The 55,421-nt window shown below is 55.8% G+C and carries 64 protein-coding genes and 1 riboswitch (2 of these 65 cut by a window edge); of the genes, 27 read left to right on the top strand and 37 right to left on the bottom strand.

The features are described 5' to 3' along the window. From HF675_RS10335 to HF675_RS10325, 3 genes are all read left to right on the top strand, one after another. On the top strand, positions 1-281 hold the 3' portion of the coding sequence (locus HF675_RS10335) for a Rieske 2Fe-2S domain-containing protein (protein WP_105231468.1). The gene continues 811 nt to the left of window position 1, outside the view; only the last 281 of its 1,092 coding nucleotides appear in the window; its start codon lies beyond the left edge, outside the window; it ends in the stop codon at positions 279-281. Positions 282-507: 226 nt separating this feature from the next. Further along, the gene (locus tag HF675_RS23795) at positions 508-1,644 is read left to right on the top strand and encodes an HNH endonuclease (protein ID WP_255427349.1); all 1,137 of its coding nucleotides are present in this window, start codon (positions 508-510) and stop codon (positions 1,642-1,644) included. An 8-nt stretch (positions 1,645-1,652) separates the two neighbouring features. Further along, positions 1,653-2,135, top strand: a complete 483-nt coding sequence (locus tag HF675_RS10325) for a YrhA family protein (RefSeq protein WP_145961119.1) — start codon at positions 1,653-1,655, stop codon at positions 2,133-2,135. Positions 2,136-2,665: 530 nt separating this feature from the next. On the opposite strand, the gene HF675_RS10320 is transcribed toward HF675_RS10325, so the two are convergent. From HF675_RS10320 to ftnA, 4 genes are all read right to left on the bottom strand, one after another. Beyond that, positions 2,666-3,007 carry a YebY family protein gene (locus HF675_RS10320; protein WP_111736936.1) on the bottom strand — a complete coding sequence of 114 codons (342 nt, stop codon included), beginning with the start codon at positions 3,005-3,007 and terminating at the stop codon, positions 2,666-2,668. A 68-nt stretch (positions 3,008-3,075) separates the two neighbouring features. Further along, entirely contained in the window at positions 3,076-3,957 is an 882-nt protein-coding gene (copD, locus tag HF675_RS10315) for a copper homeostasis membrane protein CopD (RefSeq protein WP_187044552.1), read from the bottom strand. Between the two features lie 3 nt (positions 3,958-3,960). Continuing rightward, positions 3,961-4,344 (bottom strand): CopC domain-containing protein YobA, encoded by a 384-nt coding sequence (gene yobA, locus HF675_RS10310; protein WP_187044551.1) that lies wholly within the window; start codon positions 4,342-4,344, stop codon positions 3,961-3,963. 423 nt (positions 4,345-4,767) lie between these two features. Next, the gene (gene ftnA, locus HF675_RS10305; RefSeq protein WP_105231474.1) at positions 4,768-5,289 is read right to left on the bottom strand and encodes a non-heme ferritin; all 522 of its coding nucleotides are present in this window, start codon (positions 5,287-5,289) and stop codon (positions 4,768-4,770) included. Between the two features lie 387 nt (positions 5,290-5,676). Between ftnA and HF675_RS10300 the strand changes: the two genes are divergently transcribed. Further along, entirely contained in the window at positions 5,677-5,907 is a 231-nt protein-coding gene (locus HF675_RS10300) for a DNA polymerase III subunit theta (RefSeq protein WP_105231475.1), read from the top strand. Between the two features lie 39 nt (positions 5,908-5,946). On the opposite strand, the gene pip is transcribed toward HF675_RS10300, so the two are convergent. After that, positions 5,947-6,906: a prolyl aminopeptidase gene (gene pip, locus HF675_RS10295; protein WP_105231476.1), complete on the bottom strand. Its 960-nt coding sequence runs from the start codon at positions 6,904-6,906 to the stop codon at positions 5,947-5,949. Between the two features lie 263 nt (positions 6,907-7,169). Between pip and exoX the strand changes: the two genes are divergently transcribed. Beyond that, positions 7,170-7,838, top strand: coding sequence for an exodeoxyribonuclease X (exoX, locus tag HF675_RS10290; RefSeq protein ID WP_105231477.1), 669 nt, complete (start codon positions 7,170-7,172; stop codon positions 7,836-7,838). 34 nt (positions 7,839-7,872) lie between these two features. On the opposite strand, the gene HF675_RS10285 is transcribed toward exoX, so the two are convergent. From HF675_RS10285 to cspC, 7 genes are all read right to left on the bottom strand, one after another. After that, positions 7,873-9,906: a S9 family peptidase gene (locus HF675_RS10285; protein ID WP_187044550.1), complete on the bottom strand. Its 2,034-nt coding sequence runs from the start codon at positions 9,904-9,906 to the stop codon at positions 7,873-7,875. 105 nt (positions 9,907-10,011) lie between these two features. After that, positions 10,012-10,665 (bottom strand): tellurite resistance TerB family protein, encoded by a 654-nt coding sequence (locus HF675_RS10280; RefSeq protein WP_105231479.1) that lies wholly within the window; start codon positions 10,663-10,665, stop codon positions 10,012-10,014. Between the two features lie 181 nt (positions 10,666-10,846). After that, complete coding sequence (gene yebF, locus HF675_RS10275) at positions 10,847-11,212, bottom strand: protein YebF (protein WP_187044549.1); 366 nt, start codon at positions 11,210-11,212, stop codon at positions 10,847-10,849. Positions 11,213-11,275: 63 nt separating this feature from the next. After that, positions 11,276-11,584 carry a N(4)-acetylcytidine aminohydrolase gene (gene yqfB / locus HF675_RS10270; RefSeq protein WP_187044548.1) on the bottom strand — a complete coding sequence of 103 codons (309 nt, stop codon included), beginning with the start codon at positions 11,582-11,584 and terminating at the stop codon, positions 11,276-11,278. A gap of 38 nt (positions 11,585-11,622) precedes the next feature. After that, the gene (locus tag HF675_RS10265) at positions 11,623-11,943 is read right to left on the bottom strand and encodes a YebG family protein (protein ID WP_111736929.1); all 321 of its coding nucleotides are present in this window, start codon (positions 11,941-11,943) and stop codon (positions 11,623-11,625) included. Positions 11,944-12,028: 85 nt separating this feature from the next. Next, positions 12,029-13,411 (bottom strand): ATP-dependent RNA helicase DbpA, encoded by a 1,383-nt coding sequence (gene dbpA, locus HF675_RS10260; RefSeq protein ID WP_105231483.1) that lies wholly within the window; start codon positions 13,409-13,411, stop codon positions 12,029-12,031. A gap of 174 nt (positions 13,412-13,585) precedes the next feature. Beyond that, complete coding sequence (gene cspC / locus HF675_RS10255) at positions 13,586-13,795, bottom strand: cold shock-like protein CspC (protein WP_015672709.1); 210 nt, start codon at positions 13,793-13,795, stop codon at positions 13,586-13,588. 243 nt (positions 13,796-14,038) lie between these two features. Between cspC and purT the strand changes: the two genes are divergently transcribed. Next, complete coding sequence (gene purT, locus HF675_RS10250; protein WP_105231484.1) at positions 14,039-15,217, top strand: formate-dependent phosphoribosylglycinamide formyltransferase; 1,179 nt, start codon at positions 14,039-14,041, stop codon at positions 15,215-15,217. Positions 15,218-15,258: 41 nt separating this feature from the next. Here the strand turns inward: purT and HF675_RS10245 are convergent, their stop codons facing one another. Then, positions 15,259-15,504 carry a YoaH family protein gene (locus HF675_RS10245; protein ID WP_105231485.1) on the bottom strand — a complete coding sequence of 82 codons (246 nt, stop codon included), beginning with the start codon at positions 15,502-15,504 and terminating at the stop codon, positions 15,259-15,261. 68 nt (positions 15,505-15,572) lie between these two features. Then, positions 15,573-16,583, bottom strand: coding sequence for a glycosyltransferase (locus tag HF675_RS10240; protein WP_105231486.1), 1,011 nt, complete (start codon positions 16,581-16,583; stop codon positions 15,573-15,575). Between the two features lie 286 nt (positions 16,584-16,869). Here HF675_RS10240 and pabB point away from each other — a divergent pair, with 286 nt between their 5' ends. The 4 genes from pabB (at position 16,870) to HF675_RS10220 (ending at position 22,515) form a co-directional block, all read left to right on the top strand. Next, positions 16,870-18,243, top strand: a complete 1,374-nt coding sequence (pabB, locus tag HF675_RS10235) for an aminodeoxychorismate synthase component 1 (RefSeq protein WP_187044547.1) — start codon at positions 16,870-16,872, stop codon at positions 18,241-18,243. Then, complete coding sequence (locus HF675_RS10230) at positions 18,240-18,818, top strand: CoA pyrophosphatase (protein ID WP_105231488.1); 579 nt, start codon at positions 18,240-18,242, stop codon at positions 18,816-18,818. Before pabB ends, HF675_RS10230 begins: the two co-directional genes overlap by 4 nt. A gap of 446 nt (positions 18,819-19,264) precedes the next feature. Beyond that, the gene (gene sdaA / locus HF675_RS10225; RefSeq protein ID WP_015672717.1) at positions 19,265-20,629 is read left to right on the top strand and encodes an L-serine ammonia-lyase; all 1,365 of its coding nucleotides are present in this window, start codon (positions 19,265-19,267) and stop codon (positions 20,627-20,629) included. Between the two features lie 275 nt (positions 20,630-20,904). Beyond that, on the top strand, positions 20,905-22,515 hold the full coding sequence (locus HF675_RS10220) for an EAL domain-containing protein (protein ID WP_187044546.1): 1,611 nt from the start codon (positions 20,905-20,907) through the stop codon (positions 22,513-22,515). A 23-nt stretch (positions 22,516-22,538) separates the two neighbouring features. Here HF675_RS10220 and HF675_RS10215 read toward each other — a convergent pair whose 3' ends face one another. Next, a complete protein-coding gene (locus HF675_RS10215; RefSeq protein WP_105231490.1) occupies positions 22,539-24,086 on the bottom strand; it encodes a TerC family protein in 1,548 nt (515 codons plus the stop codon). 547 nt (positions 24,087-24,633) lie between these two features. Here HF675_RS10215 and manX point away from each other — a divergent pair. The 5 genes from manX to mntP all read left to right on the top strand — a co-directional run bounded on the left by manX (position 24,634) and on the right by mntP (position 28,809). Next, complete coding sequence (gene manX / locus HF675_RS10210) at positions 24,634-25,599, top strand: PTS mannose transporter subunit IIAB (protein ID WP_187044545.1); 966 nt, start codon at positions 24,634-24,636, stop codon at positions 25,597-25,599. A gap of 54 nt (positions 25,600-25,653) precedes the next feature. Continuing rightward, positions 25,654-26,454, top strand: a complete 801-nt coding sequence (locus HF675_RS10205) for a PTS mannose/fructose/sorbose transporter subunit IIC (RefSeq protein WP_105231492.1) — start codon at positions 25,654-25,656, stop codon at positions 26,452-26,454. A 15-nt stretch (positions 26,455-26,469) separates the two neighbouring features. Further along, a complete protein-coding gene (locus HF675_RS10200; RefSeq protein WP_105231493.1) occupies positions 26,470-27,312 on the top strand; it encodes a PTS mannose transporter subunit IID in 843 nt (280 codons plus the stop codon). A gap of 56 nt (positions 27,313-27,368) precedes the next feature. Next, complete coding sequence (locus tag HF675_RS10195) at positions 27,369-27,839, top strand: DUF986 family protein (protein WP_105231494.1); 471 nt, start codon at positions 27,369-27,371, stop codon at positions 27,837-27,839. Between the two features lie 205 nt (positions 27,840-28,044). Continuing rightward, positions 28,045-28,227, top strand: a riboswitch (yybP-ykoY riboswitch). Between the two features lie 12 nt (positions 28,228-28,239). Beyond that, positions 28,240-28,809, top strand: a complete 570-nt coding sequence (mntP, locus tag HF675_RS10190; protein WP_105231495.1) for a manganese efflux pump MntP — start codon at positions 28,240-28,242, stop codon at positions 28,807-28,809. A 63-nt stretch (positions 28,810-28,872) separates the two neighbouring features. On the opposite strand, the gene rlmA is transcribed toward mntP, so the two are convergent. Beyond that, complete coding sequence (gene rlmA / locus HF675_RS10185; RefSeq protein WP_111736927.1) at positions 28,873-29,691, bottom strand: 23S rRNA (guanine(745)-N(1))-methyltransferase; 819 nt, start codon at positions 29,689-29,691, stop codon at positions 28,873-28,875. Between the two features lie 159 nt (positions 29,692-29,850). On the opposite strand from rlmA, the gene pgeF reads away from it, so the two are divergent. Then, the gene (gene pgeF, locus HF675_RS10180; RefSeq protein ID WP_187044544.1) at positions 29,851-30,564 is read left to right on the top strand and encodes a peptidoglycan editing factor PgeF; all 714 of its coding nucleotides are present in this window, start codon (positions 29,851-29,853) and stop codon (positions 30,562-30,564) included. Positions 30,565-30,620: 56 nt separating this feature from the next. On the opposite strand, the gene cspE is transcribed toward pgeF, so the two are convergent. The 3 genes from cspE to HF675_RS10165 form a co-directional block, all read right to left on the bottom strand. Then, positions 30,621-30,830, bottom strand: coding sequence for a transcription antiterminator/RNA stability regulator CspE (cspE, locus tag HF675_RS10175; RefSeq protein ID WP_002221949.1), 210 nt, complete (start codon positions 30,828-30,830; stop codon positions 30,621-30,623). A 41-nt stretch (positions 30,831-30,871) separates the two neighbouring features. Beyond that, complete coding sequence (locus HF675_RS10170; protein ID WP_071823832.1) at positions 30,872-30,991, bottom strand: DUF2627 domain-containing protein; 120 nt, start codon at positions 30,989-30,991, stop codon at positions 30,872-30,874. 293 nt (positions 30,992-31,284) lie between these two features. Next, entirely contained in the window at positions 31,285-31,491 is a 207-nt protein-coding gene (locus tag HF675_RS10165; RefSeq protein ID WP_111736925.1) for a hypothetical protein, read from the bottom strand. 284 nt (positions 31,492-31,775) lie between these two features. On the opposite strand from HF675_RS10165, the gene HF675_RS10160 reads away from it, so the two are divergent. Together HF675_RS10160 and HF675_RS10155 are read left to right on the top strand one after the other, a co-directional pair. Continuing rightward, entirely contained in the window at positions 31,776-32,363 is a 588-nt protein-coding gene (locus HF675_RS10160) for a hypothetical protein (protein ID WP_187044543.1), read from the top strand. Next, positions 32,364-32,852: a lysozyme inhibitor LprI family protein gene (locus HF675_RS10155; RefSeq protein WP_105231499.1), complete on the top strand. Its 489-nt coding sequence runs from the start codon at positions 32,364-32,366 to the stop codon at positions 32,850-32,852. Positions 32,853-32,907: 55 nt separating this feature from the next. Here HF675_RS10155 and HF675_RS10150 read toward each other — a convergent pair whose 3' ends face one another. Together HF675_RS10150 and HF675_RS10145 are read right to left on the bottom strand one after the other, a co-directional pair. Then, positions 32,908-33,390 (bottom strand): type VI secretion system tube protein Hcp, encoded by a 483-nt coding sequence (locus tag HF675_RS10150; RefSeq protein ID WP_187044542.1) that lies wholly within the window; start codon positions 33,388-33,390, stop codon positions 32,908-32,910. 259 nt (positions 33,391-33,649) lie between these two features. After that, on the bottom strand, positions 33,650-34,660 hold the full coding sequence (locus HF675_RS10145; protein ID WP_187044541.1) for an MBL fold metallo-hydrolase: 1,011 nt from the start codon (positions 34,658-34,660) through the stop codon (positions 33,650-33,652). Between the two features lie 188 nt (positions 34,661-34,848). Here HF675_RS10145 and HF675_RS10140 point away from each other — a divergent pair, with 188 nt between their 5' ends. Then, positions 34,849-35,145, top strand: coding sequence for a hypothetical protein (locus HF675_RS10140; RefSeq protein ID WP_105231502.1), 297 nt, complete (start codon positions 34,849-34,851; stop codon positions 35,143-35,145). Between the two features lie 37 nt (positions 35,146-35,182). Here HF675_RS10140 and HF675_RS10135 read toward each other — a convergent pair whose 3' ends face one another. The 3 genes from HF675_RS10135 to HF675_RS10125 all read right to left on the bottom strand — a co-directional run bounded on the left by HF675_RS10135 (position 35,183) and on the right by HF675_RS10125 (position 37,357). Continuing rightward, a complete protein-coding gene (locus HF675_RS10135; RefSeq protein ID WP_187044540.1) occupies positions 35,183-36,571 on the bottom strand; it encodes an amino acid permease in 1,389 nt (462 codons plus the stop codon). A gap of 174 nt (positions 36,572-36,745) precedes the next feature. Further along, positions 36,746-36,982, bottom strand: coding sequence for a DUF4060 family protein (locus HF675_RS10130; protein WP_105231504.1), 237 nt, complete (start codon positions 36,980-36,982; stop codon positions 36,746-36,748). Positions 36,983-37,042: 60 nt separating this feature from the next. Beyond that, the gene (locus tag HF675_RS10125) at positions 37,043-37,357 is read right to left on the bottom strand and encodes a phage protein NinX family protein (RefSeq protein ID WP_187044539.1); all 315 of its coding nucleotides are present in this window, start codon (positions 37,355-37,357) and stop codon (positions 37,043-37,045) included. 164 nt (positions 37,358-37,521) lie between these two features. Here HF675_RS10125 and fos point away from each other — a divergent pair, with 164 nt between their 5' ends. Further along, positions 37,522-37,947 carry a fosfomycin resistance glutathione transferase gene (gene fos, locus HF675_RS10120; protein WP_105231506.1) on the top strand — a complete coding sequence of 142 codons (426 nt, stop codon included), beginning with the start codon at positions 37,522-37,524 and terminating at the stop codon, positions 37,945-37,947. Between the two features lie 58 nt (positions 37,948-38,005). Here the strand turns inward: fos and HF675_RS10115 are convergent, their stop codons facing one another. Together HF675_RS10115 and HF675_RS10110 are read right to left on the bottom strand one after the other, a co-directional pair. Continuing rightward, positions 38,006-38,278: a YebO family protein gene (locus HF675_RS10115; protein WP_105231507.1), complete on the bottom strand. Its 273-nt coding sequence runs from the start codon at positions 38,276-38,278 to the stop codon at positions 38,006-38,008. A gap of 91 nt (positions 38,279-38,369) precedes the next feature. Beyond that, complete coding sequence (locus tag HF675_RS10110; protein ID WP_071889299.1) at positions 38,370-38,528, bottom strand: PhoP/PhoQ regulator MgrB; 159 nt, start codon at positions 38,526-38,528, stop codon at positions 38,370-38,372. A gap of 161 nt (positions 38,529-38,689) precedes the next feature. Here HF675_RS10110 and HF675_RS10105 point away from each other — a divergent pair, with 161 nt between their 5' ends. Continuing rightward, positions 38,690-38,923, top strand: coding sequence for a YobH family protein (locus tag HF675_RS10105; protein WP_105231508.1), 234 nt, complete (start codon positions 38,690-38,692; stop codon positions 38,921-38,923). A 39-nt stretch (positions 38,924-38,962) separates the two neighbouring features. On the opposite strand, the gene HF675_RS10100 is transcribed toward HF675_RS10105, so the two are convergent. Then, positions 38,963-39,202, bottom strand: a complete 240-nt coding sequence (locus HF675_RS10100; protein WP_015672738.1) for a DUF2766 family protein — start codon at positions 39,200-39,202, stop codon at positions 38,963-38,965. 177 nt (positions 39,203-39,379) lie between these two features. Between HF675_RS10100 and HF675_RS10095 the strand changes: the two genes are divergently transcribed. Beyond that, complete coding sequence (locus HF675_RS10095) at positions 39,380-39,592, top strand: YccJ family protein (RefSeq protein ID WP_061323113.1); 213 nt, start codon at positions 39,380-39,382, stop codon at positions 39,590-39,592. A gap of 441 nt (positions 39,593-40,033) precedes the next feature. Beyond that, positions 40,034-40,420 (top strand): helix-turn-helix domain-containing protein, encoded by a 387-nt coding sequence (locus HF675_RS10090; RefSeq protein WP_105231509.1) that lies wholly within the window; start codon positions 40,034-40,036, stop codon positions 40,418-40,420. Between the two features lie 821 nt (positions 40,421-41,241). Here HF675_RS10090 and HF675_RS10085 read toward each other — a convergent pair. The 3 genes from HF675_RS10085 to lysM all read right to left on the bottom strand — a co-directional run bounded on the left by HF675_RS10085 (position 41,242) and on the right by lysM (position 42,282). Continuing rightward, positions 41,242-41,406 (bottom strand): hypothetical protein, encoded by a 165-nt coding sequence (locus HF675_RS10085; protein ID WP_187044538.1) that lies wholly within the window; start codon positions 41,404-41,406, stop codon positions 41,242-41,244. 24 nt (positions 41,407-41,430) lie between these two features. Then, entirely contained in the window at positions 41,431-41,646 is a 216-nt protein-coding gene (locus HF675_RS10080; protein ID WP_187044797.1) for a hypothetical protein, read from the bottom strand. 189 nt (positions 41,647-41,835) lie between these two features. Next, a complete protein-coding gene (gene lysM / locus HF675_RS10075) occupies positions 41,836-42,282 on the bottom strand; it encodes a peptidoglycan-binding protein LysM (RefSeq protein ID WP_111736922.1) in 447 nt (148 codons plus the stop codon). A 258-nt stretch (positions 42,283-42,540) separates the two neighbouring features. Here lysM and HF675_RS10070 point away from each other — a divergent pair, with 258 nt between their 5' ends. Beyond that, positions 42,541-42,732, top strand: a complete 192-nt coding sequence (locus HF675_RS10070) for a YebW family protein (protein ID WP_105231511.1) — start codon at positions 42,541-42,543, stop codon at positions 42,730-42,732. Positions 42,733-42,802: 70 nt separating this feature from the next. Here HF675_RS10070 and HF675_RS10065 read toward each other — a convergent pair whose 3' ends face one another. From HF675_RS10065 to HF675_RS10035, 7 genes are all read right to left on the bottom strand, one after another. After that, complete coding sequence (locus HF675_RS10065) at positions 42,803-43,882, bottom strand: porin (RefSeq protein ID WP_105231512.1); 1,080 nt, start codon at positions 43,880-43,882, stop codon at positions 42,803-42,805. Between the two features lie 618 nt (positions 43,883-44,500). Continuing rightward, positions 44,501-45,484 (bottom strand): succinylglutamate desuccinylase, encoded by a 984-nt coding sequence (gene astE, locus HF675_RS10060; protein ID WP_187044537.1) that lies wholly within the window; start codon positions 45,482-45,484, stop codon positions 44,501-44,503. A 34-nt stretch (positions 45,485-45,518) separates the two neighbouring features. After that, entirely contained in the window at positions 45,519-46,859 is a 1,341-nt protein-coding gene (gene astB / locus HF675_RS10055) for an N-succinylarginine dihydrolase (RefSeq protein ID WP_187044536.1), read from the bottom strand. A gap of 42 nt (positions 46,860-46,901) precedes the next feature. Further along, on the bottom strand, positions 46,902-48,374 hold the full coding sequence (astD, locus tag HF675_RS10050; protein ID WP_105231515.1) for a succinylglutamate-semialdehyde dehydrogenase: 1,473 nt from the start codon (positions 48,372-48,374) through the stop codon (positions 46,902-46,904). Then, positions 48,374-49,408: an arginine N-succinyltransferase gene (gene astA, locus HF675_RS10045; protein ID WP_187044535.1), complete on the bottom strand. Its 1,035-nt coding sequence runs from the start codon at positions 49,406-49,408 to the stop codon at positions 48,374-48,376. Before astA ends, astD begins: the two co-directional genes overlap by 1 nt. A gap of 52 nt (positions 49,409-49,460) precedes the next feature. Continuing rightward, positions 49,461-50,675: an aspartate aminotransferase family protein gene (locus HF675_RS10040; protein WP_105231516.1), complete on the bottom strand. Its 1,215-nt coding sequence runs from the start codon at positions 50,673-50,675 to the stop codon at positions 49,461-49,463. Between the two features lie 549 nt (positions 50,676-51,224). Next, entirely contained in the window at positions 51,225-52,643 is a 1,419-nt protein-coding gene (locus HF675_RS10035; RefSeq protein WP_187044534.1) for a PLP-dependent aminotransferase family protein, read from the bottom strand. A 231-nt stretch (positions 52,644-52,874) separates the two neighbouring features. On the opposite strand from HF675_RS10035, the gene HF675_RS10030 reads away from it, so the two are divergent. The 3 genes in view from HF675_RS10030 to HF675_RS10020 are tightly spaced (at most 2 nt apart) and all read left to right on the top strand, a layout consistent with a single transcriptional unit that may run on beyond the window. Then, entirely contained in the window at positions 52,875-54,278 is a 1,404-nt protein-coding gene (locus HF675_RS10030; protein ID WP_105231518.1) for a cytochrome ubiquinol oxidase subunit I, read from the top strand. A gap of 2 nt (positions 54,279-54,280) precedes the next feature. Next, entirely contained in the window at positions 54,281-55,288 is a 1,008-nt protein-coding gene (cydB, locus tag HF675_RS10025) for a cytochrome d ubiquinol oxidase subunit II (RefSeq protein WP_105231519.1), read from the top strand. Next, positions 55,288-55,421 carry the 5' portion of a DUF2474 domain-containing protein gene (locus HF675_RS10020; protein WP_370446954.1) on the top strand. The gene runs 22 nt beyond the window's last position, so only the first 134 of its 156 coding nucleotides appear in the window; it begins with the start codon at positions 55,288-55,290; its stop codon lies beyond the right edge, outside the window. Before cydB ends, HF675_RS10020 begins: the two co-directional genes overlap by 1 nt.

Genomic DNA, 55,421 nt, shown 5'->3' with positions numbered 1-55,421 from the left:
ACTTCAAATACAAGCTGCTCCAGTGTGTGACGCCGGTGAGCGACGACAAGAACATCATGCACATGCTTATTTCGATCAAAAAGGTGGGCGGCGCCCTGCGCCGCGCGACCGACTACATGCTGTTCGGACTGCAGACCAGACAGGCGGCGCAGTATGACGTCAAAATCTGGAACGGGATGAAGCCGGACGGCGGCGGCGCGTACAGCAAGTACGACAAGCTGGTGCTCAAGTACCGGGCGTTCTACCGGGGATGGGCCGACCGCGCGGTCAGCGAGCGGTGATGCGTGAGTTGGGGGTCTTGCCCGGATGGGGGTCGGAGACGTCGTTTCGCCGGCTGCTGACAAGCCTGACGAGCGGCGTCACAGATAGCACGGTGTGAGGATTCCGGCCATTTTAAAGCCTGTGATTATATACGCCTTTACCTTAGTCACTCCCCTCGCGCATTGAAACCTTGGGCGTAGTTGGCTATGTTACGGCCATGTCAATTAACAAGGAATGTTGCTCATCGTGAAGAGGTTGCCTGATAACCTGTACCACCTGTTCTATGGGGAACTTGTACCTGAACTGTATGACCGGATCGTCACACCATCCCGTGCATGGGATAAAATTTGTCGCCGCTATACATTCGATCATAAAAGCGCCATAGGTTTTAGTAACTTTGGTTCAGATATCAAGGAACGCGTTGCCTGGGACTCTTCCCCGGTTGATGAGCAAGGCTATTATGCCAAGTCGATAAAACACAACATCGAGCATGGTGACGTTGTTTATATCGACACCAAGTCACTATGGAACCCGTTAGACTTCGCGTTTTACATCAATCATCAGGGGTTTCTGGTATCAAATTCTGGCTACAGCGCCTTTAAGCTTGATGGCGCCAACCGAATTATTCACTATTACGAGCAAGCTGTCGCATCGCGTCGCGGACAAAGCCGCCCGCGAGCTACCGTTCGGCCTGTTCCACAGCAGCCTCAAACCGCTAAAAAAGCGCTCAATACGTTAAATAGCAAAGCAGTTGGACGGTTGCTAGCCGCAGGCGGGATATATAACCAGAATGTGGAGGGGTTTGCTGAAACAGCAAAACAGCTCGGTGGAGAGGCTGCGGATGGATTTAATCAGGTTGCAAACCCTCAGTCTATTGGCTCGCTGATCGCACTATCATCCATCGTGGCCGTGGCAAAGCTTCCAAGTGGTGGCGTAGCCAATGTCAAATCACTGGAAGAACTACAACAATTCTTGGGTACATATAAAGGCGAGCGTAAATTACTGGATAATATCGATGTTATTAAGATGAACTATGTTCGACGTTCCAGAGAGGAAGCAAAACTATTACGCAGAGAATTTGATGGAAAAGTAAGGAAAAACTTTCTTAAGTCTATTTCTGATAACCCTGAGGCTACCAGAAGGTTTAACTCTGATGATTTAGAGCTCATAGCCAAAGGAAGGGTTCCTGAGGACTGGTCAGTTCATCATAAACTTCCATTAGACGATAGCGGAACTAATGACTTCAATAATTTAGCTCTTATTAATGAGCGGTATGAACACGCTGTATTTACAACTACACAATCTCGTATTACCAGAGGAATGTCCTCAGGGGAGTCGCGTGAAGTACTTTGGCCTGTACCTAAAGGCGTTATCTATCCGTGAGATTTAAAATGAAAAATATGAATGATATTGTCGAAGAAATTCAAAAACTTGCTGAGTTGTTAGAGTACCCCGTGTACCCTGGTGTTACAGCTAACCTACCGTATTATGATTTCGGTAGGAAAATTGGCTCTCAGCAACATGATTTTTGGGCACAATATGGTCAGTTTATCCGTCTAATGGATGGTTTTCAGATAGATGGCATTCGTATATACGGCCTGGAAAATCATGGGAAGTCCAAGTATAACCGACTCATCGAATACAATGATGAACTAACCTTGATATCCCAAAAAGCCCCTAATGCTTATGTTGAATCATATGATCATCTAATCGTTATTGGAAATAATGGAACAGATACTTTCGTATACGACGTCCGTACACAAAAATGGGATATGCGGGATCGTATTGCCATTGATGAATCCTACGAATCTCATGACACATTTGAAAGTTTTCTATCCTCAGTAGTGAAAACTATACAGGTGAATAATGCCTAAAAAAAATTATAGATAGACCCTCCTCCCCTATCTGTAACTCTAGATAATGGAATATTTATCAGGTATATGATTTCCTGATAGACCCAGTGATTTGGTCGGGATTTTTTCCAAAAAACTTACCCCTATTCGTAATTTTCTTGGACAAGTTGAGCGCTTTCACCGAACGATGTAATTGCCGCCGTAGTGCTTAACCCAGTTGGCAACGACGATTGCATGCTTGCTTGATGCCGCCAGAAACGACAGTTCCCAGCGATGCGCGAATAACAATATAACACAATAAAATCAACAAATTAAAAAAAGACCGAATACGATTCCTATATTCGGTCTAGGGAAATGGCTCTTGGGAGAGAGCCGTGCGCTAAAAGTTGGCATTTATTGCAGGGCTTGTTCAGCCATGCACTTTAAGCGTAGCCTACACGGCGGCTTTTGCCAGCCAGACGCACGGCGGGTGATAGTTTGCAAGCGGCATCAAATGCGTACAGAATTCACCCAGTCGTTAACTTATTGATAAGCCTACGCGGCGCTTTGCCTCACTTGGCGCACAGCGTTTGTGCACGCTCGCGGAACGGCTCGACGCTCATTTTTTCTCCGGGGTTATTGGCGTCATCCAGCAGGATGGTTGCCAGCGGCTGTGCGCGCTGCTGGCCGGATGTCACCTGTGCCTGCGCAATATCGTTCAGCGGATACTGCATCAGCGTGCTGTTGTTCAGCACAAACAGCGCGCCGTCTTTACGGCACTGCAGGGTGACTTCCTCTTTGGTAAACGCCCACTGCTTGCCGAATTCCAGCTTGGTGACATTTTCCAGACCTTCCGCGGCCAGTGCGCCGCCTGCGCCCGCCAGCAGTGCGAGGGCTAATAATGCACGTTTCATGTGATGACCTTAAGTAGCTATTTGATTCAATTTTCCCGTAATTCAGGGGAGTACCGCAAGTCGCAATATCAATTTGGCGCATAGGTGGCAAACAGACTGACCAGCAGCAACACCGCCCCGCCCAGCGCCAGCTCGCTCCAGCAGGCCCAAACCACGCCGCGCTGGGCAAGGTTGGGCACGCTGCGCATCGCCGGGACGATCGCATACCGGTTGGTCAGCGCCACGCCCACCATCAGCAGCACCAGCGCGCTTTTTATCAGCAGCAAACGCTGATACGGCGATGACACGTCCAGCGGCCACCCGCCGACGATCATCAGGCTGTTGAGGACGCCGGTTATCAGCACCACCGCCACCGCCAGATGTCCCCAGCGGGAAAAACGGATCAGTGTGCTCACCGCTTCTGCACGCCACGCTGCCGGGTGCAGATAACGCAGGCAGACCAGCAGCGGCAGCAGGCTGCCAAACCAGTAGCCGGCGGCAAGCAGATGCAGCGCATGGCTAACACGATGCAGCGTGCCGAACAGACCGGTGTGCATCGCCGCATGGCCGATAAAAGCCATACTGATCAGCAGCAGCCCGCCCAACATGGCGCTCGCCCCGGCGCGCAGGCGCAGCGGCAACCACAGCGCCGCCAGCGATAATGCCGACAACGCCAGATGCCAGCGCCACACTTCACCAAAGGTGGTGCCCAGCACCGCCAGCCAGACATCCCACTGATAGGTATCCTGCCAGCCGTCGCCCATCTGACCGGCCTGCACGGCCAGCAGCGCCACGGCAGAAACGGCAGCCGCCAGCGCCGACATCGTCAGCCAGGGACGCAAATCGCGGGAAAGTAACGCAGAGAGCCGCTGCGGCGACAGTAAGGCGGTGAACAAACCAATGCCGAACATCAGCATCACCGCCGTAAAGTGCACGAAGCGACACAGGACAAACAGAGTCGCCAGGGTCATCGGTTATTTTACGGTAAAGCTGTATTGGCCTTTGGTTTTATGTCCGTCAACGGAAACCACGTGCCAGTCGACCTGATATTTCCCCGCCGGCAGCGCTTCCGGAATCGGAATGGTGGCTTTGGCATTATCCTTGGCGTCCAGTTGCAGTTTGCCGATTTTGACCGCTTTATTATCCGGGCCGATCAGTTTGACTTTGCTGAAGCCCGGTTCAATACCTTCCGAGAAGCTGAGCGTCAACGCCTGCGGCGCCGGGCTGACGGTGGCATCCGCCGCAGGCGTTTGCAATTTAAGGTGAGCATGCGCTAAAACCTGCTGCGAAGACAAACCGACAAACAGCGCGAACAGCGTGGCGAGCAGACGAGATGAGGAGCGAATTTTACCGATCACAGTGGTATCCCTTAATACAAAGATGAGGACGGAATACCCGTCAGCCTTCGGGGTGCAGGCAGCCTGGCGCTCCTGCCAGCCGAATAATACGGGTACTCGCGTGTCACGACCACGCCAGAGCCATATATCCCCTACGACCCGCGTTGCGTGCGGCAACCCAATTCATTGAGGGGGAGTCAGCAGCCCCGACCCGGCATGATGGCAACGCCGTGGGAACAGGAACAAACCGTGCGTGACGCACGCAGAAAACCTCTTCCGAACAGCGTATTCTGTTAGATCATAACGATGAGTTATCATCAAGTCGAGCACATCGCTGCCATTTTTCAAAATGGCAGCACGTTTCGCTGTATAACCGCAATAACGGCAGGCATAAAAAAACCGCGCCGGCATTATCTGCAGGCGCGGCTGTTTCCGGGCTGAAAATTACAGCTGGCCGTTGCTGTCTTCGCCGCCGGCCGCGCCCATTTTCTTCAGATCCTTGTCGATAAAGAACAGCGCTTTGCCGCTGGTACCGACCAGCGCCAGCTTATCCAGTACGGATTTGAACAGTTTCTCTTCTTCATGCTGCTCGGCAACGTACCACTGCAGGAAGTTGAAGGTCGAGTAATCATGGGTGGTCATCGCCACATGCGCCAGTTCGTTGATCTGACGGGTAATCAGTTGCTCATGTTCGTAGGTCTGCTGGAACACATCGGCCAGCGACTCAAACTCTACCGGCGGCGCGGCAATACTGCCCAGCACTGGCAGCGCACCGGTATCGCTCAGGTAATCAAACAGACGCTGCATATGCTGCATTTCTTCCTGTGAGTGCTCTTTCAGGAAGGCTGCAGCGCCTTCAAAGCCTTTATCCGCACACCATGCGCTCATCTGCAAATACAGGTTCGCTGAATAAAACTCAAGGTTGAGTTGTTCATTCAACTGCTTTGTCATTTCTTGCGTCAGCATAGTTATTCCTTTCAATTTTGCAGGCCAATATTTTATATGTGCCGTATTATGCACTGCCAAAAACAAAATAAAAACAGTTGATTTACATCAAATGATGATTAATTTAAATATTCTTATTTATCATTTGGTTAAAATTAAAACCCGCCAGTGTTAATATTTATGATAATTATTTTCATCTTGCCTGAGATCTAAAGGCGAATCATTCTTATTTGAAATAACAACAATAGATATCACAAATAAAAACAATGACGACATTAGCTGCCCAGCTATATAAAAATAATTATCATTACCCCATAAGGCGCTCGCAGCGTCACGCCGGGCTTGCCAAGCGCTGCGCGGTGCATTACCTTCTGCGCAGATAAATGCGGTATCAGTAAGGAGCATAGCGTGGGATACAATCTGGCAGAACTCTCGAAAGAAGAGATGGACAAGGTTAACGTGGATTTAGCCGCTTCCGGCGTGGCGTTCAAAGAACGCTATAATATGCCGGTGATTCCTGAAGTGGTGGAGCGTGAACAGCCGGAATACCTGCGCGACTACTTCCGCGAACGCGTCATCCACTACCGGATGGCGTCGCACAAGTTCTCTCGCCTGCCTTACGAACCGAAAAGCAAATAACAACAGCGGCGGATGCGGCTCTCCGCATCCGCCGCGCGCTTACACCGTTTTACCGGCAAAACGATCGGTAGCCAGCATCAGCTGGTGCAGAATCCCCGGTTCATCAAACGAATGCCCTGCCCCTTCTACAATATGCAGTTCAGCTTCCGGCCATGCCTGCGCCAAATCCCAGGCGTTTTGCACCTGGCAGGCCATATCATAGCGGCCATGTACAATCACCGCAGGGATATGGCGAATCAGCGGCACGTTGCGCAGTAGCTGATCGTCGCTCTGCAAGAAGCCCTGATGGGTGAAATAGTGATTTTCAATGCGGGCAAACGCCAACGCAAAGTCATCTTCACCAAACGCCGCCGACTCGGTACTTGGCAACAGCGTGACGGTTTCCCCTTCCCAGATGCTCCACAGTTTCGCCGCTTCCAGCTGTACTTCCAGATCTTCGCTGGTCAGTCGCCGGCGATAGGCGGCGATCACATCCTGACGCTCCTCGGCGGAAAGAATCGACAGCACGCGCTGCCATTTTTCCGGAAAGAAGCGTGAGGCGCCATCCTGGTAATACCAGGACAGTTCCTGTTTACGCAGCGTAAAGATGCCGCGCAGCACCAGCTCGCTGACGCACTGCGGGTGCGTTTGCGCATAGGCCAGTGCCAGCGTCGAGCCCCAGGAACCGCCGAAAACCAGCCACTGCTCCACGCCGGCCATTTCACGCAGCCGTTCGATGTCGTCGACCAAATGCCAGGTGGTATTGTTGTCCAAACTGGCGTGCGGCCGGGAGCGCCCGCAGCCGCGCTGGTCGAACAGCAAGACTTTATAACGCTCCGGGTCAAACAGCTGCCGATGATAAGGGGCAATACCGCCCCCCGGCCCGCCGTGGATAAACACCGCCGGTTTCCCCTCCGGGTTACCGCTTAATTCCCAGTAGATCCGATGACCGTCCCCGGTATCCAACCAGCCACTGTCATACGCTGCTAACGGCGGATATAACCCGCGTAATTGTTCCATTGCGCTTTCCGTCTCTCTGTGAATGATGCTTTCATCAAAGCCCATGCATGCCATCAGGTCAACGGCAAAACCTGAAAACTCCGACAGATAACGGGCAGTTCACGTTCGTTTGCTTAAAATGAATACGACCGGCTATTGCATTGCTTATCATTACGTCACCTTTCGGCGTTTTTCTCACCAGCGGCCAGCGCCTCTACGGCAACGAACGTTTGGCGACAAACTCAACAACCGTTATGCTGGGAGGAAAAAGAGGAAAGCATGACATGACGTTACGCATTATTGACACTGAAACCTGCGGCCTGGACGGCGGCATTGTTGAAGTCGCCTCCATCGATCTGATCGACGGTCAACTGGCCAATCCGATGAGTGATTTGGTATGCCCGGACCGCCCCATCAGCATTGATGCGATGGCCATCCATCATATTACGGAGGCGATGGTCGAGGATAAACCCCGTATCGCCGTCGCCATTAGCCGCTATCTCGGCAGTGATTACTACGTGGCGCATAATGCCGCCTTCGATCGCGGCGTGCTGCCGGAGATGCGGGGCCGCTGGATCTGCACCCTCAAACTGGCGCGCATGCTGTATCCGGATATCAAGTACGGCAACCAGTATCTGCGCTATGCGCTGAATCTCGACGTGCAGCTGCCGCAGGACAATACGCTGTATCCGCACCGGGCACTGTATGACTGCTACGTCACCGCCGCCCTGCTGCAGCGTATTATCAAGGACTCATCCTGGAGCGCCGAAGAGATGGCCGATATCACCGAGCGGCCGTCGCTGATAAAAACGTTTAAGTTCGGCAAATATCGCGGCCGGCTGATTGAGCAGATCGCCCAGGAAGATCCGGGCTATTTACAGTGGATGCTGAAAAATCTCACCGATCTCAACCCGGATATGAAACACACGCTGAAGTACTATCTGATTGGCTGACAGAACGGGCGGCAGCGCGGCCGCCCGTTCTGCTTTACTCGGCCAGCGACAGAATAAAGGCGTATTCCAGCGCGATATCCTCATAGGCTTTGAAACGGCCGGATTTACCGCCGTGGCCGGAATCCATATCGGTATACAGCAGCAGCTGACGGTCATCGGTTTTCAACTCACGCAGCTTCGCCACCCACTTGGCCGGTTCCCAATACTGCACCTGCGAATCATGCAGGCCGGTAGTCACCAGCAGGTGCGGATACGCCTGCGCCTGTACCCGATCGTAAGGGCTGTACTGTTTGATGTAATCGTAATACGGCTTCTCATTCGGGTTGCCCCACTCATCGTATTCGCCGGTGGTCAGCGGAATGGACTCGTCCAGCATGGTGGTCACCACGTCAACGAACGGCACCTGTGCCACCACGCCGTGGAACAGCGCCGGCTGCTGGTTGATCACCGCCCCCATCAGTAAACCGCCGGCGCTGCCGCCCATGGCGTACACCTGCCCGGCGGCGCCGTAGCCCTGCTCAACCAGCGCTTCGGTGACATCAATAAAGTCGTTAAAGGTATTTTGCTTGTTGAACAGTTTGCCATCTTCATACCACAGCTGCCCCAGTTCGCCGCCGCCGCGAATATGCGCCAGCGCGAATACAAAGCCGCGGTCCAGCAGGCTCAGGCGGCTGCCGCTAAAGGCCGGATCCATACTGCTGCCGTATGAGCCATAACCGTACACCAACAGCGGATTGCAGCCCTGGTTAAAACGGTCCGCCCGGTACACCAGCGAAACCGGCACTTCAACGCCGTCGCGCGCCTTCACCCACACCCGCTCGCTGCGGTAATTTTCCGGCGTAAAGTTATTCACCTCTTGCTGTTTGAGCAGTTTGCGCTCACCGCTGTCGAGGTTCAGTTCATACAGGCTGGCCGGGGTGGTCATGGAGGAGTAGCCATAGCGCAGCAGCGCGGTTTCCGGCTCCGGGTTGTAGTCCAGCCAGGTGACATAGGTCGGATCGTCGAAGGCGATACGCTGCTCTTCACCGCTGCACCAGTGGATTTGCCGCAGTTGCGTCAGGCCGGCGCTGCGCTCTTCCACCACCAGCCAGTCGCGGAACAACTCAAAACCTTCCAGCATCACGTCATCGCGCGCGGCAATCAGCGTCTGCCACTGCGCTTCGTCCGCAACGTCGCTCTGGTACAGGCCGAAATTTTTACCGTCTTTGTTCGAGCGGATATAGAACGTCTGCCGATAGTGATCGATGGCATATTCATGATCTTTGCGGCGCGGCACGAAAATCTGCGGCGTCGCATCGGGCCGATCGGCGTCCAGCAGCAGGATTTCCGAGGTGGTGGTGCTGCTGAGGTGGATCAGGATATAGCGCTCTGAGGTGGTTTTTTCCAGCCCGACGTAAAAGGTATCGTCGGTTTCTTCATATACCAACCGATCGTTTGCTGGATCCGTCCCCACGATGTGATGGTAGACCTGATACGGCAGCAGCGTCTGCGGATGTTTGCGCACGTAATACACGCTGGCGGAATCATTGGTCCATTCGAAGTTGCCGGAGGTGTTTTCCAGCACTTCTTCCGCCCAGGCGTCATTCTGAAGATGCTTAAAGCGGATGTCATATTGGCGGCGCGACAGGAAGTCTTCCGCCACTGCCATCATGCGGTTGTCCGGGCTGATGTCCAGACAGCCCAGGGTATAAAACTCGCGCCCCTGCGCCCGCTGGTTACCGTCCAGCAACGTCTGCCAGGCATCGCTTTCCGCCGCCGGCTGGCGCACATAGAGCGCATATTCATTGCCGGGTTCATAGCGCGTCTGGTAGCGGTAGCCGTTGCGTACATAAGGTGCCGAGTGCTCCTGCTGCGGAATTCGCGCCACCATCTCTTGATACAACGCTTCACGCAGCGGCTGCTGCGGCTGCAGCATCGCGTCGGTGTAGGCATTTTCCGCCTGCAGATATGCCAGCACCTGCGGATCGCTGCGCTCGTCATCGCGCAGCCAGTAGTAGTCATCAACGCGGGTATCGCCGTGCAGCGTCATCGGATACGGGCGTTTTTCCGCCTTCGGAGGGGTCATCATTACCAAATCATCCACTTACGTCTATTGATGGGCGTAAGGGTGGCATGATTGCCCCTGCCTTAACAAGTAGGCGCCGCTGCTTTTATCCTGCGGCGCCGCATTGCATTACGCCAACTCACGCTTTTTCTGATTCACATCGCCCTCGATGCCCTGTTTCACATCGTCGGGAATTTTCAGCGAGCGCGCCAGCGCGTCAAGATAGCCGCGCTCCATAAAGTGATCGACATCGATCACCATACAGCTGAGGTAATACACTTCCAACGCTTCCTCTTCGTTCTTTACGCCGAGCGCCAGCGCATCGGGATTGAGCGGCTGTTCTATCGCCTGCTGCACCCAGGCCTGCGCTTCGTCGCCAATCTGCAGCTGCGTCAGGCTGTCGTCAATGGCACGACGCTCGTCATCATCAATATGACCGTCACTTTTCGCCGCAAACACCAGCGCCTGCACCAGCCGCTTGGCGCGTAGATCGACCGGCGTCGACTGCATGCCGAACTGCGGCTCATCCTGATGGGTATCTTTCACCCGTGATTTGTATTTGTTCCACAGCACCGCGCCTGCCGCGGCGCTGCCGCCGATAATCAGTGCGTTTTTACCGAATTTACCGACCAGCTTGCGCGAGGATTTATTCGCCAGTAATACGCCAACCAATCCGCCCAGCGCGCCGGGCGCCAACAATTTGCCGATGCCTTCTGTACTGCTGTTCGCGCCTTTTTTTTGCCCCAACAGCGATTGAATCTGCTGCATCCAACTGTTTTTCATTGCATCCCCTCGCATGGATAGTAAAGCGAACGGGCACCTGTGCCGGAACGCTGCTAAAACTCCAGATTAGGGGATTTTTTGTCAATTAACGTATGGCGGGGAAAATTTGTGTGAGGCATTAGGCAAGTTGACAGGAAAGATTCGCCAATCAGGGCGCCTGCGTCGCGCCCTGGCGCAGGAGTTACTGCGGTTCGCTGTAAGCGATATCGCCGGTCTTGCAGTTAAGCGTGACGCGATAGGTTTTATCCGCCTTGCTGCCGCGCACCGTTAGCGGCACCTGCCAGAGGTCGTCCTCACCGCTGACCGCATCCGGGCTGACCCAGGCGACCGGCGTTGCGGTACCGAGCAGTTTTTTATCCGATGCCCAACGCGTGATGCGGTTTTGCAGGAAATCGCGCTTTACCTGTGCGGCGACGTCCGCCGCCTGCAGCCCGGCGCACAGACCAACCTTCGCCGTCCGCTGCTCATGCTGCTGCGCCTGAGCACTGCCGGTAAAACCCAAAATAACCGCCAGCACGGTGGCCAGCCCCAATCCTGTTGCTCTCATATACCCTCCAGTTGTCATTACACTACCCGGAGAGCGCTGACTGGCATCAGGCCTGGCAGGCGATCAACGTTTACGAAACACGATCGCAAACAGTTCATCCACCCCCGGATAGATCTCCTTGATAACCTGCCTCAGCGCATCGAGCGACATGTTTTCCTGCCTGGCGTGCTGTTCGGTCAACGCGTCCAGACGAACCGGCGTCACTGACAACACCTCGATAAAACAGAAAAACGCTCCGTCTTCGTGGCGACTGACGCGTAATACGTCGCCGGGCTGGAAATGCGATTCGCTGGTATCACGCAGGGTGATGGTTTTACGTTCGGCTAAAATATCCTGCTCGAAACGGCTGAAGAACGTGATTTCACCGCCCATCTTAGATCCTTTTTCATCACAATGCTGCAACATAGTGATTAAGCAGCCTGTTTTTCCGACGCGCTTCCCGCTTTTGTCGCCGCCTTCTTGTCACTCTTCGGTTTTGCCGCCTTAGCGTCCGCCTGCTGTGGTGCACCGCCACGCAGAATGTGCGTCAGCATCTCTTTATGTTCCGCCAGGAAGAAGCTCAGCGTGTCACGCTGCTCTTCATCCAGCACCAGCGGCGCCTGCTGCAGCCATTCACCGAGATTATCGGCCAGATCGAGCATTTTGTCGTAAGCGTCGGCTTCCTTTTTGCTGGCGAACGTCATTTTTTCCTCACCGTTTCTGACCACTACGTATTTAACTTCAACCGCCATGCGTATTCCCCAAAAGATTTAAATACTGTATATAAACACAGTATAAGTAATACCACGCGGAGGCACAAGCGGCCTCCGCGGTTAATTATTTCAGCAGGCGCGCCTTGCAGTTTTTCCCTTTGATTTTACCTTCACGCAGGCGCTGCAGCGCTTTACGGGCGCTGTTCTTGCGGATGGCCACATAAGCATGCATCGGGAACATATCAATTTTTCCGACCTCCGCCGCAGTCAGCCCCGCTTCGCCGGTCAGCGCTCCCAGAATATCGCCGGGACGAATTTTCGCCTTGCGGCCGCCGTCGATGCACAGCGTGGCCATCTCTGCTTCCAGCGGCGCGTTGCTCGCCCCGCTCAGTTCGCTTACCCGCGCCCACTTCAGATCTAGTTGCAGATACTCTTCCAACGCATGCGCCCGCGCCATTTCCTGCGGCGTACACAGCGTGATCGCCAGGCCGCTCATGCCGGCGCGGCCGGTACGGCCAACGCGGTGCACGTGCACTTCCGGGTCGAAAGCCATTTCGTAGTTCACCACCAGCTCAAGATCTTTGATATCCAGCCCACGCGCGGCGACATCGGTCGCCACCAAGACGCGGCAGCTGCGGTTGGCAAAACGCACCAGAACCTGATCGCGGTCGCGCTGTTCCAGGTCGCCGTGCAGCGCCAAGGCGCTGATATCACGTGCTTCCAGCGCATCGCACACGCTCTGACAGTCGCGCTTGGTGTTGCAGAACACCACGCAGGAAGCCGGCTGATAATGCCGGATGGCGGCCAGCAGCAGCGCCGGACGCTGGTCGCGCGTCGTCTCATAGAAGCGCTGTTCGATGGTAAGCGGCGCATCATCGTCGTCCACTTCCACGCTGAGCGGCGTACGCTGTACGCGGGCGCTGATACGCTCAATACCGTCAGGATAGGTGGCGGAAAACAGCAGCGTCTGGCGCTGCGGCGGCGTATAGGCAATCACATCGTCGATATCGTCGGCGAACCCCATATCCAGCATGCGGTCGGCCTCGTCCAGCACCAGCACGTTCAGCGCGTCCAACTGCAGCGTTTTTTTACGCAGGTGCTCCTGCACCCGCCCTGGCGTTCCCACCACGATATGCGGCGCATGCACCAGCGAATCCAGCTGCGGCCCCATCGGCTGGCCACCGCACAGCGTCAGGATTTTAATATTCTGGGTAAAGCGCGCCAGACGGCGCAGCTCTTTGCTGACCTGATCGGCCAGTTCGCGCGTCGGGCACAGCACCAGCGCCTGCGTCGCCACCTGCCCGACATTGATTTTATCCAGCAGGCCAATGCCGAACGCCGCCGTTTTACCGCTGCCGGTTTTTGCTCTGGCGCGTACGTCCTGCCCTTGCAAAATTGCGGGCAGCGCCGCGGCCTGCACTGGCGTCATGGCGGCATACCCCAGTTCGTTGAGGTTGGCCAACTGTGCGGCTGGCAGCGACAGGGAAGAAAAGGAAACTGTGCTCACGGCGATAAACTCTTTATAGGCGGATGAAAAGGCGGCGCTGCCGGTCGGCAGCTTATCAGGGGCAGATGATAACAGAGAAGGCCCGGCGCCGTCATAATACCTGGCGGCCGTTCCCGGCGACTGCGCATAAAAAAACCCGCCTTAAGCGGGTTTTTTTGGCAGCGATGTCGCTAATTAGATAGCAACAACATCGGCTGCAGCCGGGCCACGTTGGCTGTCCTGGATGGAGAACTCAACCTGCTGGCCTTCAGCCAGAGTCTTGAAGCCATCGCTAACGATTGCGGAAAAATGAACGAAAACGTCCTTAGAACCGTCGGCTGGAGTGATAAAGCCGAAGCCTTTGCTTTCGTTAAACCATTTTACGTGACCAGTGATCTTAGCCATTTGACTTTCCTTTACTTGATAAACCTGCCTTTACGGCACTTACGGCGCGAAGGCCCTGCGTTATGTAGGTCTTCTTTCACCGCTGATTATTAACGCATAATCATGCCTACAGGGCAAATTTTTTCGTTTCTGCCGCCTATACGGTCTGTCGGCCGGCGGGCGCACCGGCTGGCAACGCAATCGTTTTCGTATATACTGCGCGCTGATTTACATTGGCTTCATTTTCACATCAGGTACGAAATTATGCTAACTATTGGAACCGCCCTGCGCCCTTCCGCCACCCGTGTGATGCTGCTCGGATCCGGCGAATTGGGGAAAGAAGTGGCTATCGAATGCCAGCGTCTGGGGCTGGAGACGATCGCCGTTGACCGCTACGCCGACGCACCGGCAATGCACGTGGCGCACCGCAGCCATGTGATCAATATGCTGGATGGCGAAGCGCTGAAGAGCGTTATCGAACAGGAGCGCCCTGACTATATCGTGCCGGAGGTTGAAGCCATCGCCACCGCAATGCTGGTGCAGCTGGAACAACAAGGCCACCGGGTCGTCCCCTGCGCCGAAGCCACCCGCCTTACCATGAACCGCGAAGGCATTCGCCGTCTGGCTGCGGAAACGCTCGGGCTGCCCACCTCCACCTACCGCTTTGCCGATGATGAAGAGAGCTGCCGACAGGCAATCGCACATATCGGCTACCCTTGCATTATCAAACCGGTGATGAGTTCCTCCGGCAAGGGCCAGAGCCTGCTGCGCGATCCTTCCCAACTGAGCGCCGCCTGGGACTATGCCCAGCGGGGCGGCCGCGCCGGCGGCGGCCGGGTGATAATCGAAGGGCTGGTCAAATTCGATTTTGAAATTACCCTGCTGACTATCCGCGCCGTCGACGGCGTGCATTTCTGCGCGCCTATCGGCCATCGTCAGGAAGATGGCGACTACCGTGAATCCTGGCAGCCACAGCAGATGTCTGCCCTGGCGCTGGAGCGTGCGCAACAGATTGCCGCCCAGGTCGTTACAGCGCTCGGCGGTTACGGCCTGTTCGGCGTAGAGCTGTTCGTCTGCGGTGACAACGTCATTTTCAGCGAGGTTTCGCCACGTCCGCACGACACCGGCATGGTCACGCTGATTTCGCAGGACGTCTCACAGTTTGCGCTGCACGTGCGCGCCTTTCTCGGTCTGCCAATCGGCGCCATCCGCCAGTTCGGCCCGGCGGCATCCGCCGTGATTTTACCGACGCTCGACAGCGGCGATCTGCGCTTTAGCGGACTGGATAAGGCGTTGGACGGCACCAATCAGCTGCGGCTGTTCGGTAAACCGGAGATTGCCGGACGGCGTCGTTTAGGCGTCGCGCTGGCCTGCGGCGACAGCACCGAGCAGGCAGTGGAGCGCGCCAAACAGGCGGCTGCAGCGGTTGTGGTGCAAGGTTAAACTGATGCGGGCGTAGCAGGACGCTGCGCCCGGAAATGATATCAATAATCGTCGTCGTCTTCGTGTTGCGGGTCGGCATCCTGACGGGGCGTATCCTGCCCATCGGGCGCGCTATCATCGGCCTCGTCTTCCTCATCAAACAGCACGGCAACCCGTTCTCCCTGATGCTTTTCACGAATTTCCTGTGCAACGCGGGCGATAGCTTCGCCGCTGCTCATGCCCTGCTCCATCAGCTGATGGATGCGCTCTGCGGCTTCCTGCTGTTCCTGGTGGTTCAGCGACGGCATTCCAAGCATGTTCTTATCTCCGGCAAATTTGGAGAGGGATTATACCGCGCGCCGCCGCCGCCGCAAGCTTAGGGTCGCGCGGCCTGTGAATAGCCGACATCCTCGCTTCGCCACCGCTTCAGACGATGGCGCCACAGCAGCACATGCCAGCCCTGTTTAATTCCGCGCGCATTGGCCGCCATCACTACGTCCATACCACGCTGATAGAACTCACGTACGATTTGCTGCTGCGCTGCCGGTTCCGGCTCGCGGCGAACGCTGTGGCAAATTCCCAGCGCCTCGCGGGTAATCTGCCAGTGAAACGCCGGGCGGATGGCAATACGATCGGCGTAGCGTTGATTCAACGCCACCAGCATATCGATGATCTTCATATAATGACGCTGGTAGTCGACGTTCGCCGCGCCGGTGCGGCGGCGGTTACTGATCGACTGGCCATGTACGCGCTGGCGATACAGCGGCGTGCTGAGATATTTCACCCGCCTGGCGTTAAACATCACCTCGGTAGTCCACGGAATATCCTGATGGTGTAAACCCGGTTCAAAATAGAGCCGGTGTTGTTTAATAAAATCAAGCCGATAAATCGCCAGCCATACCACGTGAATAAACTTACGCGAATTTAATGCGCGTTCAAACCACCGAACCCCGCTAATAACATCGGTGGATGCCAAACGCTGCGGTGGAATAATCGGCAACAGCTCACCATTGTGCTCGAAATAACGCTCACCGTTGCACTGCATCACATCCAGCTGATGTTTTTCCGCTTGCTCGATTAATGTTGCGTACATCTCCGGCGACAATACATCATCGGCATCAGGGAACGCGACATATTTACCACGCGCCACCGCCAGGCCGCGATTGCGCGCCACTGAAACGCCGGCATTATTCTGATCGATGACCTGAATATGTTCATAACGTGCGGCATAGTCGTGTGCTATTTCCGCGGAACCATCGGTAGCGCCGTCATTGACGATAATAATTTCCAGACGTTGTTCCTGCTGCGCCAATAAAGACTCAAGGAATGGCACCAGTAATTCGCCCACATTATGCATCGGGACGATAACGCTCAGCATTAACGACATAAATTTGCTCTATTACTTATTATCAGGCGGAAAGTTAACCTGTTTAATGTCACATCGCCCAACACCGCATGATTACCGCTGGCTGGAAAAGTCTGGTATCGCCCAGAGCAATGTAAACACCGTGTAAATATTCGTGAATCTTTGCATATTTAAATTTCGTTTAAGGAGCAAAAAATGCTTCGCCGGCTATCCTTTGCCCTGCGCGTCAAACATGCGCACAATGCGCTAATGTGGCAAACTAACGCCCCAACACCGACGTTCCCGTTAGCCAGGTTTATAACAATTCATGACTGCTACCGCTCCGCACCTTAAATCCTTGCCTTATACCCGCGACATGCTGCTGCAGCTGTTTTCCCCGTTGTCCGCACAGCCGTGGGCCATGCTGCTGCATTCCGGCTTTGCCGAGCACTCCCATAACCGGTTTGATATTTTGGTGGCCGATCCCTGCGTTACGCTGACCACCCGCGGCGCGGCAACGGACATCCGCCATGGCGACGACTGTCTGAGTTCGACGGACGACCCTTTTACTCTGCTGCAACAGCAGCTGTCAGCGCTGCCTTTCACCCCGTCAGCCGATGACAATCTGCCGTTTCAGGGGGGGGCGCTGGGGCTGTTCGGTTACGATCTGGGACGGCGGGTAGAAACGCTGCCGACGCTGGCCCGGGCGGAACTGACGCTGCCGGATATGGCCGTCGGCATTTATGACTGGGCGCTGATCGCCGACCACCAGCAACAGCGGCTCACCCTGCTGAGCTACGGCGATATTGAACAACGCTGGCAGTGGCTAAACAGCCAACGGCCGGTGCCGGCGGCGACGTTCCAGCTCACCGGCAGTTGGCAGGCGAATATGACGCGGGCGCAGTACGGCGAGAAATTTCAGCGCATTCAACATTACCTGCGCAGCGGCGACTGCTATCAAATCAATCTGGCCCAGCGCTTCTCCGCGCCTTATCAGGGCGACGAATGGCAGGCTTTTCTGCGGCTGAACGACAGCAACCGCGCGCCGTTTTCCGCCTTTTTACGTCTGCCGCACAATGCGGTGATCAGCATTTCGCCGGAGCGCTTTTTATGGCTGGAGCGCCAGCAGGTACAAACCCGGCCGATTAAAGGCACGCTGCCGCGACTGGCCGACCCGCAACAGGACGCGGCTCAGGCGCAGCGGCTGGCCGAGTCGCCGAAGGACCGCGCCGAAAACCTGATGATCGTCGATCTGCTGCGCAATGATATCGGCCGCGTCGCGCAGCCCGGCAGCGTGCGCGTTCCCGAACTGTTCGTCGTCGAACCCTTCCCAGCCGTGCACCACCTGGTCAGCACCATTACCGCCCGCCTGCCGGCCGCTACGCCGGCGAGCGAACTGCTGCGCGCCTGCTTTCCCGGCGGCTCCATTACCGGCGCGCCCAAGGTGCGGGCAATGGAAATTATTGAAGAGCTGGAACCACAGCGGCGCAACGCCTACTGCGGCAGCATCGGCTATATCAGCGCCTGCGGCACCATGGACACCAATATCGCCATCCGCACGCTGATGACTGAAAACGGTCACATTCACTGCGCCGCCGGCGGCGGCATCGTGGCCGACAGCCAGGAACAGGCGGAATATCAGGAAACTTTTGATAAAGTAGGCAGAATCTTACCGCTTCTGGGGGAGTTTAACCCTTCGTGAACCCACCGACCTATCCCGATTCGCTGGCCGCCTTTATCAGCCGTTTTCAGCTACAGCTGCCGCAGGCGGTACAAACGCCGCACGGCGTACGCGCCGCCGCCGTGCTGGTGCCGATAGTATGCCGTGAGGAGCCTACGCTGCTGCTGACCCGACGCGCCGATACGCTGCGCAAACATGCCGGACAGGTGGCGTTCCCCGGCGGCAAGGCCGATCTGCAAGACGCCTCACTGATTGCCACCGCGCTGCGTGAAGCCGAGGAAGAAGTCGCTATTCCGCCCGCCGCGGTGCAAGTACTTGGTCAGATGGCGCCGCTCGACAGCAGCAGCGGTTTTCGCGTGACGCCGATCGTCGGTCTGGTGCCGGCCGATATCCGCTTTCACGCCAATGAGGGCGAAGTGGCGGACGTGTTCGAAATGCCGCTGCACGAAGCCCTGACGCTGTCACGCTATTACCCGCTGGATATTCACCGCAACGGCTACCGCCACCGGGTGTATCTGTCCTGGTATCAGCGCCGCTTCGTCTGGGGGCTGACCGCCGCCATCATCCGTCGTCTGGCGCAGCAGGTCAGCCTGTAATCCCGCCTTTAAGTGATCTCCGTCACATCCCGCTCACGGACTATTCCGGGTTTCAGCACGAAAGCGATCGCCATCACTTCATCGGCCTGCCAATTCAACTATCTTGCAGGCCATTGAGGTTTTAAAAAAACTGTAAACCCTCTCTTAAACATTACGATATGCCTGTAAAATACGCTCAATCGGTATAAACCTCTAAGCAAATAGGGTTATGCCGACCGCGTGCGGTTAAGGAACGCCGGCGCGATGGCCCGAGAGACGCTCGGTACGACGCTGCTTACGGCAGGCGCCATGCCCGTAGCCATCACCCATTTTGTGACGCCACGGATTATTTAATTTCATGCGAAAAAGAGCGCCAAACCCGTAAGGCCTCTTTACAATATCGCTGTTCCCTGCGCGGTTTTTAACCGCTGCAGCCATAACAATATGCCTCTTTAAGGAGTTCTAGCGTGATTAGCGTTTTCGACATGTTTAAGATCGGCATCGGCCCGTCCAGCTCTCACACGGTTGGACCGATGAAAGCCGGCAAACAGTTTGTCGACGATCTGGTAAATAAAGGCCTGATGCCTTCTATCACGCGTGTTGCCGTTGATGTTTACGGCTCACTCTCATTGACCGGTAAAGGTCACCACACCGATATCGCCATTATTCTCGGCCTGGCCGGCAACCTGCCGGACAGCGTGGATATTGACGGTATTCCGGGTTTTATTCGCGATGTCGAACAGCGTCAGCGCCTGATGCTGGCAGGCGGCCTGCACGAAGTTGACTTCCCGCGCGACGGCGGCATGGTGTTCCGCAGCGACAACCTGCCGCTGCATGAAAACGGCATGTGCATCCACGCCTTCGCCGGCGATAAAGAAGTCTACAGCAACACCTATTATTCCATCGGCGGCGGTTTTATCGTCGACGAAGCGCATTTTGGCAAAGCCGACGTCAGCGAAGTCACAGTGCCCTATCCTTTCCATTCGGCGCGTGAAATGCTCGAGCACTGCCATAATACCGGCCTGTCGCTGTCCGGCATGGTGATGCAAAACGAGCTGGCGCTGCATAGCAAGCAGGATATCGAAGCCTACTTCGGCAACGTCTGGCAAACCATGCGCGCCTGTATCGACCGTGGTCTGAATACCGAAGGCGTGCTGCCCGGCCCGCTGCGCGTACCGCGCCGCGCCTCGGCGCTGCGCCGCATGCTGGTCGCCTCCGACAAACTGTCCAACGATCCGATGAACGTCATCGACTGGGTCAACATGTTCGCCCTGGCGGTCAATGAGGAAAACGCCGCCGGTGGCCGCGTGGTTACCGCACCGACCAACGGCGCCTGCGGCATCGTGCCGGCGGTGCTGGCCTATTACGACCACTTTATTGAGTCGGTCAGCCCGGATATCTATATCCGCTACTTTATGGCCGCCGGCGCTATCGGCGCGCTGTATAAGATGAACGCCTCCATTTCCGGTGCGGAAGTCGGCTGTCAGGGCGAAGTCGGCGTCGCCTGCTCCATGGCCGCCGCCGGCCTGGCCGAACTGCTGGGCGGCAGCCCGGAACAGGTGTGCGTCGCGGCGGAAATCGGCATGGAACACAACCTGGGGCTGACCTGCGATCCGGTGGCCGGGCAGGTACAGGTGCCATGCATTGAACGCAACGCCATCGCCTCGGTTAAAGCGATCAACTCGGCGCGAATGGCGCTGCGCCGCACCAGCGAGCCGCGCGTATCGCTGGATAAGGTGATCGAGACGATGTACGAAACCGGTAAAGATATGAACGCCAAATATCGCGAGACCTCGCGCGGCGGCCTGGCAATCAAAGTCCAGTGTGACTAAACCATAATAAGACCCCGCCAATCGGCGGGGTTTTTGTTTTTTTTCAGCCAATTAAAAACAATAAGTGACAACGTCACCCCGTCATTCCTGACATGCTGTGCCTCTATCTCCGGTTTAACCCGCGTTTTATCCCTTTGTTCACGCCAACTGAAATAAATTATTACGCTATCATTTCCTCCTCTACCATCACGGCTAAAATTAGCCGAGAATCAGAAGGTAGGAGCAAGTCCGATGCTGTACATTGGATGACTTAGCGCAACAAGGATTCAACGTCGATGTTAATGACCCAATTTGCTGTCAACAAGTACCGCCATTATCGCTGGTTGCTCGCCGGCGCGGTTGGGTTGGCTATCCTGTTAATCTCATTATACATTCGCTACTATCAGGAAGTTAAAACCATCGAACGCAGCCAACAGCGGCTGGCGGCGCACACCATTACCAAAATCGAACGCCTTTTGCAGCCGGCCAGCGAGCAGGCCCGGCACACGATGGCGCTGGTCGGCCGCCCCTGCAGCACACTGACCGCGACGCTGCGTTATCGCGCGGCGCAGAACCAGGCGCTGCGCTCCGTGCTGTTGGTCAAAGATAACGACATTTATTGTTCCAGCCTGTTCGGACAACGTCAGTATCAGCTCGACGCCCTCTTGCCACAACTGAGCCCTACCGCCGAGACGCAGTTGGTGCTGCGTCCGTCGCTGTCGGTGACCAAAGGCCTGCCGACGCTTGTCATGTGGACGCCGCAGGCTCAGGACGTCCACAGCGGCATTCTGCACGTGTTCAATATCGACCTGCTGTCGGATTTTTTGCTGGAGCCGCAACAGCCCTACGGCCAGCGTATCGTGCTTAACGTCGGCGCACAGAGCCTGGAGTATGCCAAACGAGAAATCATCGACAGCAACACCCTACGCGGTAACCTGCGCTATACCTCAGCCTCCGGACTGTATCCCTTCACCATCTCGCTGTTCGGTCCCTCAACCCAGCGAATGGCGCTCGACGCGCTGCCCGCCCATATACCGCTGGCATTGCTGATCAGCCTGCTGGCTGCCTATGTGGTCTATCTGATTACCGCCAATCGCATGAGCCTGTCTTACCATATCAGTCATGCCATCAACCGCCGCGAGTTCCAGGTTTACTGCCAGCCAATCATTAACGGCGCCAGTGGTCGCTGTCTCGGCATAGAAATTCTGTTGCGTTGGAACAGCAAACGACAAGGCTGGATCTCGCCGGACGTGTTTATCCCGCTGGCCGAGCAGCACGGGTTAATCACCCCCCTGACCCGCTTTCTGATGACCACGGTGGTGGAAAATCTGGCGCTGTTCCCGCCACGCCCTTCGTTTTATATCAGCATCAACGTCGCCGCCGAGCACTTCAACGCGCAGACGATCCTCGCCGATATCCGCCGCATCTGGCTGCCGGCCAACCCCATGCCGTCGCTGATGCTGGAGCTGACCGAACGCACCGCGCTGTCGGAGATTCAATACGAACATATTCGCGCGCTGAAAGAGCTGGGCGTCATGCTGGCGATTGATGATTTTGGCACCGGCCACAGTTCGCTCAGCTATCTGAAAAAGCTGAGTCCGGACGTATTGAAAATCGACCGCGCCTTTACCGCCGCGATCGGCACCGATGCCATCAACGCCACCGTCACCGATACCATCATCACGCTTGCCCACCGGCTGAAGTTAAAACTGGTGGCCGAAGGGGTGGAAACGGCCGAACAGGCCGACTACCTGTGCCTGCGTCAGGTCTATGCGCTGCAGGGCTATTACTTCGCCAAGCCGATGCCGATTCAGGAGTTCCCGCAGTGGCTGCAGCACTATGAAACGCACCAGCGTGCAGCGTCGGAAGTCCCCCACGCGGGGGGAGAAATGAAACCGGAGGCCTGAGCCTCCGGTGGGTGATTACTCGATTACTCGGGGTCTGCCTGTTCCGGCATTCCCTGACTGATCCTCACCAGTTCAATGCGGTATTCGGACGCCGCCAGGATTTCAAAGCGTAAACCGTTCTGTTCCAGCACTTCGCCCACCGCCGGCATCTGGCCGTAATGCGACAGCAGGAAACCGGCCAGCGACGCATAATCCTCCGTCGGACTCACCAGATCCTGACAGTTCAGCGCCTGCTCCAGAGAATGCAGATCTGCACCGCCCTGCACCAGCCAGCTGTCGCCGTCGGCAACGATATCCGGCGTTTCATCCTCATCCGGGAATTCGCCGGCGATCGCCTCCAGCACATCCAGCGGCGTTACCAGCCCCTGCACCACGCCAAACTCGTTGGTGACCACCACCAGACGGCCCTTGGCACGACGCAGTACCGCCAGCAGGTTAATCACGTCCATGGTTTCCGGTACCACGATCGGCGGCGTACGTGCGGCAAACTCGGCGATATCCTCGCCCTGTTCCAACGCCACCAGCAGATCTTTGGCGCGCACCACGCCGATAACTTCATCCAGCTCATCACGGCACACCGGGAACAGGCTGTGCGGCGTATCCAGCAATTGCGCCCGCACTTCGTCGCGTGAGCGATCGCAATCGACCCACGAGATCTCAGTACGCGGCGTCATCACGCTGCGCAGCGAGCGCGAGGCCAGCGTCAGTACGCCGCTGATCATGTAGCGCTCTTCTTCCGCGAAGGCTTCATCCGCCGGCAGCAGTACGTCTTCCGTCGCCTGCTGCTGAGCACGCTGCTGCCCCATCAAACGCATAATGGCCTCTGCCGTACGCTCACGCATCGGCCGACGTTCCTGATGCTTGATAAAGTTGCGACGCGCAATCTGATTAAACAGCTCGATCAGAATCGAGAAGCCGATCGCCGCATACAGGTAGCCTTTCGGAATATGCAGGCCGAAACCTTCTGCGATCAGGCTCAGGCCGATCATCAGCAGGAAGCTCAGGCACAGCACCACAATGGTCGGGTGCGCATTGACGAAATTGGTCAGCGGCTTGGACGCCAGCAGCATCACCGCCATGGCGATCACCACCGCGGTCATCATCACCGGCAAATCGTTCACCATGCCGACGGCGGTAATCACCGCATCAAGCGAAAACACCGCATCAAGGATCACAATCTGCACCACCACCGCCCAGAACTTGGCATAACCGCGGTTGCCCTCATCCTGGTGCGAGTGCCCTTCCAGCCGCTCATGCAATTCCATGGTGGCCTTAAACAGCAAGAACACACCGCCGAACAGCAGAATCAAATCGCGGCCAGAGAAGCTGAACTCCGCCACGCTGAACAGCGGCGTGGTCAGCGTGACCATCCACGAAATCACCGACAACAGCCCCAGGCGCATAATCAGCGCCAGCGACAGGCCCAGAATTCGCGCCTTATCCCGCAGCTTCGGCGGCAGTTTGTCTGCCAAAATGGCGATAAACACCAGGTTGTCGATACCCAGTACGATCTCCAATACCACTAAGGTCAGTAACCCTGCCCAAATTGAGGGGTCCATTAAAAATTCCATGTCAGACTCCGGAAAAAGACAGATTAGCTAAGCGACGCGCAGGGGCGATGAATCGCATGTCGGACGCAGTGCGGCGGAAATAGCAAAAGTTCGGGGTGGTAGTACCGGGATATGGCCGGGCGGCCGTGATTGCTTGTGTGATGCCAGCAGGTGGCGGGTATAACCTTGGAAAACAGCGACTTCGGTGACAGTCCATAGGGTGGGCTGAGGCCCTTCACTCCTAATAATGAAAGAAGCGGATACTCTATCAGGAAAAATTTTACTGTCCAAGCCAATTTTAAATCGCCGCATTGATCTGCCAACAAGCTGAAAAAACATGCGATTTCTCTTAGTTAATAGCGGAGCAGCGTCACACTATTTATTTTTTCGCCCACTAAAATAAATGACGAAAGCAGCGGTCTATCCGGCCGGCCGGCTAACGCTGTACGACCAGGGCCGACTCTGCCTTGCCGAATTTCACCCATAATGGATCTGAACCGTGAAACTGACCGTCAGGAAGACGGCAAAAACAACGATCTGTACCTGAGGTTTAACGAGGAGGTAGCGAGTGGCAATAGCTATTATCATCGGCACACACGGGAGCGCCGCAGAGCAGTTGCTGAAAACGGCGGAAATGCTATTGGGCGAACAAGACAACGTCGCCTTTATCGATTTCGTTCCCGGAGAGAATGCCGAAACTTTAATTGAAAAATACCAGGAAAAAATCAGCGGCCTTGATACCAGCGGCGGCGTGCTGTTTCTGGTGGATACCTGGGGCGGCAGTCCGTTCAACGCTGCCAGCCGGGTCGCCGTCGACCAGCAGAATTATGAAGTGGTCACCGGCGTTAACATTCCCATGCTGGTAGAAACCTTTATGGCACGCGATGACGATCCGGGCTTTGATGAGTTGGTGGCCATCGCGGTGGAAACCGGCCGCGAAGGCGTGAAAGCGCTAAAAAAACCGCCGGAGGAAAACCCCGCGCCTGCCGCCCCTTCGCCCGCACCGGCCAAGGCCGCGCCTGCCGTCGCCCTCGGCCCCAACGACCATATGAAAATCGGCCTGGCGCGCATTGACGATCGCCTGATCCACGGCCAGGTCGCCACCCGCTGGACCAAGGAAACCAATGTGTCGCGCATTATCGTGGTCAGCGATGAAGTCGCCGCCGACAACGTGCGCAAAACCCTGCTCACCCAGGTTGCGCCGCCGGGCGTCACCGCCCACGTGGTCGATGTGGCAAAAATGATCCGCGTGTGGAACAACCCGAAATACGCCAATGACCGCGTGATGCTGCTGTTTACCAACCCGACCGACGTCTGGCGTCTGGTGGAAGACGGCGTTGACATAAAGTCGGTCAATATCGGCGGTATGGCGTTCCGTCAGGGAAAAACCCAGGTGAACAACGCCGTGTCGGTGGATGAGAAAGATATTGAGGCGTTTAAAAAACTCAATGAACGCGGCATTGAACTGGAAGTCCGTAAGGTCTCGTCCGATACGCGTTTAAAAATGATGGACCTGATCAACAAACTTAATTAATGGCGACAGCCGTCATTATTCTACTCAGCGCTCTTGGTCAATAGGAGAAGTGCAATGGAGATAACCACGCTTCAGGTTGTACTGATATTTATCGTTGCCTGTATTGCCGGCATGGGTTCCGTGCTGGATGAATTCCAGTTTCACCGCCCCCTGGTCGCCTGTACGCTGATCGGCGTTATCCTCGGCGATATGAAAACCGGCATCATTATCGGCGGTACGCTGGAAATGATCGCCCTCGGCTGGATGAACATCGGCGCCGCGGTTGCGCCCGATGCCGCACTGGCCTCCATTATTTCCACCATTCTGGTTATCGCCGGCGGACAAAGCGTCGGCGCCGGTATCGCGCTGGCCATTCCGCTGGCCGCGGCGGGCCAGGTCTTAACCATCATCGTGCGTACGCTGACCGTCGCCTTCCAGCACGCGGCGGACAGCGCGGCCGAGCGCGGCAGCCTGCGCGCCATCAGTTGGCTGCACGTCTCCGCCCTGCTGCTGCAGGCGATGCGTATCGCCATTCCGGCCGTGATCGTTGCGGTATCCGTCGGCACCGCCGGGGTGCACGCGCTGCTGAACTCCATCCCGGAAGTGGTGACCACCGGCCTGAATATCGCCGGCGGCATGATCGTCGTGGTCGGTTACGCCATGGTGATCAATATGATGCGTGCCGGCTATCTGATGCCGTTCTTCTACGCCGGTTTTGTCACCGCCGCCTTTACCGATTTCAACCTGGTGGCGCTGGGGGTCATCGGCGTGGTGATGGCCGTGCTGTATATCCAGCTCAGCCCTAAATATAACAAGCCGCAGGTGGTTCAGGGCGGTCCCGCCCAATCGAACGACCTTGATAATGAACTGGACTAGGAATAGGTGAGAGAAATGGTTGATACCACTGCAGCTCAAAAGAAACTGACGCCGGCCGACGTTCGCGGCGTATTTATCCGCTCTAACCTGTTTCAGGGATCGTGGAACTTCGAACGTATGCAGGCGCTGGGCTTCTGTTTCTCCATGGTGCCGGCAATCCGCCGCCTGTACCCGGAAAACAACGACCAGCGCAAGCAGGCGATCAAACGCCACCTGGAATTTTTCAACACCCACCCTTACGTCGCTGCGCCAATCCTCGGGGTAACGCTGGCGATGGAAGAACAGCGTGCCAACGGTGCCCCCATCGATGACGCCGCCATCAACGGCATCAAGGTCGGGCTGATGGGGCCGCTGGCCGGCGTCGGCGACCCGATTTTCTGGGGCACCATGCGGCCGGTGTTCGCCGCGCTGGGCGCCGGTATCGCCCTGACCGGCAGCCTGCTGGGGCCGATACTGTTCTTCGTGCTGTTTAACCTGGTGCGTATACTGGTGCGTTACTACGGCGTGGCCTACGGCTACCGTAAAGGCGCCGATATCGTTAACGATATGGGCGGCGGCTTCCTGCAGAAACTGACGGAGGGAGCGTCGATTCTCGGCCTGTTTGTCATGGGAGCGCTGGTCAATAAGTGGACTACCGTTAACATTCCGCTGGTGGTGTCGAAAATCACCGATCAGACCGGACATACCACCGTTACCACGGTACAGACAATTCTTGACCAGCTGATGCCGGGCCTGATCCCGCTGCTGCTGACCTTCGGCTGTATGTGGCTGTTGCGTAAAAAGGTCAATGCGTTGTGGATTATCCTGGGGTTCTTCGTCATCGGCATCTTCGGCTACTGGATTGGCCTGCTGGGCTAGTTAACCACCGTCACGCCGGGGGCTTGCCCCCGGCTTTTTCAGTTAGGGAGTGTAAGATGTCGCTGACGGATATCGCCATCGTGCTGTTTATTGTCTTGCTGTTGCTGTACGCCATTTATGACCAAATCATCCAGGAGCGGCTCAAAGGCCCTACGCTGCTTAAAGTAAAACTCAAACGTCGCCACCGCATCGACAGCCTGATTTTTGTCGCGCTGCTGGCAATTTTACTGTACCGCAATCTGGTCAATCAGGGAGCGCCGCTGACCAACTGGTTATTAATCTCTTTGGCGCTGGTCGCCATATATCTTGCTTATATTCGCTGGCCGACATTATTATTTAAAACGCAGGGTTTCTTTTATGCCAATGCCTTTATTGCCTATTCCCGCATCAAGGCAATGAATTTAACCGAAGATGGCATTCTGGTGATTGCGCTGGAACAGCGGCGCTTATTGATTCAGGTCACCCAGTTAGACGATCTGCAAAAGATTTATGATTTTTTCATTGAAAATCAAAACATTAAAACGTAGCCGTTCACTTCCTATCGAATCCGGCGTCAAAAACGGTTAATTTATCCACGACGACGCCGATCCCTCTGCTTATTATTTCCACAATAACATCATCACTATCTGCTTTATTTTTCTCCTGCAATCATTTAATGAAAACAATTATCAATTTCATTAAATACCCCCAAGAATTAAACGTTGTCTTTGGCAAAAATAATATGATAAGGTTGCGTCCGTCATTGGGGAGTAGCCGGTTTCTGATTACTCACAATCAGAAACGCCCGTATCAACATACTCGTTTTGTCGTTTGAAACGTGGTGCGGGCAGCCAGAGTCAGGTTGGCGAGACCATAGGCACGTAACTCCGTCGTTTGGTTGGGGGTGGGTTGCGTGTATATGGAGCCGCCCGGCCGAGACTATTTCACATGAATCTATCTGCTACCCTGATCCTCGCTTTCGGCATGTCTATGGATGCGTTTGCTGCGTCTATCGGCAAAGGCGCCAGTCTGCATCAACCCCGTTTTCGCGAAGCACTCCGTACCGGCCTTATCTTCGGCGTCATTGAAGCAATTACCCCGCTGATCGGCTGGTCGCTGGGCCTGCTTGCCAGCCAATACATTATGGAGTGGGATCACTGGGTCGCCTTCGGCCTGCTGCTTATTCTCGGCGTGCGCATGATCGTCGGGGGGATACGCAACCGCCCGGACGAGGTTGAAAAGGTCAAACGCCACGGATTCTGGCTGCTGGTCGCCACCGCAATCGCCACCAGCCTCGACGCCATGGCAATCGGCGTCGGTCTGGCCTTCTTACAGGTGAATATCGTGCATACCGCCATGGCCATCGGCTGCGCCACCATGATAATGGCCACGCTGGGTATGATGATCGGCCGCTTTATCGGCCCGCTGCTGGGCAAACGCGCCGAAATCCTCGGCGGGCTGGTGCTGATCGGCATCGGGGTGAATATTCTGCTGGACCATCTGGGCTACCTGTCCTGACGGTCACATCAGGCATCGTTAAGGGCTGAACGCTGTTCAGCCCTTTTTTTCGCCCGGCCTATGCTACGCCTCGCGGCGGTACAGGCTGATAGCAAAGTCCGTCTCACAATCAAAGACGTCGCTGGCTGCCAGCCGCTGCTGCACCTCCGGCGAGGCGCGCCAGGCAAATGGCGTCATCTGCAGCAAATTCGCCGCCTGCTCGCCCGGCAGCGCCATCGTATACGCCAGCCGTTCGCTGTGTTCACGTTGAAAACCGCTCAGCGTCTCATCATGCTCGTCATGTAGCTGAACCTGTTGATAAACCTGCTCTTTCAGCTGATATAAATGGCGCGGCGCCGGTGACACCGTCACAACCACCCCGCCCGGACGCACCACGCGCGCCAGCTCGGCCGCCTTACAAGGCGCATAGATGCGCAATACCGCGTCCAATGATGCATCGGCAAACGGCAGGCGATGGCTGGAGGCGACGCAGAATGCCACCTCAGGGTAACGCTTGGCGGCATAGCGAATGGCCACCTTGGCCACATCCAGCCCATAAACGGCCATCTGGCGCTGCTCTCGTAGCCGTTCAGCCACCGCGGCGGTGTAATAGCCCTCGCCGCAGCCGATATCCAGCAGCGTCTGCGCATCGGCGCCCAGCGCATTATCCAGCAGCTCAGCCACTCGCTGACGTAGCGGCTGGTAAAATGCGCCCTCCAGAAAGGCGCGCCGCGCCTGCATCATCTCCGCACTGTCGCCAGGCTGCTTCGAGCGCTTGTGCTGTACCGGCAACAGATTGACGTAGCCTTCCTTTGCACAATCGAACTGATGGTTATTTTCACAACGCCACTGTTGCTGGGTGAGCAGCAGCGGCAACTGGCACAACGGGCAAAGATAGGACATGGGTTTGGCTTCCAGAGAGATACGGCGCGGCTAGTCTAAATAAGCCCGGGTATTGATGCAAGGCGCGCCAGCGCGCGGTATACAGCCGACGCTAGCCAAAGCGGGAAAAAGCTCGCTACACTGGGTGCCTGTCTTTCAAATACGGATTGTTATCAGACCATGACCGATTATTCCGCACTGCTCAGCGCCATCCCGGCCATTCAGCACGGCTTTGGCAACAAAAGCGCGCTGCTGCCCGAATCGCTGCTGCCCTACCGCGATACGCTGCCCGAGAAAAAGCAGGTGCACGGCACACGCATCGTCGATGTGCTGCAGCCAGGGCAGCTCTGCGGCGAGGCAGACGGATTTTACACCACGCAGCCGGGCATTTTGCTCAGCGTGCTGACCGCAGACTGCCTGCCGGTGATATTCAGCCGCCGCGACGGTGCGGCGATCGGCGCTGTACACGCCGGCTGGCGCGGCCTGCTGGACGGTATTCTGGAACAGATGGCGCAGCGCATCGCGCACGATGACGATCCCGCCAACTGGGTGGCCGCCATCGGACCGGCTGCCGGCCCCTGCTGCTATGAAGTCAATGAAGAGCTGGTAGCGCAGTTTCAGCAGCGTCTGCCGCAGCCGCCCGCGCTGATCAGCCCGCGCTTTCGTCACCTGGATCTGGCCGCCATCGCCCACGATAAGCTGACGGCGCTGGGTTTTTCCGCCGTCGATCACACCGGCAGTTGCACCATCTGTACGCTCAACCATGAGCCACAACAGCCGCAGCGCTTTAAATACACCAGTTTTCGCCGCAACAGCCAACGTCGGGCGCAGGATCCGCAACATCCAGATATCAAAGGGCGTAATCAGTACGCCGCCATCATTATCAATCCCTGAATGACAGATACGAAAAAGCCCGCACGCTGGCGGGCTTTTTTTACAGCTGACGCTGATTAGATAGCAGTAACGTTTACTGCTGATGGACCTTTCTGGCCATCCTGGATTTCGAACTCAACGTTCTGGCCTTCAGCCAGGGTTTTGAAGCCGTTACCCTGGATTGCAGAGAAGTGTACGAACACGTCTTTGCTGCCGTCAGCCGGGGTGATGAAACCGAAACCTTTAGACTCGTTGAACCACTTAACTTGACCTTTGATCTTTGCCATCTTGAGTATTTCCTTTGGATTGTTTAAACCGCCCGTAGGCGTTACATAGACAAACTAGAGTCGTTACTGCTTGAGGCACTAAGATAAGGATCGGCAGAGAAGCGGTATTCAACGTTAACGTCTTTACTCAGAACTTCTTTACTGATAGAAATGCCACACATATACAGAACTGTACCTCGTTTTACCCAATTGCGTTATCACATACTCTGTATGCAATGGCAAGCCATTTTTAATCACTGATGGACGCGTCGCACATAATTGAAACGGTCAGCCGCGGCAACGGGCTGAACACGCTAAAATATGTTGAAGCTTTTCCTCTTTTCTGCTCTGCATCACGCATGCTCTGTACTCCCCGCCCCATCGGGAATTTAACAAAACTTTCGCTGCATATGCGTCGCTGAGCAAACGCTACAGGGCACGTTTTCTGACTTTAAGATTAAAGTTTTTTGAATATTTATGAATAATCTTCGCCGAACAATATTCTCCGCATTTGCTCCTGAGCGTTCCCGGTAACAGCATGCAGGTTAACGCCGCCTGCGGCGATGAGGAACAGCGGTGTTAGTGTTAAGGCGTGCATGCGGATGCCCACCCGGCTCATTCGATATGGCCACAGCATCAACAGCGAATCGGCCTCTGCCGCCGTAAGCGATAAATGTGTCACGTTACAGATTGCTTTGAATATCCATCTTTCTGCCTTATGACGTCATCACAAACCGTTAGGAATTCGCCCGTGTTTTCTCTCTTTTTTCTAATTTGTTTCCGTAGAAACCCGTCCGTTATTTCCCTCCCCCGAAAAAACTGATTATTACAACGAGTATTTGAGCGCCGTATCACACTCAATGCGGACAATTCCCCTTTCTCTTTGCAGAACGATTATTCAAAATCGGTGGTGCGTTTATTTTCTATACATCGACCAGGTCATTTTCTACGGATGGAGATTGAGTTATGTCAGAGCCAACGGTGGCGAGAGGAAAGTTTACTTATGATAACGAGGGTAATGATTCAGGAAAATGGAATTCACGACATTTACATTGGCCAGAAAAATACTCTGGCGTCACTATCGGCCGCGGCTACGACTTAAAACACCGCCAAAGGGAACAGGTCATTCGCGATCTTACCTGCGCAGGCATCAGCCAGGAGAAAGCCGAACTGATTGCCGGTGGCGTCAAACTGACGCGCGACGCAGCGCGAAATTTTGTACGTACTCATCGCGATCAAATCGGAGAGATCACTACAAGTCAGCAGATTCTGTTATTTAACCGAGTTTATGCTGAATATGAACGAGTGGCAAAACGTGTATATAAACGTCACGCAGCATCAGAAAATGGTTATATCCTTTGGGAGGACTTATCATCTGAAACCAGAGAGATTATTACAGATATGGTGTATCACGGCGTCGCCAACATAAAAACATATAGATCAGCAGCGAGAGGTAACAAAGAGGAACTGATTAACCACATTCGGGATAATATTAATGGAGACCTGGCAAGACACAACGCCAGAATCAATTACCTGAGGAACAGTAAACAGTAAATGAACAATAAAAAAATATATCAATATTCGGCGCAAGCCATCCTGCTGCTACTCTCTGGTGTATGTTCTTCTTTTGCCGATGAAAGGAAACTCGCGGTTGTGCCAAATGTTGCCCAGCAGATAATTATTATACAACAAGAGAAATTATGCATCACTGAAGACTCCCGTGGCTCTAGCTCGCGTGCGATGGCCGAATGCGCCGATCTTTTGCTGTCAGACTCTCAACAGCAGCTGGATAACCGAATGGCCGAAGTCAAAGACTACCTGGCTTATTACGACCGCAGCACCAAGGGCTATGAAGACAACGGAAAAGAGTACCTGGCAGCGTTCAATAAATATTTGGCAACGTGGCGTGAGTATGTCAGCGCCAAATGCGGTTTTCTGTATTTTGAATTCAAGGATCCTGGTAAATATATAGAAACGCATACCTGCCAGGCAGCAGAAAACTACCAGCTGGAAACCTCACTGCGTCGCTTTGGCTCAAGTTAAGCCATCGGCATATCGCGCCTGCGTCAGGTGTCCTGCGCAGGCGCATACTGACGTTTTAACTGCCCTGATTCTCTTTGATGTTCCAGCCAGCGGAGACTTCCGCGCCTTTTCCGCCTTTATCTGTTTGCTCCCAGTATTTATGCAAAACCTTAGCCGCCTGGAATTTATAGATAACAGGAATGATCGATTGCCTCAGATCGCCTTCATAGCGGGCCTCCGTGACTAAAACATCTTCCAGCGTCAAACGTAAGTACTCAATGTTCTCGCCGCCGGCTTTATGGATAGCGAGTTCAACTTTGCTGATATGTTTACCGCTGGCGGCATACTGAAACAGCGTCGGCGTCGCCCTGTCGACATTGGTATAAATAACCAGATCGTCATAATGAACCTTACCCGCCCCGCCGCCGTTGCCGACGTGCATATTACCGGGTTGCGTGGCACCCAGGTCAAAGCCGGAAACATCAATCCATCCCTTATGCCCTGAATCTTGAGACTCACCGGAAACGCCATCCACCTTTAAAAACGCATTTGATGCCATTGCTCTCACCCATCCTTTTGGTTTGATTGAGGGCCAATCATAGATGAGGCATCCCCCTATCAAAAGAGAGGTTTCTGAATGGAATTCCGGCCTATGTTAAATATATTCTCGCCTCGCTTACGCGTCCGAATAACGGGTTATTCACAGCATGCCGCCGGCAATAACGGCTTCCCAGCGAGAGCACAAACAACGCATTAATCATTCCGGCGACAGTTCGCCTGCGGTGAAGGTAACAAGCACAATGACAGTCGCCATACCGTCAGGGCAATGCGATCTGCGCGCCGATTTTAATCGGCCGGAAGCCGTCCGGTTCAACGCCGGCAGCCTGCAGCGCTTGCCTAAGCTGCTCAGGCGGTTCATCCAGTGACTCATCCGCCAGTTCAAAAACGCCCCAATGCATCGGAATGGCGCGCGGCGCGCCCAATTGTTGATACAACGTCACCGATTGCTGGGGATCCATATGCTGCTCTTGCATAAACCAGCGCGGTGCATAGGCGCCAATCGGCAGCGCCGCCAGATTAAACGGCCCCAGTCGCTGGCCTATCTCCGCCAGGCGTTCGGAATAACCGCTGTCGCCGGAAAAATAAAAGCGCAGCGCCGGGTGGTGAATCACCCAGCCGCACCACAATGACCGGTTGCGGTCCCAGAGAGAGCGCATGCTCCAGTGCCGAGCCGGCACGGCGTGCAGCGCCGTCTCCCCCAGCGTCAGGCTGTCCCACCAGTCAAGCTCCTCAACCCGGGCAAAGCGATAACGGCGGAACCAGCGCTTCAGCCCCAGCGGCACCACCACGGTCGCCTGCGGGAAGCGCCGCGCCAGTTGCCGGATAGTGCGCCGGTCAAGGTGGTCATAATGGTTGTGAGAGATGAGCAGCACGTCCAGCGCCGGCAGTTGCGCCACCGACAGCGGCGCCGGCGTTTTGCGCTTCGGGCCGTAGAAACTCAGCGGCGACGCCCGCTCCGACAACGCCGGATCGATCAGGATATAACGCCCAGACAGTCGCAGCAGCAACGCCGCATGCCCCAGCCACCAGACGCCGTCATGTGCGCCGCCGAGATCCGCCGGTTGCCACCACTGCTCAACAAAACGCCGGTAGCCGGCCTGCGGCGGCGACGGCAAACCGAGCCGCTTACGCTCGTCCTGCCAGCGGCGTAAATCCCCTTCGCGCCGCAGCGACGGTTCCGGGTTGCGAAACCCTTGCGGCGTATGATGCGCCTTACCGGCGTCATAGTAGCGGTTAACCGCCCCTTTCTTGTTTGCTGCTCGCTTCACGGCTGACTCCTGCTGTTAATCTCCGCCACGTTAAGACGCCCCGGCAAAATAGCATACGGTGAGGCTGACCTTTTCGCCAATCGCGTTGTCTGAGTCACTGTAAGTTTTGCAGGGCCGACAAGAGCCTGTTAAGTATCTCTTAAGAACTTTATGTTTTACTGTTCGGGACAATCAGAAAAGGAGAAGTTATGGGTCGTTCATCATCACGCCAATCACGCAGCCGTCTGGGGCGCCTTCGCAGCGCGATGCGGGCGCAGGCGCAGTATTGGAAAATGTATGCCGCCATGAAACTGCGCCGCCTGCGCGTTCCGACGCCGCTGGTGCTGCTGGCCGGCGCCGTCATGAGCTTTTTTGTTCTGGGGCTGATGATGGCCAGCGTCGTGGCGATCGATATCATCACCACGCTGTTCCTGCTGTGTAGAAAAGTGTTCGGTGCGGGCCGTCATCCGCAGGGCAAACGCACTATGCCCGCCGGCAGCCGCTAAATCGTTCGGGAGGCGCCTGCTGCGCCTCCCTTAAAGCTTATGGCATGCGGCGCGTGCCGTTTTTCTTGACGGTCGCGGCGCGGCGGCGCGTGAGCGTAAAGCCTAACCACAACACCCCTATCCAGACCGGCATCAGCAGTACGGAAATACGAATGCTGTCAGTGCAGTACATGATCAGCAAAATCATCGCCAGAAACGCCAGACACAGATAGTTACCGAACGGATACCACAAAGCCTTGAAGTGCGGGATCACTCCCTGACGATTTTTTGCCGCACGGAATTTCAGGTGCGCCAGACAGATCATCACCCAGTTAATCACCAGCGTGGACACCACCAGCGCCATCAGTAATTCAAAGGCCTTGCCCGGCATAACGTAGTTAATCAGCACGCCGATCGAGGTCACCAGCGCCGACAGGCCAATCGACAGAATCGGCACGCCGCGCTTATTAACGCGCGTCAGCGCCTTTGGCGCATTCCCCTGCGTCGCCAGCCCGAACAGCATGCGGCTATTGGCGTATACTCCGCTGTTATACACCGACAGCGCCGCCGTCAGCACCACGACATTCAGCAACGTCGCCACCAGGTTGCTATCCAGCGCGTGGAAAATCATCACGAACGGGCTACCGCCCTCCACCACTTTCGCCCACGGATACAGCGACAGCAGCACGGTCAGCGAACCGATATAAAAAATCAAAATACGGTACACCACCTGATTGGTGGCCTTGGGAATACTGCGACGCGGATCGGCGGCTTCGGCCGCGGTAATCCCCACCATCTCCAGGCCGCCGAAGGAGAACATGATCACCGCCATCGCCATCACCAGCCCTTCCACCCCGTGCGGGAAGAAGCCGCCCTGCTGCCACAGGTTGTCGATGCCGGCTTCCGGGCCGCCGGTGCCGCTGGCCAGCAGGTAGGCGCCAAAGAAAATCATCCCCATGATGGCGGAAACCTTAATAATGGCGAACCAAAACTCCGTTTCACCATAAATGCGCACGTTCACCAGGTTAATAAGATTGATCAGCACAAAGAACACCGCGGCAGATACCCAGGTAGGGATCTCCGGCCACCAGTATTGAATATAGATGCCGACGGCGGTCAGTTCCGCCATACCCACCAGGATAAACATCGCCCAGTAGTTCCAACCGGAAAGGAAGCCGGCAAACTCGCCCCAGTATTTATAGGCAAAATGACTGAACGAGCCGGCAACCGGCTCCTCCACCACCATTTCACCCAGTTGGCGCATAATCAGAAAAGCGATAAAACCACCGATGGCGTACCCAAGCAGCACCGACGGGCCGGCCATTTTAATGGTCTGCGCAATGCCGAGAAATAAGCCGGTTCCGATGGCGCCCCCAAGGGCAATAAGTTGTATGTGTCTGTTTTTTAAACCGCGTTTTAACGGAGTATCCTGATGCTGACCGCCCATCTTATCCTCATATGGCTAGAAACCCTGCCGCAACTGCACAACGTTTCGCCAATCAATTATTGTATCTGCGGGCGGCTTTTTAACACTTAACCCCGAGTGCATCAAGGATTAGCGCCGGAAGCGTGCTGTCTCCGGCGCTGTTTTTCACCCGGGGAAAGATGGCAAACAACCTGTTCAGCCCACCAGGCTGCACAGTTTCGTCAGCGTGCGCGCGCCGATCATCAGCGTTGCGACATAGGATTGACGACGCGTGACCACTTCAACCGCCACGCGATCGTTCTGATATTTGATAAGGTAGGTAGAGGGCCAGCCCTGACGACGCTGGCCGAAACTTTCGGCATGACGGTCAATCGCCGCGTGGGCAACCACCAGATGGGCCAGGTTAGTATCACCTTTAATAATGCGTTTCATAAACAGCCTCCGCCACAGACAGTTCCGTTGTCAGATTATGGAAAACATTAACATTGTGTTTTAGTAAGACGCGTCGTCCGGCTGCTGGCTCAGCAGAAAGCAGATCATCGCGGCGCGCAGCGGGCTGCTGCTGTCCGCCTGCCATTCTCCGTGAGCGGTGGAGATACGCGCCTGCCACTGCGATTGGTCGCAGTGTTCGGCGGGATTCAGACTGATTTTGTTGGCGCAGATAATCGGCCAGGCATCGGAGGGGTTCTTGCAGTAGTCTTTACCTTTGACGCCGCCGTAAGGGTACCATTTGTCCGGATTTTCTCCGGTAATCAATGCAATACTGCGGTTTACCTCGGCGTCACTTTCTTCGTACCATTTAATCATCAGCTTTATCCATCTTTCGTAGGGTTGGCGCTACATTACGATGGCAATGCGACAGTTTTATGACATACAGGATTTACATTATCTGTATTAATGGATTTCGCCCGATACTGGCCGTCAACGGCGATTTACGCCGTATTTATTACTGAATCTCTGGAGAAAATGGCATGATCGCCGGACTGAACCACCTGACGCTCGCGGTACGCGATATTGAACGCAGTTTTCACTTTTATGTACGCACGTTGGGGTTAAAACCCCTGGCACGCTGGCGACAGGGGGCATATCTGGCCGCCGGCGACCTTTGGCTATGCCTGTCGCTGGACGACGCAGCGTCACCCTCGCCCGATTACACACATTATGCTTTCAGCGTCCCGCAGGCGGATTTTGCTACCAGCGTCGCGCGTTTGCGTCAGGCCGGCATTCGCGAATGGAAAAGTAACCGTAGCGAAGGCGAATCGCTCTATTTTCTCGATCCTGACGGCCACCGACTGGAACTGCACGCAGGCGACCTCGCCAGCCGTCTGGCGGCCTGCCGGCGGCAACCCTATCAGGAGATGACTTTTTTTGAGGATGGTGAGAAGGCTGATGGTTAAAACTGAAACTGAGATAACCGACCGTGTCCTGCCGCCTTCTCACCAGAGATGAAGCGCCTTAGCGCTCGGGGATGACATCTTTGAATTCCATCGCCGGCCCGAAATCGTCATCGACAGCAGACACCGATTCACCGCGCGACTGGCGCGCTATCTGCTTCAGCAGCGCCGTTTGCTGCTGTTGCTGCTCGGCGATTTCCTGCAATAGACGAACCTGTTCGTTGGCCCGCACGCTGGCGCGGTTTACCAAAAACCACACCCACAATCCCAGCAACAGCGCGACCAGCGCAATCCCCAAAGAGAGCAGCGACGGAGAAAACCCTGCATCAGACATATACAACCCTACCTACAGCTAAATATCAGTCGCTATCTTACCACTCCCTCGCTGAACAAAAACATCCTTGTACGCACTGTTATAGCGGGATTTACCAAGGAATAATCCGAGTTATCGAACAGATCCCTAACGCAAAGTTTCCACCTTGATCACAATAGCTATCGAGGGCAAGCAGATTAAAGAACAGGCATGCCAGCACGGTCGCAACGATCAGCAGAATTTTGTTTCGCAACAAACTTAGCAGCCTCATTGTTACTCAGTTGACTTCCTGCAGTCTATCACAGGAAAGTTAAACGAAGTTTAACTCGCCGTTTAGATTTCCCCTTGCCGGTATGAATTTAAGAATGTTACGGTTGCGTCCCGCCCTCCGGCGTGGCTATATCACAGCAGCCTATTTAACAAGGAGTAGGAATGAGTAAGTTAATCAAACTGGTGGTGGTGGTGGCCGTGCTGTACGGTGCGCTGCTGTTTTCCGGCTATGGGGTACTGATCGGCAGTCAACAAAACGTCGCCGGGTTGGGATTACAGTGCAAATATCTCACCGCGCGTAATGTGGTAACCGCGCAATATTTACACGGCGACAACGGGGTTATCGGCATTTCCGACTGCCCGCTGTTCAAGAAAATAGAAACGGTGGTGGACTAAGCGCACCACCGACCGGCCGCCTGTCCTGGGCGGCCTGGCTTAATCCTGCTTGAACTTCAGCTCAATCAAGGCAACGGCTTTTTCAATCGCCCGCTTGGTCACCGGATCGGCGCCCGCCGGATGCGTTGAAAAATCAATGCTCTTCAGCTGGCCGGCCATTTTGTCACGCACCTCGGTCGGCGCAATCACATCAATGACATCCAGAATCTGCTTAATCACCAGCTGGCAGGCGACCAGATCGGAGGCGATTTCCTGATCGTGAGTTAACGCATTGGACATAATCATTTCCTCTTTAAACAAACGCCGCACAGAATATCATGCTGATTGCGGCTTTGCCGCACCAAAGCCGCTTCAGCCTGAATTTTCAGTAAAACGGCGCATTCGGCATCAAAATCTGCGGCGTATTTGACCTATACTGGTAAGCATCATCAGCCAACATCACACAGGAGATGAGTTATGGCGAACCACAACGTGAAATCTTGGGCTACGTTGCGTGAAACTTCGGTTGAGATTGCCGAAGCGATTTTCGAACTGGCAGGGAATGATGAGGCGCTGGCGCAAAAGATCTGGGAGGAAGGCAGCGATAAAGCACTGGAAATGGCCTTCGCCAAAACCGACGCCGACCAGCTGTACTGGGGTGAAGAAACGGTCGAACGTAAAAACGTCTGACGGCCAAAGAACAAAAAGCCCGGGTGTCGCATACCCAGGCTTTTTCATGGAGTCTCAGCGCCCTTTCCCGAGCGCGGCCAAAAAGAGCGTCACCGTTTCTCACCTCCCACGCCTTCCGCTTTCTTCACTCTCGCCGCCGGCGCCGCTAGAAATACGGCTACGCCAACAATGACAACCAGAGTAATAATCATGGTCGCTAACATAGAATCACCCCATCAACGCTGCGTTGTACGGTGGACTTTCTGCTGTTTGGTGCATATGCGGCCGGGCTACCTGATATCAGCGCAGCGGGGCTGGGGTTCAGATTAGCGGTATTCGTTATCGACTGACAAGCATTAGCGGTCGGATTATGTGACGCAGGTTGGCCACTGCGCGGCGTTTTTTGTCGGCGGCGGCAAGTTGTGTATACTCGCAGTATGTCGATCCCACACAGATGCACTGATGATACAAGAACATCACCTCTCGTTGGTCTGCGCCCTGAGTCAATGGGTTGAAACCCACCTTGGCCGTGTGATTCACCTTGAAGAGCTGGCGGAATACTCGGGCTACTCCCTGTGGCATATGCAAAAACTGTTTAAGGAAGCGACCGGCATCTCACTCGGCAAATATATCCGCGAACGGCGCTTGGCGGGAGCGGTTTATCAGCTACGCAGCAGCAACGCCTCGATTTTCGATATCGCGCTGGATTTTGGCTTCGGCTCGCAGTCCCACTTTACCTACATGTTCCGTAAGCGTTTCAATATTACACCCTATGATTTTCGCCAGGATCTCAGTGTCGATCTGCATATTGACCCACCGTTGCACGTTATCCATCAAAAAATGGCCTGAGCCTCGCCGGAAACAAAACGGCTGCCGGGTGGATTAATCAGATCGACATCCGACCAGTTGGTTATATAAAAATCTTTATCAATAATTTATAAATATAAAAAACCCGCCGCAGCGGGTTTTTTTATATTGTCTGCTGGTTTAATAAAACGCAGCTACTACCATAGCTGCAAGTGAGATCCAAAACACCGCCGTTGCAACAACAACATGGGATAATCTTGCACGATAGAGTATTTGGCTCATACTACCTCTCTTACTTCTTTCTGAAGGGCTGATAACCCGGGTCTTTCTAGGAAAGATCCTAGTCGTTTATGCCAGAGAATAACTTGCTTCAGATCACTATTTAGCTTAACAAGACTATTTATTAACAAACATGATTCATTGATCACAATAAATCAATAAAAAAGGCGAAAAAAGAATAAGAGATGTAAATGATATTCATTGCTGTAATCACAATGGCTGAATGGAGCCAGTCGGCAACGATTTTAATCGGCGTTCATATATATTAGGTTATATAAAAATAACTGATATCAATAAGCCAGCGGGGGCGGCAGGATGTGGCCATAAGCGCCGCAAGCGGATAACGCGGGAGCTTCACGCCGGACATGCCACCCATGCTCAATGAACGTCCCGTCACATTAAAGCGCCCGTAGCAAGACCGCCAATTACCGCATTTATAATAAGGTTAAAGCCATTTCGATAATAATGGGTGCCACCGGAGCGGTTACCCAGCCAATAACCCTGCTCCAAGCGCGTCAATAATACGCTGCTCGTTCAGCCAGGCGGTAATGGGATGTTACGTTCAGCAGGCCGGCAGATTATAGCTATGGGTTTTTGATATAACAGCCTTTCACATCCAATTTATCATCGGTGTGTTTTAGATCGGAAAAGTAGGTCATGCCAAACAGAACGGATACCACCAGCAAAGCGGAAACCAGCAGCCCGATAATGGCAATCAGTTTGGTTTCGTTATGGAGTTCATGCTCCATTTTCTCTCCCGTTGTTAAAAAGAATCACATCAGCCATAACGTGGCCGCCAAAGTGAAAAAAATCAGCGTGCCCGATGCAACAAGCAACACCAAAACGGCAAATTGTGCGTCACCCAAGGTGTCGCGGTATGTTTTATCCTGCGGGGTGTTACGCCGTTGTCTCACGAGTTCTGTCTTCAGCATTTTATTGTTTTTTTGAAGCGATACCCGCCGCACACTGGCGCAGGCCGTCGTTTGCACATCCGCTTCAAACCCCGAATCCCGCAGACGCTACCAACTTTCCCCCCGACGGTCAACAATCCCCGCCAGACCGGCCTGATACCGGCACGCAATATTCACATGTTTTATAAAAACAAAACTTTAATAAGAAAAACTAATTAAAAATGACATAAAAAAGCCCGACCGACGATCGGGCTTATCAATGCGTGATTACTGCGGAATACGCAGCACCTGTCCCGGATAAATTTTGTCCGGGCTGGACAGCATCGGCTTATTGGCTTCAAAAATCTTGTTGTACTGGTTGGCATCGCCGTAGACCGCTTTCGAGATCGCACTCAGCGTATCGCCTTTTTTCACGGTATAGAACGTGCTTTCACCCGCAGATTGAGCAACGGTGATGTGATCTTCCACGCCGCTGATGCCGGCCACGTTACCCACGGCAACCAGAATCTTCTCTTTCAGTTCCTGCGAAATACCGTCACCGCTGACCACCGCCTTACCATCAACCACCTGTACATCTACCTTGTCGGTATCCGGCAGGCCGCTCTTGTTAAGGTGCTCTTTCAGTTTAGCGCTCTGATCGGCCGCGTCTGCATTACCGGTCACTGTGTCCCACAGTTTTTCGCCTGCTTCTTTAACGAAGTTAAACAATCCCATATTCACTCCTGAGTTGAGGAAGAGATACCCCACCGTTGCCGCAGCAAGGCGGTAAGCACCACGTTCATTGCAATAAGACCCGTTAAGCTTAGCATCGCCGGGTGAATTTTCAATAAAACCCAATGGATTAGGCGGTTAGAGTAATCTGAAATTGGCCCTACCGATGATTAAATCATCACTAGGGTTAATGATTAAGCAGAAAAACCGTGCCACAATAGTGACAGCCTCGCGAATAATGGCAGAGGAGGAATCTGAACGATGTACGCTCTGGTGATGTTTGTCTGCTATCTGGACGGCGGTTGCACCGATATCATGGTGGATATTCTGCGTGACGAACAGCAGTGTCTGGTGGCAATGAAAGAACAGAACCTGCGCCACGCCGGCTGCTATCCGGTGGAGGACTTTATTGACGGCTTCTGGCTGCCCGCCAATGAGTATGCCACGTTTTGACAGCATGCCGGGACTGCGCCAATACGCAGTCCCGCTGTTTATCTTTGCCTGACCAGCCGGAAACGCGGCGTCAGAAGTGATAGGTCAGGCTGACCGCCACGATATCATCGTTGCTGAGCTTCAGCTTGTTATCATCGCTCAGCTGGTTAATCTGATAATCCACATAGGCGTACATGTTTTTGTTGAAGTAGTAGGTCGCGCCAACATCAAAATATTTCACCAGATCGGCATCCCCTATTCCTTCTATATCCTTGCCTTTCGACTGCACATAGGCCAGTGACGGACGCAGGCCGTTCTCAAACTGGTACTGCGCCACCAGCTCAATATTCTGTGTCTTGTTGGCAAAGCCCTGCTCACCGTTGACGCTGATTGGCGTCATATTACGAGTTTCAGCATACATCGCCGCCAGATACACCTGGTTGGCGTCATATTTTACCGCCGTCGTCCAGGCGCTGGCCTTGTCGCCCTCACCGATTTTCGCGCGTTTCTGATCGCCGGTACGGTTGGAATCCGAGTAGGCCGCCGCAAAGCCGATGCCGCTGCCGCCGATATCCTGATAGTCCAGCGACAGGCCGTAGCCGTCGCCGTTTTGCCGCCGCAGCTCGCGGCTTTCATTTTTGCCCTGATACTGCAGCGCAATGTTCAGTCCCTCAACCAGGCCAAAGAAATCGCGGTTGCGGTAAGTCGCCAGGCCGGTGGAACGGGCGGTCATAAAGTTATCGGTATAGCTGTAGGAATCACCACCGAACTCCGGCAGCATATCGGTGTAGGATTCCGCGTCGTAAACCACGCCGTAGTTGCGGCCATAGTCAAAAGAGCCGTATTGGCCGAAGCGCAAACCGGCAAAACCCAAGCGGGTTTTAGTACCGTTGCTGGCGTCGCTGCCCTCCGAGTTGTTTGCCTGGACATTGTATTCCCACTGGCCATACCCCGTCAGCCGATCGTTAATTTGCGTTTCACCTTTGAAACCGAAACGCACATAGGTCTTATCGCCGCCGCTTTCATCGTTATGAATAAAGTAGTGCTTGGCGTTGACCCGGCCGTAGAGATCCAGCTTATTCCCGTCTTTATTATAGATTTCTGCCGCATTGGCTAATGAGGACATTGCGCCCAGCGCAAGCGCCGCGCTTAATACACTGCGTTTCATCATTATTTTCCTGTTTATTTAGCTAAACCCTGCCCCTCACGCCCAATTTATACTTTGGGCTGTGATAGCTATCATTTAATATCTTATAAACGCCCCTAATAAGGGGCCATGTGACATTAGCATCATGAATCCTCACTGAAAATAAAAATTTGCGCAAAACAACGTGGATAAAGCATGATTTAATGTAACGTTATGTTAATGAAAGATTTTATTTAACGATATGATTTATAAATACTTTTGCACAATAAGTTATAACCAAAATGGTGCGACGCACCTTTTTGGTGCATAAAAATGAGAGGTGGCGCAATTTATCGGCAAACGCTATCGCAATGAAATTATTAGTGCGTTAATAAAAAACGTTATTTAATTCACATTTCTTGCTTTGCTAATTCAGCGCGGTTCTTTAGCCAAAACTCGCATAATAGGAACCCTGCCGACAACAGACGGAACAAAACAAATCCTGATGGACTATTTTAAGATTAATAAACTCCGGGATGATGGCATACATCACCATCACCAAGTAATATCGGCCTGTTGTTATAAATTTTGTCTATGACAAAAAATCATAAGGCCCGGAACCGGGCCTTATTAATAAGAGAAACTATGCATCCGCACCGGCGGCTAAAATAGCGTACTGCGTTCAACCTCCGTCAGCAGCATACCGGCCCGTAACCCCAGCGCAACCTGCGGATTGGGGAACAAAATCCATTCCTTGGCATGTTGCACCCGATAGGCCTCACCGCTCTGCTCGCTGATCAGCCGGCCCTGCTCCAGCTCGGTAAAGTTGGCTGTATCATCGTTCAGGTGCAGCACAAAGTCCTGCTGGCGCTTAATCAGCGACTGCTCCACGTGGAAAACGCGGATCGCCGGCCCCTGACGCGGCGACGGCGCTTCGCCGCTGACCAGCCCCTGCAACGCACGGTTGATGGCGGCAAACTGCGCCAGATCGTTCTGTCCGAACGGACGCGCCTTGCCTAACTCCAGCGTACAGCTGGCCGCCGCCAGGTGCTCGCTGGTAAAGTGGCTGAAGGTGCCGCCCGGCGCCCGGTGAACCACCAGCGCGTCCAGCTCTGCCGCATCCAGTCGGGCCAGCAGCTGCGGATGATAACTACGCGTCTGGAACGGTAAAATGCCAAAGCGCGGCAGGCGTGATTCGCGGATGGCGGTATGCAGATCGTAATGGAAGCGCTCTGCCGTTTCATGCTGAAAAAAGTTCGTCGCCAGCTGCTCCAGCTGCTGCGCGCGCGCCGTTTCGCCGCTGGCCGGAAAATCACGGTAGCGGCCGCCAAACATGCGGTTCATATCGGCATGCAGATAGCGCCGGTCGGCGCGCATTGCCGCCGGGTTGCCCAGCACCACCAACAAACGCACCGTCAATGCCCGCACGCCGCGTAAAACATCGCCGACCAGTTGGTTAAGCAGCTCAATCGGCGCGGTTTCATTGCCATGAATACCGGCGGAAAGCAGCACCGCCTGTTGGTAGCCCTGTTGCGGACAGATCTCCAGCAGCCCTTCCCCTAACCAGCGCCAGCGCAGCGTCGCCGTCTCCCCCTGCTGCGCCGCAGGCACTTCACCCGCCAAGGTCATGGCCAATAGATCAAACATGCATCCTCCGTCGGTTTAAATATATTTATCTGGCTCACTGCTGGAAGGGATAAATCGACCCTAATCCCATGATGGAAGTCAGCGCATCCAACGCCTCCCGCCCTTCGCGCAGCAGCTGCGGATCGGCCAGGTCGGCGGCCGTCAGGCGGTCGCGGTAATAGCGATCGACCCAGTCATTCAGCGTGGCGAACAGTTGATCGCTCATCATCACCCGCGGATTGACGGCGCGCAGCTCTTCCTCGTTCAGCGCCACCCGCAGCCGCAGACAGGCCGGGCCGCCGCCGTTGCGCATGCTCTCGCGCAGCGCAAACACCTGGATCTGGTCGATCGGCCCTGCGCCGGCCACCATATCATTCAGATAGCTCCACACGCCGGCGTGCTCACGTGACTCTTCCGGCACCACAATCATCATTTTGCCGTCGGGCTTGGTCAGCAGCTGGCTGTTGAACAGGTAGGTTTCCACCGCGTCTGCGACGGAAACCCGCGCCGTCGGCACCTCAATCGCCATCAGTTCGCTGTCGACATCGGCCATTTTGCGGCGCAGCTCGTCCAGCGCCTGTCGCTGATGCAAAAACGCCTGCTGGTGATGGAACAACACCTGCTGATTACTGACCGCAATCACATCGTTATGGAACACGCCCTGATCGATGACCGCCGGGTTCTGTTGAATAAAGACCGTATGCTGCTCATCCAACTGGTGCAGACGGGCAATCGCCTCGCTGGCCTCACGCGTCTGACGCGCCGGGTAGCGTGTCGGCTCACATTCGCCGCCAAACTCCTGCCGGCCATAGACAAACACCTGCACCCCGCGCCGGTGGTAGTCGCTCCCCAGGCGGTTATGGTTAGCCGCGCCCTCATCGCCGAACAGCGCCACCTGCGGCAGCGGATCGTGATGAACAAAATGGCGCGCGTCGCTGAATATCGCCTGCAGCGCGGCGGACGTGGTGTCCGCCTCAATCGCGCGGTGAAACTTATTATTCAGGTTGGCAGGGGTGAAATGTACTTTGCCATCGGCGCTGTCGGCCGACGGTGATACGGTGGCCGCATTGGCGGTCCACATCGACGAGGCTGAACCTACCGCCGACAGCAGACGCGGTGAAGTGCGCTGCGCCTGCGCCAGCACCGCTTCATCGCTGCCGCTGAACCCCAAACGCCGCAGCGTCGGTAAATGCGGACGCTCCTGCGGCGGCAGCACGCCCTGCTGAAAACCGAGATCGGCCAGCGCCTTCATTTTCAGCAGCCCCTGTTTGGCCGCCAGTTTGGGATTGGAAACGCTGTTCTGATGCTGCGTAGATGCCTCATTACCAAACGACAGTCCGGCATAATGGTGACTCAGCCCCACCAATCCGTCGAAATTGACCTCATATCCCGCCATACGGCTCTCCCAGGGCCGGCAATCAGCCGGCCCCTTTCGCGATTAATTAAAGGACACGCCAGGGGACAAACTGGCCGGCATCTGCAAGGTTTCGCTTTCCAACGACGCCATCGGCCAGGCGCAATAGTCCGCCGCGTAGTAAGCGCTGGGGCGATGGTTGCCCGACGCGCCAACCCCGCCGAACGGCGCGGCGCTGGATGCGCCGGTCAACGGTTTATTCCAGTTGACGATACCGGCGCGCGCTTCCAGCAGCAGTTGCTCAAACTGGGCGCGCTGCGGCGAGATCAGTCCCACCGACAGGCCGTAACGCGTCTGATTGGCGATGCGTAGCGCCTGGTCGAAGTCGTCATAGCGAATAATGGTGGTCAGCGGCCCGAAGTACTCCTCGTCCGGCAGAGCCGGCACCTCGCTGACATCGATGATTCCCGGGCTGAGCAGCGCGCTGCCGCTTTCCAGCCGCTGCATGGTCAGCAGCGCCTTGCCGCCGAGCGACAGCAGGTGGTGCTGCGCCGCCAGCATTTTCTCTGCCGCCGGCGAAGAGATCACCCCGCCCATAAACGGCTGCGGTTCGGCGTCCCAGCGGCCGACGCGCAGCGCGGCCGCTACCTGCACCAGACGCTCGATAAAAGCATCGCCCTGCGCGCCGCGTTTCACCAGAATACGCCGTGCGCAGGTGCAACGCTGTCCGGCGGAGATGAACGCCGACTGGATAGCCAGATTAACCGCGGCATCGCAATCGTCGATCTCTTCCACGATCAGCGCGTTATTGCCGCCCATTTCCAGCGCCAGAATCTTCTCCGGTTGCCCCGCCAGCTGGCGATGCAGCTGGTAACCGGTGCCTGCGCTGCCGGTAAATAACAGGCCGTCAATCTGCGGGTTGGCCGCCAGCGCTTCACCGGTTTCCCGCCCGCCCTGCACCAGGTTGATCACCCCGTCCGGCAGCCCGGCCTGCAGCCACAGCTTCAGCGTCACCTCCGCCGTTAACGGCGTCAGCTCGCTGGGCTTGAACACCACGCTGTTACCCGCCAGCAGCGCCGGAACAATATGGCCGTTAGGCAGGTGCCCCGGGAAGTTGTAAGGGCCGAACACCGCCAACACTCCGTGCGGACGGTGACGCAGCGTCGCCGCGCCGTCAGCCATTTCGCTGCGGCTTTCGCCGGTGCGGGCCTGGTAAGCCTGCAAGGAAATGCCCACCTTGCCGATCATCGCCTGTACTTCGGTCAGCGTTTCCCAGCGTGGTTTTCCGGTTTCACGGCTGATGGTTTCCGCCAGCTGCGCCTTATGTTCTTCCAGCAGCGCAGCGAAGCGCTTCACCAGCCGCTCGCGTTCGGCAAACGGCGTGCGCGCCCAGGCAGGAAACGCGCTGCGCGCCGCTTCGCAGGCGGCATCCACGTCGCCGGCATCGGCGCCGTTGGCCTGCCACAACGGTTGATTATCAACCGGGTCGGTTTTACTGAACGCCGCGCCGTGTCCCGGGCGCCAGACGCCATTAATTAACTGTGCCGCATGTGACATTAAACTTTCTCCTGTGTAAAAAGGGCCACCACGCGCACCGGGCTGCCCTGCTCCACGCCGAGCGCCGCAGCGGTGGCGGCGTTCATGTGCAGACGGTCGTCATACAGATCGGCCGCGACCAGCAGCGCACGATAGTATTGATAGTTTTCGTTGGCCACCAGCAGCAGCGGCGCATCGGCGCGCATCGGCTTCTCATCCAGCACCACTTTTACCAGCCGGCTGTGTTTCACCGCGCGGATATCGTCGATTTCCGCTTCCAGCGTCGGGCCGCCGTCGAAGATATCGACATAACCCTGATAGCGCAGGCCTTCGGCCTCCAGTAAACGGCGCGCCGGCACGGTGTGCGGATGCACTTCGCCAATCACCTGCTGCGCATCCTGCGACAAAAAATCAACGTATAGCGGGTGCTTCGGCATCAGCTCGGCGATAAACGCTTTCTGGCCGGTGCCGCTCAGATAGTCCGCCTCGGCGAACTCAATCGAAAAGAAGTGGCTGCCGACGTTTTCCCAAAACGGCGAACGGCCGTCTTCATCGGAAAAACCGCGCATTTCGGCAATCAGTTTGCGCGCGAAGCGCTCGCGGAAAGCGGCGATAAACAAGAAACGCACTTTAGACAATAATTTGCCGTTTTCACCGTGACGGTAGTCCGGATCGAGGAACAGCGTGCAGAGTTCGGAATGGCCGGTGTGGTCATTGCTGAGAAACAGCGTCGGCACCGTTTTGTAGACGCCCAGCGGCTTGGAGGCATGCACCTGTGAGCCAACCCGGAAGCTGTACCACGGCTCCGTCAGTCCCACTGCGACCTCAATGGCGCTGACGCCCACCACCTGCTGGCGCTCGCTGTCTTCCAGCACAAACAGATAGCACTGTTCACCGGGGGGAAGTTCGCCTTGCCAGGTTTTCAGCGCCCGCTCAATGCGTGCCGACAAGGTATCTTCATTTTGCGGCAAAGAGGTGAGGCCAATACCGGATTTACCGGCCAGCGTCAGCAGATCTGACAAATCACGACGCTCAATGGGGCGAATAATCATCATAATGCGAACCTCTACGTCATTCGGCGGCGCCGCTGACGACGCCGCCGAGAAATTAGCTGCAAATACGTGCTACCGCTCGCGCAAAGCGCGCCAGACCTTCGCGTACGTCCGCTTCCGGGATCACCAATGACGGCGTGAAGCGCACCACATTCGGCCCGGCGATCAGCGCGATCACCCCTTCTTCATTGGCATACTGGGTAATTTGTTTAGCTTTGCCGGCATAGTCCGGCTTCAGCACGCAGCCAATCAGCAGGCCGCCGCCGCGGATTTCAGAGAAAATCGGGTACTGCTGATTAATTTTATTCAGCTCCTCGATAAACCACAGATGGCGCTGCTTCACCCCGTTCAGCACTTCCGGCGTATTGATCAGCGAGAACACCGCACCGGCCACCGCCGTCGCCAGCGGGTTACCGCCGTAGGTGGTGCCGTGCGTGCCGACGCCGAGGGTTGTCGCCAGCGCATCGGTGGTCAGCATCGCGCCGATCGGGAAGCCGCCGCCCAGCGCTTTGGCGGTGGTCAGCACATCCGGTACCACGCCGTACTGCGTATAGGCGTACAGATCGCCGGTGCGGCCCATACCGGTTTGCACCTCATCGAAAATCAGCAGCGCGTTGTGGCGATCGCACAGCTCGCGCAGCCCCTGCAGGAATTCACCGTCGGCCGGCAGCACGCCGCCTTCCCCCTGAATCGGCTCGACGATCACCGCGCAGGTGCGGTCGTTAATCATTTCCGCCGCCGCGGCCAGATCGTTATACGGCGTATGGGTGATGCCGCCCGGCAGCGGCGCGAAGTCCTGCGAATACTTCGGCTGCCCGCCGGCGGAAACGGTAAACAGCGTGCGGCCGTGGAAGGCATTGTTGAAGGCCACAATCTGGTTTTTCTCGGCGCCGAACTTATCCAGCGCATATTTGCGCGCCAGCTTCAGCGCCGCTTCGTTAGCTTCCGCGCCGGAGTTACAGAAAAAGACTTTGTCGGCGAAAGTGGCGTCAATCAGCATCTTCGCCAAGCGCAGCACCGGCTCGTTGGTATAACCGTTGCCCAGGTGCCACAGTTTGCCGGCCTGCTCCACCAGCGCCGCCTTCACCACCGGATGCGCATGCCCCAGCGCGTTCACCGCAATACCGCCGGCAAAGTCGATATACTCTTTACCCTGCTGATCCCAGACGCGGGAACCCTCGCCGCGCACCAGAATAAAATCGGCGGGAGCATAAACCGGGATCATCCAGTCGTCGAAAGACTGGCGGGTAACTGCGATTGGCTGTTCCATAGTGACCTCATGACGTAAGCGAAAAACAGATTTTTGAGCCGAAGGGCCGTTTCTGCACGGTAAAGCGATACAACAATACAAAAAACCGCTCGGAATCTGATGGCGCCTGGCGATGATAATGCTCTCTTTCACCGGCGTTTGAGATACAAATCTGTTACATAAAGGCGGTTTTTTACTATATCTGTCGTGTAGCTCAGCCAGCAACGGGCCATTAATGTTAACGGACAGTTAAAATACATGCCGTCTGATAAAGAGTGTAGAGCAGTTATCGTGCCAATAGCTGATTTGGGAGGTATTTCTCATTTTTTTTCGTTAAAACAACGGCTTATATTGCATATGTATGCAAGTTTTATGCATTTGTACTGCATAAATGTAAAAACGCAGCCTGAAAACGCCATAGGCAACGAAATACTATTCATTAGCAAAAAGTTTTGTTTTTTCTGATCGCGCTCGCAAAAAATAAGCGGCCTAACGAATTTCGGCCGCCCGGCCATGCGCCATTACGGTGCAAATGCTCTATTTTGCCCCAGCAATATGGGGGGAAATTCCCTAGGATTCTGGCGACAGCTGGCGGATCAGCTCGCCGAGGGTGCGGATCGCCGCCTCCAGCCGGTCACTCCACTCAAACGAAGCGTTCAGGCGGAAACAGTGGTTGAAATGGTCGCCGGTCGTAAACATACGGCCGGGCGCAATACTGATGCCCTGCGCCAGCGCGCGCTGGTACAGCGCCATCGCCGACAGGCCCGGCGCCAGCTCCAGCCATAAAAAATAGCCGCCGTCCGGCTGGCTGACGTTGACCGTCGGGGGAAAATAATGCGCAATCGCCTGACGCATCGCGCTTTGCCGCTGCGCCAGCAGGCGACGTAAACGCCGCAAATGCGTGTCATAACCGCCGTGCAGCAGGTAATCGGCGATCGCCATCTGCATCGGTACGCTGGCGGATACGGTGCTCATCAGTTGCAGACGCTGGATCTGTGCGGCATGCCGGCCGGCGGCGACCCAGCCGACGCGAAACCCCGGCGCCAGACACTTGGAAAAGGACGAGCAGTGCAGCACCAGTCCGTCCGTGTCCAGCGCCTTGGCCGGCAGCGGCCGTTCAGCGCCGAAATAGAGCTCGCCGTAGACATCATCCTCAATCAGCGCGATCTGCCGCTGCCGCAGCAGAGTCACCAGCCGCTGTTTATTGACCTCCGGCATCGTGGCGCCCTGCGGGTTCTGGAAATGGGTCATCAGCCAGCAGGCCTTGATCGGATACTGCGTCAGCGCCTGCTCCAACGGCTCCAGTTCAATACCGTGCTGCGGATGGGTCGGTATCGCCACCGCTTTCAGCCGCAGCCGCTCCAGCGCCTGTAGCGCGCCGTAAAAAGCCGGCGACTCAATGGCCACATAGTCGCCGGGTTGTGTGACGGCCTGCAGGCTAAGGCTGAGCGACTCCATCGCGCCGGCGGTAATGACAATTTCATCCGGCGCCACCTGCATGCCGCTTAACGCATAGCGCTGCGCAATATTGCGCCGCAGCGCATCATTGCCCGGCGGCAGGTTAACCAGCGAACTGTGCGGCGTGAACTTGCGCGCCACGCTGCTGAGCGCCCGCGCCAGTTTCGGCTGGGTAAACAGCGTCGCATCCGGAAACGCCGAACCGAATGGCACAATCTGCGGATCCTTGCAGGCCTGCAACACGTCGAAAATAAAGGCGTTGATATCCACCTGCTCGCTCAGCAGCAGCTTTTCGCCGTGCGTCGCCTGCGGCAACGGCTGCGGCCGGGCGGCCACGTAATAGCCGGACTGCGGGCGCGCCACGATCCAGCCCTGGCTTTCCAGCAGTTGGTAGGATTGCACCACCGTCATCAGGCTGAGTCCCGCACGCCTGCCGCTTTCCCGCAGAGAAGGCAATTTATCGCCGGCGCGCCACACCCGGTTTTGGATCTGTTCGCGGATTTGCTGCGCCAATTGTTCATATCGTGTCATAAATGCGCCAAAAGAAACTGTTATAGGTAAAAGTAAAATAACTGTCACTATTATAGTCAATGTACTCCGTGTTTAACTGACCACCAAGTTTTCTTTGCTTTCCGGCGATGATTTACGGGTGATTTTTCCGCCGCCAGACGGCCATCCGAACGCGGTTTCTCGCCGGGAGGTCATTGAAAAAAACACGTCTATACTGAAGAGGTCATGTTATGTACAACCCTAGGGGGCGCTATGCTGGGTCTTGATGCACTCGAGCTTGCCAGAATACAGTTCGCCTTCACCGTATCCTTCCATATTTTGTTCCCCGCAATCACCATTGGGCTAGCCAGCTATCTGGCAGTGTTGGAAGGTTTATGGCTGAAGACACAGGACGACACTTATCGGCAGCTCTATCATTTCTGGTCGAAAATTTTTGCCGTCAACTTTGGCATGGGGGTGGTCTCCGGTTTGGTGATGGCCTACCAGTTCGGCACCAACTGGAGCTTTTTCTCCGAATTTGCCGGCAATATCACCGGACCGTTGCTCACCTATGAAGTGCTCACCGCATTCTTCCTTGAGGCCGGTTTCCTGGGGGTCATGCTGTTCGGCTGGAATCGCGTCGGCCCTGGCTTGCACTTCTTCGCCACCTGTATGGTGGCGCTCGGCACGCTGATTTCCACCTTCTGGATCCTGGCGTCGAACAGCTGGATGCAAACGCCGCAGGGCCATGAAATCATCAACGGCCAGGTGGTGCCGGTGGAGTGGCTGAAGGTGATTTTCAACCCGTCATTCCCCTACCGGCTGCTGCATATGTCCACCGCGGCGTTCCTGGCTTCCGCCTTCTTTGTTGGCGCCTCCGCCGCCTGGCACCTGCTGCGCGGACGAGATACGCCGGCAATGCGCACCATGCTGTCGATGGCGATGTGGATGGCGCTGATCGTCGCCCCTATTCAGGCGTTTATCGGCGATGCGCACGGTCTGAATACCCTTAAACACCAGCCGGCCAAAATCGCCGCCATCGAGGGACACTGGGAGAACGTCGCCGGTGAAGCCACGCCGCTGATCCTGTTCGGCTGGCCGGATATGGAGCGGGAAGAGACGCGCTTTAAGCTGGAAATTCCCTACCTCGGCAGCCTGATCCTGACCCATAGCCTGACGGAGCAAATCCCGGCGCTGAAGTCCTTCCCGCCGGAAGATCGCCCCAATTCCACCATCGTATTCTGGAGTTTCCGCGTCATGGTGGCCATGGGCCTGCTGATGATTCTGGCCGGCGTCTGGAGCCTGTGGCTGCGCTGGCGCGGCGGCCTGTACCACTCGAAGCCCTTCCTCTACTTCGTGCTGTGGATGGGGCCTTCGGGGCTGATCGCCCTGCTGGCGGGCTGGTTCACCACCGAAATAGGCCGTCAGCCGTGGGTGGTCTATGGCCTGCTGCGCACCAAGGACGCGGTTTCCGCCCACGGGGAACTGCATATGAGCATCAGCCTGCTGGCGTTTATCGTGGTGTACTGCTCGGTGTTCGGCGTCGGCTACGCCTATATGATGCGGCTAATCCGCAAAGGGCCGCAGCCGCATGAAGGCGAGCAGCCGGACGACACCGAAGGCCGGCCGGCGCGTCCGCTTTCCGCGGTCAAAGAGCATCTGGACGACAGGAGTTGAACATGGGTATCGATCTTCCGCTTATCTGGTTTTTGATTATCGTGTTCAGCACCATGATGTACGTGGTGATGGACGGTTTCGATCTGGGCATCGGCATCCTGTTTCCATGGGTCAAAGACAGCAGAGACCGCGACGTGATGATGAACACCGTCGCACCGGTCTGGGACGGCAACGAAACCTGGCTGGTGCTGGGGGGCGCCGCGCTGTACGGCGCCTTCCCGCTGGCCTATTCGGTGATCCTCGACGCGCTGGCCATTCCACTGACGCTGATGCTGATCGGCCTGATTTTCCGCGGTGTGGCGTTTGAATTCCGCTTCAAGGCCACCGCCGACAAGCGTCATATCTGGGATAAGGCCTTTATTGGCGGCTCGCTGCTCGCCACCTTCTGTCAGGGTATCGTGGTCGGCGCCATTCTGAACGGCTTCCCGGTTGAGAACCGCGCCTATGCCGGCGGCCCGCTCGACTGGCTGACGCCGTTCGCGCTGTTCTGCGGCCTGGGACTGGTGGCGGCTTACGCCCTGCTCGGCTGTACCTGGCTGGTGATGAGAACCGCCGGCGAACTGCAGGCGCGTATGTACCGCCTGGCGACGCCGCTGCTGCTGGCCCTGCTGGTGATTCTGGCGCTGGTAAGCATCTGGACACCGCTGGCGCATCCGGAAATCGCCGACCGCTGGTTCAGCCTGCCGAACCTGTTCTGGCTGCTGCCGGTGCCGATTCTGGTGCTGCTGAGCGCCTGGGGCATCTGGCGCGGGGTGAATCACGACGCGCACTACTCGCCGTTTCTGCTGACGCTGTTGCTGGTGTTCCTTGGCCTGAGCGGGCTGGGCATCAGCATCTGGCCGCTGCTGATCCCGCCGTCCATCAGCCTGTGGGAAGCGGCATCGCCGATGCAGAGCCAGGGCTTTATGCTGGTAGGCGCGCTGTTCATCATCCCGATTATTCTGGTCTACACCTTCTGGAGCTACTACGTATTCCGCGGCAAGGTGAGCCATGAGCAGGGTTACCACTGATGAAGGAGGCGACGATGAAAGAGAAAGACGCCGCCCCTTGGTGGAAACGCGTCGGCTGGCTGGTGATCATCTGGAGCGCCAGCGTGCTGGGGCTGTTTGTGGTGGCGACGATTTTCCGCATGCTGATGACCGC

The organism is Serratia sp. JUb9 (assembly GCF_014298095.1).
Taxonomy (GTDB): domain Bacteria; phylum Pseudomonadota; class Gammaproteobacteria; order Enterobacterales; family Enterobacteriaceae; genus Serratia_B; species Serratia_B rhizosphaerae.
The sequence above is the reverse complement of the archived record's forward strand: the minus strand, read 5'-3'. Positions and strand labels throughout refer to the sequence as shown.

What these genes read in the sequence shown, in the direction of transcription:
- HF675_RS10325 (WP_145961119.1), top strand. Translation starts at nt 1,653, where the DNA reads ATGAAAAATATGAATGATATTGTCGAAGAAATTCAAAAACTTGCTGAG.
- HF675_RS10320 (WP_111736936.1), bottom strand. Translation starts at nt 3,007, where the DNA reads ATGAAACGTGCATTATTAGCCCTCGCACTGCTGGCGGGCGCAGGCGGC.
- copD (WP_187044552.1), bottom strand. Translation starts at nt 3,957, where the DNA reads ATGACCCTGGCGACTCTGTTTGTCCTGTGTCGCTTCGTGCACTTTACG.
- ftnA (WP_105231474.1), bottom strand. Translation starts at nt 5,289, where the DNA reads ATGCTGACGCAAGAAATGACAAAGCAGTTGAATGAACAACTCAACCTT.
- pip (WP_105231476.1), bottom strand. Translation starts at nt 6,906, where the DNA reads ATGGAACAATTACGCGGGTTATATCCGCCGTTAGCAGCGTATGACAGT.
- exoX (WP_105231477.1), top strand. Translation starts at nt 7,170, where the DNA reads ATGACGTTACGCATTATTGACACTGAAACCTGCGGCCTGGACGGCGGC.
- HF675_RS10285 (WP_187044550.1), bottom strand. Translation starts at nt 9,906, where the DNA reads ATGATGACCCCTCCGAAGGCGGAAAAACGCCCGTATCCGATGACGCTG.
- HF675_RS10280 (WP_105231479.1), bottom strand. Translation starts at nt 10,665, where the DNA reads ATGAAAAACAGTTGGATGCAGCAGATTCAATCGCTGTTGGGGCAAAAA.
- yebF (WP_187044549.1), bottom strand. Translation starts at nt 11,212, where the DNA reads ATGAGAGCAACAGGATTGGGGCTGGCCACCGTGCTGGCGGTTATTTTG.
- yqfB (WP_187044548.1), bottom strand. Translation starts at nt 11,584, where the DNA reads ATGGGCGGTGAAATCACGTTCTTCAGCCGTTTCGAGCAGGATATTTTA.
- HF675_RS10265 (WP_111736929.1), bottom strand. Translation starts at nt 11,943, where the DNA reads ATGGCGGTTGAAGTTAAATACGTAGTGGTCAGAAACGGTGAGGAAAAA.
- cspC (WP_015672709.1), bottom strand. Translation starts at nt 13,795, where the DNA reads ATGGCTAAGATCACTGGTCACGTAAAATGGTTTAACGAAAGCAAAGGC.
- purT (WP_105231484.1), top strand. Translation starts at nt 14,039, where the DNA reads ATGCTAACTATTGGAACCGCCCTGCGCCCTTCCGCCACCCGTGTGATG.
- HF675_RS10245 (WP_105231485.1), bottom strand. Translation starts at nt 15,504, where the DNA reads ATGCCGTCGCTGAACCACCAGGAACAGCAGGAAGCCGCAGAGCGCATC.
- HF675_RS10240 (WP_105231486.1), bottom strand. Translation starts at nt 16,583, where the DNA reads ATGTCGTTAATGCTGAGCGTTATCGTCCCGATGCATAATGTGGGCGAA.
- pabB (WP_187044547.1), top strand. Translation starts at nt 16,870, where the DNA reads ATGACTGCTACCGCTCCGCACCTTAAATCCTTGCCTTATACCCGCGAC.
- HF675_RS10220 (WP_187044546.1), top strand. Translation starts at nt 20,905, where the DNA reads ATGTTAATGACCCAATTTGCTGTCAACAAGTACCGCCATTATCGCTGG.
- HF675_RS10215 (WP_105231490.1), bottom strand. Translation starts at nt 24,086, where the DNA reads ATGGAATTTTTAATGGACCCCTCAATTTGGGCAGGGTTACTGACCTTA.
- HF675_RS10205 (WP_105231492.1), top strand. Translation starts at nt 25,654, where the DNA reads ATGGAGATAACCACGCTTCAGGTTGTACTGATATTTATCGTTGCCTGT.
- HF675_RS10200 (WP_105231493.1), top strand. Translation starts at nt 26,470, where the DNA reads ATGGTTGATACCACTGCAGCTCAAAAGAAACTGACGCCGGCCGACGTT.
- HF675_RS10195 (WP_105231494.1), top strand. Translation starts at nt 27,369, where the DNA reads ATGTCGCTGACGGATATCGCCATCGTGCTGTTTATTGTCTTGCTGTTG.
- mntP (WP_105231495.1), top strand. Translation starts at nt 28,240, where the DNA reads ATGAATCTATCTGCTACCCTGATCCTCGCTTTCGGCATGTCTATGGAT.
- rlmA (WP_111736927.1), bottom strand. Translation starts at nt 29,691, where the DNA reads ATGTCCTATCTTTGCCCGTTGTGCCAGTTGCCGCTGCTGCTCACCCAG.
- pgeF (WP_187044544.1), top strand. Translation starts at nt 29,851, where the DNA reads ATGACCGATTATTCCGCACTGCTCAGCGCCATCCCGGCCATTCAGCAC.
- cspE (WP_002221949.1), bottom strand. Translation starts at nt 30,830, where the DNA reads ATGGCAAAGATCAAAGGTCAAGTTAAGTGGTTCAACGAGTCTAAAGGT.
- HF675_RS10170 (WP_071823832.1), bottom strand. Translation starts at nt 30,991, where the DNA reads ATGTGTGGCATTTCTATCAGTAAAGAAGTTCTGAGTAAAGACGTTAAC.
- HF675_RS10160 (WP_187044543.1), top strand. Translation starts at nt 31,776, where the DNA reads ATGTCAGAGCCAACGGTGGCGAGAGGAAAGTTTACTTATGATAACGAG.
- HF675_RS10155 (WP_105231499.1), top strand. Translation starts at nt 32,364, where the DNA reads ATGAACAATAAAAAAATATATCAATATTCGGCGCAAGCCATCCTGCTG.
- HF675_RS10150 (WP_187044542.1), bottom strand. Translation starts at nt 33,390, where the DNA reads ATGGCATCAAATGCGTTTTTAAAGGTGGATGGCGTTTCCGGTGAGTCT.
- HF675_RS10140 (WP_105231502.1), top strand. Translation starts at nt 34,849, where the DNA reads ATGGGTCGTTCATCATCACGCCAATCACGCAGCCGTCTGGGGCGCCTT.
- HF675_RS10135 (WP_187044540.1), bottom strand. Translation starts at nt 36,571, where the DNA reads ATGGGCGGTCAGCATCAGGATACTCCGTTAAAACGCGGTTTAAAAAAC.
- HF675_RS10130 (WP_105231504.1), bottom strand. Translation starts at nt 36,982, where the DNA reads ATGAAACGCATTATTAAAGGTGATACTAACCTGGCCCATCTGGTGGTT.
- HF675_RS10125 (WP_187044539.1), bottom strand. Translation starts at nt 37,357, where the DNA reads ATGATTAAATGGTACGAAGAAAGTGACGCCGAGGTAAACCGCAGTATT.
- fos (WP_105231506.1), top strand. Translation starts at nt 37,522, where the DNA reads ATGATCGCCGGACTGAACCACCTGACGCTCGCGGTACGCGATATTGAA.
- HF675_RS10115 (WP_105231507.1), bottom strand. Translation starts at nt 38,278, where the DNA reads ATGTCTGATGCAGGGTTTTCTCCGTCGCTGCTCTCTTTGGGGATTGCG.
- HF675_RS10110 (WP_071889299.1), bottom strand. Translation starts at nt 38,528, where the DNA reads ATGAGGCTGCTAAGTTTGTTGCGAAACAAAATTCTGCTGATCGTTGCG.
- HF675_RS10105 (WP_105231508.1), top strand. Translation starts at nt 38,690, where the DNA reads ATGAGTAAGTTAATCAAACTGGTGGTGGTGGTGGCCGTGCTGTACGGT.
- HF675_RS10100 (WP_015672738.1), bottom strand. Translation starts at nt 39,202, where the DNA reads ATGTCCAATGCGTTAACTCACGATCAGGAAATCGCCTCCGATCTGGTC.
- HF675_RS10095 (WP_061323113.1), top strand. Translation starts at nt 39,380, where the DNA reads ATGGCGAACCACAACGTGAAATCTTGGGCTACGTTGCGTGAAACTTCG.
- HF675_RS10090 (WP_105231509.1), top strand. Translation starts at nt 40,034, where the DNA reads ATGATACAAGAACATCACCTCTCGTTGGTCTGCGCCCTGAGTCAATGG.
- HF675_RS10085 (WP_187044538.1), bottom strand. Translation starts at nt 41,406, where the DNA reads ATGGAGCATGAACTCCATAACGAAACCAAACTGATTGCCATTATCGGG.
- lysM (WP_111736922.1), bottom strand. Translation starts at nt 42,282, where the DNA reads ATGGGATTGTTTAACTTCGTTAAAGAAGCAGGCGAAAAACTGTGGGAC.
- HF675_RS10070 (WP_105231511.1), top strand. Translation starts at nt 42,541, where the DNA reads ATGTACGCTCTGGTGATGTTTGTCTGCTATCTGGACGGCGGTTGCACC.
- HF675_RS10065 (WP_105231512.1), bottom strand. Translation starts at nt 43,882, where the DNA reads ATGATGAAACGCAGTGTATTAAGCGCGGCGCTTGCGCTGGGCGCAATG.
- astE (WP_187044537.1), bottom strand. Translation starts at nt 45,484, where the DNA reads ATGTTTGATCTATTGGCCATGACCTTGGCGGGTGAAGTGCCTGCGGCG.
- astB (WP_187044536.1), bottom strand. Translation starts at nt 46,859, where the DNA reads ATGGCGGGATATGAGGTCAATTTCGACGGATTGGTGGGGCTGAGTCAC.
- astD (WP_105231515.1), bottom strand. Translation starts at nt 48,374, where the DNA reads ATGTCACATGCGGCACAGTTAATTAATGGCGTCTGGCGCCCGGGACAC.
- astA (WP_187044535.1), bottom strand. Translation starts at nt 49,408, where the DNA reads ATGATGATTATTCGCCCCATTGAGCGTCGTGATTTGTCAGATCTGCTG.
- HF675_RS10040 (WP_105231516.1), bottom strand. Translation starts at nt 50,675, where the DNA reads ATGGAACAGCCAATCGCAGTTACCCGCCAGTCTTTCGACGACTGGATG.
- HF675_RS10035 (WP_187044534.1), bottom strand. Translation starts at nt 52,643, where the DNA reads ATGACACGATATGAACAATTGGCGCAGCAAATCCGCGAACAGATCCAA.
- HF675_RS10030 (WP_105231518.1), top strand. Translation starts at nt 52,875, where the DNA reads ATGCTGGGTCTTGATGCACTCGAGCTTGCCAGAATACAGTTCGCCTTC.
- cydB (WP_105231519.1), top strand. Translation starts at nt 54,281, where the DNA reads ATGGGTATCGATCTTCCGCTTATCTGGTTTTTGATTATCGTGTTCAGC.